The following is a 57,671-nucleotide window of genomic DNA, read 5'->3' on the forward strand; positions in this document are numbered from 1 at the left end:
ATCCATTGACGCTGTCAGTCATGATAAAGCGTACGGACGGCGATATTTATAACACCGATACGCTGCAGAAAGTTTGGGACATGACCCAGGACATAGACCTCGCCCCCGCGGTTGATCACGATCAGGTGTTGTCGATTACAACATCCAAGGCCCGGTACGCCGAAGCTACCCCCTATGGCATCAACATGCGTCCATTGATGGATAGCACCGTGCCGCAGACAGAGTCCGAGCTTAATGAGTTTCGTACTCGAGTCCAGCGTTCGCCTAACGCGCGCGGATTTCTTGTTTCCGAAGACGGTTCGGCAACACTGGTCCAGGCAACATTTATCGAGCACAGGCTGGACTTCGGAGAGACCTTTGCCTACGTCCAGGATCTCGTCGAGTCTGCGCGCGACGAAAGTCACGAGGTGCATCTCGCAGGCGAGCCCGCACTGATTGGGTGGGTGTATGAATACCAGGAACAGATGCTGTGGATTTTCGGTGTCACGCTGATCGCATTATTTACCGCTCTGTTGCTTTATATGCGCAATATTGCAGGTGTGGTGACGCCAGCCATTACGGGTGTCGTTTCTGCCATTTGGGGGTTTGGCTTCGCGGGCTGGATGGATCTTGCGGTCGATCCACTTCTGCTGCTCGTCCCCCTATTGCTCGTGGCCCGCGCATTCAGCCATACCGTGCAGTACATCGAGCGCTTCTACGAAATACTGGATGTCGTTGGCGACAAGCATAAGGCGGGCGAGCTGTCCCTGCGCGTCATGCTGGGGCCGGGTGTGCTCGGAATTGTTACCGATGCACTGGCTATCCTATTGATCGTCCTTGCACCGATTCCCGCCATGCAGCGCTTTGCGATCTTTGCCGGATACTGGGCACTTATCTTGCTGCCCACCTCTGTGCTACTTGCCCCTCTGATCCTGACTCGTCTACCGACGCCGCGCAATCTGCACGTCATCGTCGCGCGGGACAATAGCGCGGGAGGTATTCATCAGTGGATGGCGCGGGTGCTGTACCAAGTGGCAATGTTGACGACGGGGACCCGAGCGCGCTACACCGGCCTTGTTCTGGTGCTCTGTGGCGTTGTATCGATCTACTTCGGCGCTGCCATCAAGGTCGGCAACCCGGTAGAAGGCAGCGCACTACTGTGGGAGGACTCAGAGTTCAATGTTGCTGTGCGTAGCATCAATGACAACTTTCCGGGCGTTAATACGCTGGAGCTGGTGCTTGAGTCCAAAGAGACGGAAACGCTGGAGAAGACTGCGCGCAAGGCGGACGCTATTCACACGATGCATGCCCTGCAGGACATCATGGAGCGCTCTGACAGTCCGCCCCGCGCGACCCTGTCGTTTGCGGACTACCTGGCGGAAGGTGCCCGGCTGTACAACGGTGGTGATCCCCGGTGGATGCCCATGGATCCCAATGACCGTGCCACGCAAGCAGCAGCGTCCGCTGCGATGATGGGCAGTGGTCCCAAGGCTTTTAGTCACGTTATCGACATGAGGCAGCAGAACGCTACCGTTTCACTGTGGTATCGCGACAATCGGCAGGAAACAGTGGACAAAGCCCTTTCCGACGCGCGTGCAGCCGTCGAGCAGCTCGGCATGGAGCATCCCGATTTTACGGTTCGACTCGGTAGCGGCACCATCGCTCTGCAACAGGCAGTTAACGACACCGTCAAGGAGCATTACTGGGTGATCGTGGTGGTCCTCAGTATTCTCATGTTTGTGCTCTCGGCGATTGCCTTTAAGTCATGGCTCGCAGGTATCATCCTGATATCGCAGGTGAATATGGCCAACTTCGTTATCATCGCCATGCTCTATGCGATGGATATGGGGCTCGACATCAACTCACTACTGGTCGCTGCTATGGGTATTGGCGTCGGTATTGACTATGGCATCTACCTGCTGGCCCGTGTCTGTGACGAATACGAAAATCAGGGAGGTGATTTTGAAGCTATCATCAAAGAAGCGGTCACGACCACCGGGCGCGCTATCGCATTCACTGCGACAATCATGCTGATCGGCATCATGCCATGGTATTTCCTGTCAGACCTCAAGTTTCTTGCGGACATGGGCCTCCTGCTGGGTGCAGTAATGGTTATCAACATGATCATGGCACTATTCGTGTTACCCGTGATGGTGTGGTTCCTCAAACCGCGGTTTGTGCAGCGCGATGACCTGCTTATCAGCGAACACCTTAATCTGTCCGAATTGTGGCCAGTGCAGGCCGGGGGGAGAGTGTGATGCCCGTTTATCATCAGACTGTGTCAGCTCGGGTGGCCACTATGTATAACGTCACAGTAAAAGCTCTTGTCGGTCAGTCCTTGGCTGCGCTCGCTATGACGGTACTTGCTCTCACGGGCATTGCCGGTTCAGCGCAGGCGGGTATCGGCGATCCGCCAGTTTCCGTGGAACTCGTCCGGAGCGGCGTCGCGCACCGGCCCCTGTTTGGAGTTTCCTTCGCTCATGACGGTGCCCGCGGTGCCGCAGTGGGGGACCGTGGAACCGTCCTGCTTACCGGCGACGGCGGGAAGAGTTGGATTGCACAGGAAGTCGATACAGACTTGGCGTTACTGGATGTCACGCTGGCAGGGAATCGTATCATTGCCGTTGGGCAGATGGGTCTGGTGATGGTTCGGGATGAAAGCGGTGCCTGGACAGAGCGTCGGGTAGGTGTCGAGGAACGTTTACTCTCGATTGACGCCCACGAAGATGGGCTGGCAGTCGCGGTCGGTGGGTTCGGCGAGGTGTGGATATCCACCGATGGTGGCGCAAGCTGGGCCGCACCCGATGTTGCGTTCTCGAGTTTTGTGGAGGAGGGCTACGACCCCCATCTCTATGCGGTCGAGATCACGGCGGCCGGACGTATCATTGTCGCTGGTGAGTTTGGGCTTGTAGTAGTCAGCGATGACCGCGGTTCAAGCTGGCGGTTGGTACGTCAGGGGGATGAGTCGATTTCTGCCGTACATGTGCGAACAGACGGGAATGGTTATGCCGTCGGGCAGAACGGTATCGTGTTGAAGACGAAAGATTCGGGCGATCATTGGGAGCGGGTCGATCCCGGGCTTGGCGGTAACCTACTCGGTGTGAGCTCGTCGCCGGACGGACTGGTTATTGTCCCCGGCATGCGCAACATGCTGGTGAGCACTGACGACGGAGCCACCTTTTCCGCTGTGCCGGACTCGGACGTGAACTCCAACTGGTATCAGCAGGCCGCTACCGGTAGTGGTGGAGTGTTCGTCGTAGGCCATACAGGCAGAGTACTGCGACTTTTCCTGCACTAATACGATAGCGCTGAGCCACCCAGGAATGCGGGCAGGGTGATCAACGTGAGCGACCGATCATGAGTGCATAGGCCCGCAGCGAGGAGGCAAGATCATGCATTTCATCAGACGTTTCGACGGCCTGCATAGCAGGCGCCACTTCCTGGCTACGCTGTCACGCGGCGCAATCGCCGCGGGCGTCCTCGCGCCGCTGTGGCCGGCCATCGCGCGCGCCGGTGATACTCACGGCGTGTATCCCGACGAGCTGCTCAGCCTCGACATGTACACTCGGGGCAAAGTAGCGGCCGGAGGTACTATCTCCGCAGATAATGTGGAGCATGTGCGCGACCTCCTTGACGATATCAAGTACGAGCAAATCGCCACCATGGGCAGGCGCCTCCAGGTGGCTCCCACCACGACGGATATAATGCAGCTGTCGCCCAGGGATTATATCGAGGCAACCGTGCGCAATCAGGGCAGGGCCCGATTCAATGACCGTGGCAACGTGGTCAACGATGATGGCAAACCCTGGATCGGCGGCAATCCCTTTCCTGAGGCGCGCAGTGGGCTGGAGCTGTTTGCTGCGCTTACGTTGAGTTGGGGCCGCCACGATGCTTCCCTGTATGCAATCAAGGAGTATGATTTGTCGCGTGAGGGCGACGTGCAGTATGAGTATGAGACGGTTTGGGCTGAACTGGCTGCCGTTGCACGTGTGACCCTGGACGAGCGTCCGTATTGGTCGGGACATGAGGACAAGTTACGTTACCAGTGCGTAGTGTTTACCTCACCCGAGGACGTTACTGGGACCTCGTACCTCAATATCTGGCCCTATGACCAACATGAATTTCCCGAGTTGCTTGGTTACTTACCGGATTTCAAGCGGATCCGAGTTTTTCCTACCAATCAACGGTTCGAGCCATTGGTGCCGGGAAGTACATTGTATCTGTCGGATGCCTGGGCTGCGGGCGATCCGCTGCATACCTGGGGGAACTACCGCATTATTGATCGCGGGCCGTTTCTGGCCGCTGTATCCAATGGCTGGAATCCCCAGCACCCGAACTGGGAGCATGCTACGCATGGTGGACCCAAGGGGACGACGTTTTGGGATACAACGGTTGAACTGATTCCCGAGGCAATCGTTGTCGAGGCTGAACCCTTGAGCTTCAAGCGCGCCCCGGTGAGCAAGAAACGCGTCTGGTTTGACGCCAGGACTGGGCTTCCGTTGGCGATGAATACCTATGACCACAAGGGGGAAGTTTATCGAAGTTTCGATGGGGCTTTCAGCGTCTATCAGTCTGGAGACCAGAGTTTCATGGACGGTACCAGTCCCTACTGGTCATGGTCCCATGTGCACGCTTTCGACATTCAGACGGGGCGCATGTCAAGACTCGAGCAGGTCAAGGAGATATCGGGCGGTCATCGGACGGCTGTGAACGATGAAAGTATTTACCAGAGATACTTGACGCGGAATGCACTCCGGCGCTTGGGGTACTGACACTGTAAGCTATTTCATTGGCGTTTTTTAGGAAGCCCTGGTCGAGGTGTTCCCTTGATCTCCGGATCTTCATTTTTCCGAATCGGAGGACATATAAATAGTTGACACTCACTAATTGTGATATTAGATTGTAGTACAAAAGAGTAATTCAATAATGGTGAAATATAATGTTAAGCAGCAGACTCTTTAGTTTAGGTGTCGCACTTTGCGCAGTCCCAAAAGGTCTGGGCGTTGCGAACTAGAAAGCCGGGTCACTTATCAGTCCTTATGGAGGCGCGTATGTCAGGAGTCACCCAGGATTTGGGGGAGTCACCATTGCGCGGTTGTGTGAGTTCGGTTTTCCTGAGTCCCACCTCTACCTCATTTTTCGGTCGTGTCTTATCGGGTACTTTTCATCGTCACGCCATTGCATTGGCTAGGAGAGCGCTATGTATATAAAAAAATATGATTTTAATTACTCCCGTCGCAAGTTTCTTGAGAAGAGTCTTTTGGGCGCCGCGTCCGCAGGAGTGTTGACATCGCTGTGGCCGATGATTGCTCGCTCCGATTCGGCAGTAACTGACATCAGCAAGGCGTACCCGGATGAATTGCTATCGATTGAGATGCATACAAAAGGGATGATTAAGCCTGGCGATGTTATTACTGCTGACAATGTGGAGCACGTAGCACACCTGCTCGATCCTATTGCACTTGAACAAGTGAAGACGATGGGTCGCCGAATTCGAATTGCGGAGAGCACTCGAGACCTCACAAAGCTGTACCCGCATGACTATCTTGAGGCGACATTACGTAACGCCGGCAAGGCAAGATTTGATTCGGCAGGTAATGTGCGCGCGCCGGATGGCGCCCCCTGGTTGGGTGGGTGTCCGTTTCCCGATCCGCAGAACGCTGAGGAGGCGGCCGCGGACATGGTGTTGGCGTGGGGGCGGAACGACTGGCAGATGAGCGCCACTCGTGATCATGATATTGATCGCAACGGTGACATAGCCTATCAATACGACTTCGTGTGGACAGAGCTGCAGGTGACATCGCGTACCGATGGTCAGATTTTCCAGGGTCGAGATGATCTGTTGCGCTACAACGCTACCTGGTTCACTCGCCCCGATGACGTTAATGGCACTTCGTACCTGAACACCTGGTATTACGACCAGAGCAAGTTCCCAGACCTGCTGGGCTATCTGCCGGCCTTCCGGCGTGTTCGCCAGTTCCCGACCAACCAGCGATTCGAGCCTCTTGTGCCGGGGATGGTGCTGTTCCTCTCTGATGCCTGGGCTGCAGGTGATCCTATGCTCACCTGGGGTAATTATCGGATTGTAGAACGCAAGCCAATGCTGGGTGCGCAGAACCCTGGGAACTTTATGGGGGGGCGCGACAATTGGGAGAAGCCAGTTCACGGTGGCCCCAAAGGGCAGACTTTCCACGAGACTGTTATGGAATTATGCCCCGAATGTATTGTTCTTGAGTCAGAGCCTGTGGGCTATCCGCGTGCCCCAGTGGGTAAGCGTACGGTCTGGATTGATGTTCGTAACCAGCTCATGATTGCATCGGTGACGACTGACCGCAAGGGTGAAGTCTGGAAGTCATTTGAACCGCAGTATGCGCAGTACAGCAATGAGCACGAAACCTTTACCAAGGCAGGGAAGCCCGCGTGGTCTTGGACAGGCGTGATGATCTATGACCGCCTCGACGGTCGGATGACGCGTTATTACGTCGGTAAGGAGATACAGGGCGGTTTCAAAACTGCTTTCGAAACCAATGACGTTAACGACGTTTATAACCGCTATATGACTTCGCAAGCCCTGCAGCGATTAGGCGGCTGATTTAGGGAGTGCGGCGAACCCCTAGGAACGCCGTCGGATGATCCAAAAGGCGTCGCAATAGCGCGGCGCTGCGTTTTTCCAGGAGATAATAAAATGGTGGCTTTTTCGAAGACGCGATTAATGAAATTAGGGCTTCCCGTCGGCTTGTTGGTATCAGGCACGGCTCAGGCTGGGGGTGCATTTTTCGACCCCGACGTGTTTGGAGCGAGCTATGGCGGTTTCGTTAGATTCGAGTCGGCCGTTCGCACCACGTCCGATGAAAACCCATACAACCAGGCTGGTAATCCATTTAACAATATAGATGTACAACGTAATCCAATTGGCGGAACGCCCGACACAGTGCGCCGACTCGTGCCCAGTGAAAGTAACGATTTCAATATGAATATCATGAGGGGCAAATTCGACGTGGATTTACGTCTCGGCAGCAAACTGTCATTTCGGGGCGAGCTACGCGCAATCTTCGACTTCGACACCTACAATAACCACGATATTGGATCGATTCCAGGAGCAGCCCCGGCAGGTGATTTGCACCAGAATGTGAACTACTTTGACTACAGGGTCAACGGTTCTGGCGGGCTGCAATCGCGCAAGGCGCCCATGGCTATGGAGTGGACGGGCGAGAAATATATGATTGATTTGCCTCGTTTCTACTTCGATTACCAAGACGGCGCCTTGTTGGTGCGTGCTGGCAACCAGCAAATCGCATGGGGTCAGTCGCTGTTCTTCCGGGTTATGGACGTTCCCAACGGTCTCGATCTGCGGCGTCACAGCGTGCTGGATTTCGTTCCTGAAGAATTTTCAGACAAACGCGTCCCATCTCCGGCGATTCGAGCTCAGTACATGGTGGGTGGATGGGAGCTGGACGGGTTTGTTCAGCATTTTCGACCGACTATATACGGAAATCCAGACACGCCTTACAACACAATTGCATCGCAGTTTACCATTCACGACATGTACGGTGATTATGACGACAAGGCAAATTTCGGCGTTCGCGTACGCGGTGATGTAGGCGCCTTCACGGTGCAGGCAATGGCAACCAATCGCTACAATCCAGATGGTACATTTCGCTGGACTGAGTCTGGTGTAAGCAAGTCACTAACGGGCTTACCCGGAGATGCCACCGCTGACCTGATGGCGACTACAGCCTTTGAGCGAGATTCTACTGGTGTGCTGTCTGCCAGGGAGTGGTTTCATTACGCTGGACTTGCTCGGCTAGATGGCATCGATGGGCTCAATGCCGCGATCGCAGAGTTCCCTGGCGCACAGGCTCTTGGCGCCTATTTGGTTGACAACGAATTTGACGCCGGACAGGAACTGGATCTGTTCTTTTCCTCTGCTGGAGGTCTGCGTGGGCATCTGGCGAGAGAATATCACCGCGAGAGCGTATTCGGCCTTGGATTTGGCTATACCTTTAACGGCGAACCCGGTTCTTTTCTCGACCAGTTGATAGCCAACGTTGAGATCCAGTACGCGAACGACCGCACATTTACCAATCCGTCGCTAAGTCGCGAGCACATTGTCGAGGATGAAGTCATTACGTCGCTCGTGCTTGAGAAGTACCACCGTTTCTCCAGAGAGTTTCCTGCGACCTATTTTGTGTTCCAGTGGATGCACCGTACCGAGAGTGACATCTTTGGTCGCCACCTGAGCGGCATGGGTGGGACTGAGGATCGTGCGGCACAGAACGCGCGAACACCTGGTAGTGCCAATTACGTAGCCGTAGCTCTTCAGCAGCCATCGCCAACGCTGAAGTGGCGTTTTGACTTCTCCATGCTGTACGACATGGAAGGGGCTATGTTGTTGCAGCCAGCGGTGCGCTGGCGTCCGGGTGGGCCCTGGGGTGTGGAGGCATTTTTCAACCACATCATTGAGGACGGATTCACCAGTCGCAGCGAAAATTACAATGCTCTTAGCACTGCGGGCTGGGCAGATGAGTTTACTCTGCGTGTAAGTTATTCGTTCTAGTCTGTTGATGCGTTGTGTGCGCCCGTTTCCTCCTCGGAATCGGGCTTTTTTTACTCGAATACTGGCCGAAACACAGTCTGCGATATTTTGGGATCTTTTTGCAGTCAGGAGCGGTCGTAATTGAGGGGCAGTAATGGCGGTATATAAACTGATCCTGGGTAACTACAGTTTCCAGGTGACTGACGAGGGTTCGGGTCCCCCAATACTGATGCTGCATGGGTTTCCCGATTCGGCGCGCCTCTGGCGATATCAGATACCCGCGCTGGTAGGGGCGGGCTATCGGGTGATTGCGCCTGACCAGCGCGGCTTCGGTGGTTCGGACAAGCCGCAGGAAATCGAGGCCTATGGGATAGCTGAGGTCCTGGGAGATGTGGTTGCTCTTCTCGATTATCTTGAATTGGAGCGGGTAGGCCTGGTCAGTCACGACTGGGGTGCGGCGGTTGGGTGGAGCCTGGCAGCTATTTACCCCGAACGGGTGGAGAAGCATGCTGCTCTTTCGGTAGGGCACATGACGGCCCTGTGGAATGCGGGTATCGCGCAACGACGACTGGCCTGGTATATGCTGGTGTTCATGCGGCAAGGGCTGGCCGAGGATATCATTACACGTCAGAACTGGCAGTTCTTTAGCGACCTGTGGGGCCATCATCCTGAGTTGGAGCATTGGATTCGTGATCTGTCGCGGCCGGGCGCCCTCACCGCGGCACTTAATTGGTACCGCGCCAATATGGATCTTGACTCCTGGACTGAAGAAGGCTGGCAAATGCCGCGTATCAGCGTACCGACAATGGGTATCTGGAGTAGCGGTGATATGTATCTGACGGAAAGTCAGATGCTGGGTTCGGGGGAATTCATGGATGCACCGTGGCGCTACGAGAGACTGGAGGGCGCTACACACTGGCTCATGCTGGACAGACCCGATAGCGTCAACGCCTTGCTGCTGGATTTCCTCGGCGCTGACAGCTAGGCGCGTACATCGGCGGCAGTAGGTCGTACTGCCGCACTGGATTAGTTGTCCGGCGGAAACAGTCCAGCGCGTGCCTTCTCGTCGGCTTCAGCAAGAGTGAGAAAATTGCCGCTATTACCGTAGCGTGCAGGATCCGTTTCACCGACCCGACGTATTTCCAGCCGGCCAACCTGATTGCGATGGACCTCGTCGGGGCCATCCGCCAGGCGAAGCAGGCGCGCCGTTGCATAAGCGGAGGTGAGGTGGTGGTCACTGCTTGTGCCACCGCCGCCGAAGGCCTGGATGGCCCAGTCGATAACCTGGCAGGCCATGTTGGGTGCCGCCACCTTTATCATGGCGATCTCCCGACGTGCCTCCTTGTTGCCTACCTTGTCCATTTTCCAGGCCGCATGCAAGGTCAGCAGGCGCGACTGCTCGATCATTATCCTCGCCTCCGCGATACGCTCCAGCGATACTGACTGTTGTGAAACAGGGCTGCCAAAGGCCTCGCGGGCCTCTAACCGACGACACATGCGCTCAAGAATGCGCTCCGCCAGGCCGATCAGGCGCATGCAGTGGTGGATGCGGCCCGGGCCTAGGCGACCCTGGGCAATCTCGAAACCGCGGCCTTCACCAAGTAGCATGTTACTTGCGGGAACCCGAACGTTCTCGAACACGACTTCGGCCGCACGATCTGGAACGCCATAAAACCCGAACACTGGCAGCGAACGTACAACGCGGACGCCCGGCGTGTCCCTCGGCACGAGAATCATAGACTGCTGCTTGTATCGATTCTCGTTATCTGGGGATGACTTGCCCATGAATATGATAATTTTGCAGCGCGGATCGGTTGCATTCGTTGTGTACCACTTACGGCCGTTGATCAGGTACTCGTCACCGTCCCTTACTATCGAGCTTTCAATATTGGTGGCGTCACTCGATGCTACTTCCGGCTCAGTCATGGCGAACGCGCTGCGGATTTCGCCGCGCAGAAGCGGCTCTGCCCACTGTTTGATCTGCGCTTCTGTACCAAAGCGGATTATGGTTTCCATATTGCCGGTGTCTGGCGCAGAGCAGTTGAACACTTCCGGGGCAAGGTGAGAGCGTCCCATCAGTGCGCAGAGTGGTGCGTATTCCAGGTTGCTGAGCCCTGCTCCATGCTCACTCTCGGGAAGAAACAGATTCCACAGGCCCTGGCTGATTGCGATCTTCTTGAGTTCCTCCACGACAGGATAGACTTTCCAGGGACCGAGTGTCTCGGCCTCGCGATAGAACCGTTCTTCGTTGGGATAAATGTGGTCCGCAAGAAATTCCTCGATGCGGGCGGAGTATTCCCTCACTTTGTCACTGTATTCAAATTCCACGGTATGGATTCCTGCGTTAGGGAGGGTTTTGTGGGTACTGCCACCTTCTCAATTACAATATGGTTTGCGTCGCGAAGGACTGCCGATCCTATCGTAGATATGGATCCTTACTTATATTTAGGTTCTCAATGTATGCTAGACAGCCCCGCACTTCGGGTCAATAACCTACAAGGTTGTATTACAATAATGAGTGAACAATTCACCATTCGATCACTGGCCAAGATGCAGACAATATTCGAGCGCGAGCCGAACTCGCAGCATCCCGCCCTAACGCTCTGGGTGCCGTTACCTAATTTTCATTACCCCCCGTCCCGGGAAGATTCTCTCCATAATGATAACGCAGGGGCATTTTGTTCTGGCGGTAACACCCCATTGCCTTTACCTGAGGCGCTCACTTGTGGCGTCCGACGACAAGCTTCTGTTTCTTGGTCGAACCTGAGCAGGTAAGTTGAATTTCCTTCCTATATTCCTGGGCAGGTTGGGGTAAGACATCCCGGATCTACCTAATGAAGGCAATCCGCAGTTCGGGCCACCGGGGAGGAACAACGTCTGATGGCGGTAGGCGGGTAGTGCTCAACCAATCGGTCGCCACTGCCGGACTTTTGCCGGGATCAGTCCTGCTTCGTTGTGCATTTCGGTGCGATTTGCAACGGGCGTCACCGATAAAAGGTACATTAAATCAACACGTTAGAAATTGGCTGGGCATCTTTTAACCAATTGGTCGCTGGTTCGAATCCAGCACGGCCCACCATATTCCTGAATAAAATCAGTAAGTTAGAAGCCTCCAGAACGGAGGCTTTTTTGTTGCTGTCTAGTAGTATCGAAAACACCCGATATTTCGAGTCAGATCGTTTCGTTTGCCGTCCGATCATGCCTCACGGTCGTGAGCTCACTTACTCTCAACATATCGAGTTGAGCCGGCGCTATCCAGGCTCAGCTGGAGCGCCGACTTTGACAAGGTCCTGGCACACGTCGAGGCAAAGGTTCTGTAACGGGAGGCCGCCACGCTCCCGCCGCCCCGTGCGAAAGCCGCTGTTGAATCCCCGGTGGCGGTCACTACTCCTGGATAAAGAAACGCAGACGCGTGGGCTCTGACAGGTTACCGCGCCCACCATTTGCGCAGGTGTCCACCGCCGTGCTCGCGGACCGCACGTCCTGATCGTCTGTGTAGCAGACCTTGTACATGCCGTTCGCGGCGTCGAAGCTCTCGAAGACGGCGTAGCCCGTCAGGTCGTTCCTGTCCGTGTCCGCGAGTTGCGTGTAGTTGATGACCGTGTCGTTGAGTTCGAAGGTGTACTTTCCGGCAGCTATGATCGGCCCGGCGCGCTTGCTGTAGGTGCCGTTCTCAGAAAATTGATAGGTCACCGAGAGGCCAGACTCGCGCACCAGGAACGCCGTCGACTGGATGAGCGCCGGGTCAAATGCATCCGTGGGAATCTGCACGAACTGGGGTACGAGGAAGAATACTTCCTCCTGTCGCTCGATGAAGCCCATCAGGATGTCATTGCCCTCGAAGCCCGACGTGAAGAGCCGGCAGGACCCGTCGGAGCCGCCACACAGGCCGCGCTGGCGCTTCAGCCAGCTGTCGAAGCGGTAGCCGGTCGCCGGTTCGCCGCGGAAGGTTTCATCAAAAAACAGGTCCACGACATCGATTTCGCAGACGGCGCCAGTCTCGCAGGTGTAGCTACCGGACGTGGTGGTGACACGGCCACCTTCCGGCACCTCGATGCGGATCTTGCAGCCACCCAGCAGAAGGGTGGACAAGGTGATGACTATCAGAATCGACTGCTTCATTATGGGGTACTCCCTCGGATTCGCTGTCAGGACGGAATTCGCAATTCGCACCCGCAGGGTAGGACTTGAGACAAGTGGAGTGACGAAAACTGGACGAAAGTTCACGAAATCAGCGCGAAATTCGCGGAAAACTGTATTACGGGCGGTATGTGAATGACTTCTGCAGTGGCCTCAGGGGCGCTCAGGCAATTTGAGCATTTTGCGATCGACGCAAGTCGGGGCGTGGTCCTGCGGGACGGCGAGACGATCACGCTGCGGCCGCAGTCGTTTCGCGTTCTGCAGTACCTGGTGGCCAACCCCGGCCGCCTGATTAGCAAGGAAGAGCTCTTCGACAGGATCTGGGGTGAGGCGGTGGTCACCGACGACAGCCTGGCGCAGTGTCTTGTGGACATCCGCCGGGCCCTTGGCGATGAGGGCCGGCACGCGGTCAGGACGCTGCCCCGTCGAGGGTACCTGTTCAATGCCCGGGCCGTGGATACGCCGGCCGCCACACAGCCGCCCGCGTCCGCAGCCTTGTCCGGCACGATCCGTGGAGCCTGGCTCGCGGCGGCGATAGTGGGATTGGGTGCATTGCTGCTGGCGTGGTGGCTGTTCCTGAGGCCCGAGTCCGATTCAGTAGATAGACCCGCGGCATCTTCCCCGGTCGTTGCGGTGCTGCCCTTCGCCGACTTCACGGCGGCGGGTGACAGGGACTATCTGGCCCTCGGCCTGCCGGAAGAAATCATCAACAGCCTGACCCGGGTGCATGGCCTGCGGGTTATCTCCCGCACCTCGTCATTCCTGCCGCAGCTGGGTCAGCAGCTGACCGCAACGGAGATCGGTGCGCAGCTGGGCGCCACGCACCTCCTCGAGGGCAGTATTCGCGAACACGACGGGCTCCTGCGGATCACGATACAGCTGATCGAAACGAACAGTGGCCACCATGTCTGGTCCGAGACACTCGACCGCAGGTACGGCGATATCCTGCGCGTACAGAGCCAGGTCGCCAGCGCTGTTGCGGGCCTGTTCCAGCTGACGGTGATGGAGCCGGCCGGGTCTGACACGGTGATAGCCCCGGACGATTACACACTGTACCTGCGCGCCCTGCACGTGCTGCGAAGCGGTGAGTTCGCCGAACTGGGCAGCGCGATCACGTCACTGGAGGGCGTCGCGCGCAGGAGTCCACGTTTTATCCCGGTGCGGGATCTTCTGACCCGGAGCTACCTGCTGCAGGTCTATCGGGGCGAATTGTCCGGGACCGACGTGGCGCAACGGGTTCGCACGCTGGCCGAGGAGATGCTCGCCGTACCCTCCGGCAGTGCTGGCGCCCACGGGGCCCTGGCCGCACTGGCCCTCAAGGTAGAGAACGACCTGCCGGCAGCGGCGGAGCACGTGACCGAGGCCCTGGCGCAGGAGCCGTGGAATCCCCGGTTCCTGGGACTTGCCGGCGAACTTGCCTACGCACTGGAACGCTTTCCCGCGGCGGTGGCCCTGTATCAGGGAGCGCTCGATCTCGATCCCTTCTGCACCGCCTGCTACATGCACCAGGCACAGGCCTACATCGCCGCCGGTCAGCCGCGCCAGGCCGAGGCCGCCGTCCGGCAGGTTATGGAACGGTCTCGCGGCGGCCACCTGACCCTCGGTCTGACCAGGATCATGCAGGGCGATTTCGCGGCGGCACAGGAGATTATCGATCAGACGGTGCCGGCAAAGGCGAGAAAGTTCCAGGAATTCTACCAGGCATTGCTGTGTCACGCGCAAGGCGACATCGCGTGCTTCCGTTCACGGCTCGAGCGTTTCGAGGCCGAGAACGGTGAATCCGAGGCCATGCGTATCGCGCAGCTGCACGCCGTCGGTGGCGACGTGGATGCGGCCTTCCGATGGCTGGCGCGCCTGCGCGAGCGCAAACAGACGCTGCTGCTGAAGAACCTGCCGGACCCCCTGTTTGACAACCTGCGCGAAGACCCGCGCTGGCAGCACATGCTGGCGGAGCTCGGTCGCGCGCCGCAGCAGCTGCGGCAGATAGCGTTTGATGCCGCTCCACAAGGGTAGAAATTCTGCGTAAAGATGCGATGCACAAGCAGCGAGACGTGCAGAGAGCGGTTGACTCGGTTTGAATTGCCCCGTTAACCTCACCGGGGTTTTCTACTCTTAGTGAGGACACTATGGCGGGAGCGCCCAGCATGGTGGGAGCGTCCCGCGCGTCCGACACAGCACTCGAAACCGAAACCGTCCGCGAGGGGCTGGTCAAGCTGTTGTACGAGTCGCTGAGGCTGTCCTTGTCGATGAGCGTTCTCAATGGCTTCATTCTGGCAGCAATCATGCTCCCTGTTCTTGGCTTGGCGAGAGTCGGACCGTGGTATCTTGTTCTGCTGCTGATATCTGCCCTGCGATGGCAAGACATGTTGGCTTATCAGCGCGCCCCTTCTCAGCACGGCGCACGAGTCTGGGAGCGCAGAGCATTTCTGGGGGCTGTGGTCGCGGGTACCGTTTGGGGTGCCGCGGGCTGGTTGTTGTTTGCGCCGCACGACCCCGTTGACCAGGTTATTCTCGCGTTTGTGTTAGCGGGTATGGCAGCGGGTGCGCTGTCGGTTTTGTCCTCCCTTCGTTATGCAGTCAACGCATTCCTGGTTATCTCGCTGTCCCCACTGATCCTTCGCTTCTTGCTCGAGGGGGGGCGTGTGGGCTGGCTCATGGGAGGCATGGCGCTGCTGTTCATGATTGCGCTGTATGTCACCGCCCGGCGTTTGAATACAACAATTACCGACTCTTTGCGTACACGTTATGACTGCCAGCAGGCCGAGAACTCGGCGTCGTATCAAGCGCGCTTTGATGATCTGACACAGCTGCCAAACCGGCGTTACCTGCGCGAACAGACCCAGCGAAATCTGGCGCGCTCGCAACGTCACGGCATTGGGGGGGCTCTGCTATTTCTGGATCTGGATAATTTCAAGACCGTTAATGACTCCCTGGGGCATCCAGTTGGCGACCACGTGCTGCGGCAGGTTGCGGATCGGCTGCGCACCCGGTTGCGTACAGAGGATATCGCGGCGCGTCTTGGTGGTGATGAATTCGTGGTGCTGCTGTCGGATTTGAGTGTTGATGGACAAACCGCTGAAGCTGCGGCGATGCGCTTCGCCGAAGACCTCCAGCATGTGCTTACCGACCATCCCTACGAAACACAAGAGCATGTTCTGCACATGTCTGCGAGCATGGGGATCACTGTGTTCCCGGGTAACGGAACAGATATCGACGACCTGATGCGACAGGCTGACACCGCGATGTATGACGCCAAGGCAAGTGGTCGCAACGCTATCAGTTTTTACCACGGTGCGCTGCACGAGGCTGCTAGCCTGCGCCTGCAGCTAGACCGGGAGCTACGTGTTGCATTGCGGGGCGGTCAATTGTGCTTGCACTATCAGCCCATGGTGGATCAGAACGGACAAATCAGTGGTTTGGAGGCATTGCTGCGCTGGAATCACCCTGAACGCGGCATGATCCCCCCGGCGGAATTTATCCCTATCGCGGAGGAAACCGGGATTATTCTCGAGCTGGGTGAGTGGGTGCTACGCACAGCCTGTCATGATCTCGTACAGTTGCTGCGGCGGTTCGGTGACGCAACCCCGTCCATTTCTGTCAACCTCAGCGCGCGCCAATTCCGTTTGCCCAGCCTGGTTGATACGGTTTTAGCGATTGCAGCTGACGCAGGTGCACCACTGTCTAAATTGTGTCTGGAGGTTACCGAAGGTAGCCTGATGGATAATATGGAGCGTGCCATCAGCACCATGGAGTCTCTGCGGGCGCGTGGTGTGAAGTTCTCCGTTGACGATTTTGGCACAGGTTATTCATCGTTGGCGTATCTGAAAAAACTGCCAGTCGATAACATTAAAATTGACCAGTCGTTCGTGCGTGATGTGCTGCTGGATCACAACGATGCGGGCATTGTAGGGGCGATACTCGCAATGGCTCAGCACCTGGGATTGGCGACTGTTGCGGAGGGCGTAGAGTCAGTCGAGGTGCGCGACTTTCTGATGGCGCGCCATTGTACGTATTTCCAGGGCTATTATTTCTCGCGCCCTCTGACCTTCGAGCATTTGCTGAACTTCATAGACCAGGCTTCACGGCAGCGCGCGTGATTTTGATCTTGTGCTGAGTGACACGGCCGCATGGGTTTCAAAGACCTCAATCTGGAGCCCCTCCGAGAGCCGTAAGCGGGGTGAATAATCCGACACTGGTCGCACCTGTAGCTGCTGGCGTAATGATCGGCTCTCTGCGACCATGTGCGCATTGCCGTTCTTGGTGCACCACAGTGGCGGATTTGGACTATTCTTGTTATGAGTCTTCCTGTCGCTGGCGGCGTTGCTGTGGCTGTCCTGCGCGCTGCGGCGGTAGGTCGTCTGATCCTGCGGCGAGCTCGCGCCAGCCGTGATCGACAGCGAGGGAGGTAGCGTCATGCGTTTTTACAGGTACAGCGGTGGTCTGCTCCTGCTGTTGGCGTTGAGCGCCTGCAAGATATCAATCACCGTGCCCGAGGGCGGCTCGGTGGTCACGGAGTCAGGCAGTCTGAACTGCCGGGCCGGCAGTACCTGCCTCGTGGACGTGGTCGACCTGTTCTTTGACGAGACCTTCGTGGCCCGGCCCGCCGAGGGCTATCGCTTTGCGCAGTGGCGCAAACAGCACCGCGGACTCTGCGGTGGCAACAGTTCGCCCTGCAGGTTGTTCACATCCGGTTTCGCGGGCAATGACGCCCTGCTCGCATTTCTCGATAACGACGAGGTGTTCTTCCTCGACCCGGTATTCGAGTCAACCACGCCGGGCGATTACGGCAACGAGCCACTCAGTGCCTGTTTCAACCCCGCACTCTTCAGGCAGGGCACGCGCTTTGTGTCTGAATACCGCAGGCCGGGGTTCGGCGGCGGCTACTTTGTGGCCGAATTCGACCAGGTGATTGACGGCAGCGGCCTGTTTCGCGGAAACGCTGCCACGCGCATGCGGCTGGAGCAGCGCGATGATGGCGAACTACTGGCCACCAACCTGACCTGGTTTTCCATCAATACAAGCGCACAGCAGTTGCGGTACTACGGCAGTGAGGCAGAAACCACAATGCCGCCCACCACGTCGGCCACGGTAGTCCTCGCACCATTCAAGCTCAACCGCTGGGACCTGGCGGCCGGACAGAGTTTCGAGCAAAGCTACTCCTCCACGGTGGAGGACAGCCGCGGTGCCTCCTCCAGCCAGAGCCTGGAGCTGAAGACCACGTATTTGGGCACCGAGACAATCACTGTGCCAGCTGGTACCTATACCGCTTGCCGGGTGCTCGAGGAATCGGTGGAAACGTCGGGCCTGGGAGTGCCCGTGCGCTCAGCGGAAACGCAGTGGTATGCACTGGGCAACGGTATACTGTTACGTGCCGAATCGGAGGATTCTTTTCAGGAGTTTCTGGGCGGAACGATCAACGGTGTCGCACAGTAGCAGGGGCCGGGTAAGTCCGGCAGTTGGGGAAGCAGTATGCCTGCAATGCAGGCCCCCGCCTGGTTGATGTCCGGCTGTTCCAGTGGCTTTGGTCGGGAAATCGCCCGCACTGCGCTGGAGGGGGGAGCAAGGGTAGCGGTGACTGCACACGCAAAGGATTCGCGGCGCTAGCGTAAAAAGGACTTTGCGGCCCCCATCAGCCCACCCAGGCCACCGACCGACTCCAGCAGGTTGCCGCCGCTGCTTGCCTTGTCCATCAGCTGTGGCAGCACGTCGGCAAGACCACCGGCCGCTGTCTCGGTGTTGGTGCCTAGCGTGTTTGCAAAATCGGCTACGTCGCCGCGCCCCAGCACGTCGAGAATACTGTCAGCGCTGATGGAGGCATTGCTACCATCGCCAAGCCAGGAATTGAGCACGGTGCCCAGCTCGCCGCTGCTCGCCATGCGGCCGGCCAGCCCGGCGAAATCGATCGTGCCCGAACCGTCACCGAGCAAGCTCGACAAGGCATTTTTTACCGTTTCCGTGTCAACGTTCAAGCCCAGCTTTTGGGAGAGCAGCTGCGCACCGAGGTTCAATAGATCCATGGGATTGTTCCCTGTATATCGTTATTGTATCGCCGCAGTATACCCAGCCTGCCAGTCATACCAAGCACTATATTGTGCCACGCGGTACGGGTAGTTGGCGCTAACGCAAAGCTGTATTAAGCTGAAAGCGTTCCACTCACAGGAGATGAGCATCCCATGGCCGGTAAATTCGACCTGAAGAAGAGCCCCAGCGGAAAATTCATGTTCAACCTGAAGTCCGGCAACGGGCAGATTGTGTTGACCAGCCAGTTGTATGACAGCAAGGCGGCCGCAGAAAAAGGCATCGCATCGGTGCGCAAGAACTCACCGGAGGAGGGCCGCTTTGAACGCAAGGTGGCGACCAATGGCGAGAGCTACTTTGTACTCAAGTCCGGCAACAGCCAGGTGATTGGCAAGAGCCAGATGTACAAGAGCAAGGCGGCGCTGGAGAATGGCATCGCCTCGGTGAAGAAAAACGGTGCCGACGCCGGGCTTGCTGACAACACCGTCTGACCTTATTCCAGCCCGGCCTGCCGGGCGGCAACATCGGCCCACTGTACAGCTGACATGTAAATGTCAGCGAGCGCCATGGCGTCGAGGTTGCGGAAGTCGACTGAGCCCGCGTCACCGGCTTCAAGGCTTAGTGCGCAGCTCAGCGCCCCGCCGCGGTCACCCTCACGGTTGATGAGAGCGTCCTGCATGTCTTCCGGCAGTGGCAGGTATTTGAGCGCCTCCTCCAGAGGCACATCAAGCAGGGCATCGAGCACTGAGAAGAGCCCCACGGTGAAGTAGCTGTCCGCGTTGGCGAGCCCACAGTGCTGTGCCAGCAGTTCACAGAGCCTGCCGCGTACCAGGCCCATGGTAACAATCTCATCGGCCTTGCCGTCTACGCCACTCATGATGTAGAGCACAACCCAGTTGCGGATCACGCCGCGCCCGAGATAGACAATGGCCTCCTTGATGGAGTCGATCTTTCGGTTCAACGCGTTGGCGGCGGAATTCACATAGGCCAATGCGCGGACGCTGAGGCCCACATCCTGGCTGATCAGTGATTGCAGCTCTTCGAGGTCGGTGTCTGGGTCGCTGATTCGAGCGAGCAGTCGTAACAGCGCAATCTTGTTCGTGGGCAGGCGTTTGCCGCTAACAATGCGCGGACGGGCGAAAAAATATCCCTGGAAGTAGTCAACGCCCAATGCTTTCAGGGTCTGGAATTCTTCCTCGGTCTCCACCTTCTCTGCCAGCACTTTGCAGTCGTGGGTCTTGATGCGCCCGATTTGCGCTGCCCAGGTTTCTTCCGGCATGGCGCGTATGTCGATCTTTACAGTGTCCACCAGTGGCATGAGGCGGTCGTAGCTTGCGGATTCGACAACGTCATCCAGCGCGATCTTAAAGCCGGTCTCGCGCAGCGACGCCACCCCGGCGAGCACGTCGTCATCGGGCACCACGTCCTCGAGGATTTCCAGCATCACACGCACGGGGTCGATGGGCAGGAGGTCGGGATCCAGCAGGAATTGCCGCGGTAGATTGATGAATGTGATGTGACCGCGCGACAGGCGATCGATGCCGATCTCCATTGCGTTGGTCAGTACCTGCGCGGTGGCTGCATCGTTGTCCATGTCTGTGGGAGCACTGTTCTCATTAGACGAGCGGAATAGCAGCTCGTAGGCATAGAGCTTGAGGTCTCGATCCAGAATCGGTTGCCGCGCGAGGAAGAAATGATTCTTCAAGAAACCCCTCCCTGTGTTTCTGTTGATGTATGTGCGGCGTGAGTATAGCTCAAGAGAGTTGATCGCGCCGCGTGGTCACGACTCAGCGCGGAGGCGCGGTGAGGATGTTGACACGGCGCAGGCTGGCGCCAGCAAGTGGATAGCCGATGGGACTGTCGGCGGGATAGGTGCCTGCAGGAGAGCCGGTATCCACGCCAACATCAAAGGTTTCATCAATGGAAAAAAAGCTCGGTGGCGTGGCTGCAATACCCGCCTCATCCACGGCCTTGCCATCGACCAGCAAGGTGAACTTGCCCCCTTTTGCATAACCGCCACCGTCGTAGGCAAAGTTCAGCGCAAGCTGCACGTCACCACTCACGGCGTCATCGCCCTGCAGCGTAATCTCGCCTTGCTCAAAGCTGCGATAGCGGAAAACAGGTCGCGATTGGTTGTCGAGGTACAGGCTCCAGCCGGCCACGGTGCCGCCCATGGTGGCAATGACGCCGCGCGGCTCTGGCCCGGTCAGGGTCGCTTCGAGTGACCAGGAGCGGTTGAAAAGTGGCGGCCCTTGCGTTTCGGGAATACCCACCGCCTCGGGCCCGTAGCTGAATTCGCTGCGTTGTCCCCGCAGGCTGGGAAGCGGGTGGCTGTTCATCGTATCCATGGCGCTGCGCAAGGGCAGAATGCCGAGTCGTCCGGCTTCTTTCTGGAACAGGGCCTGCAACTCGGTCAGCTTCTCTGGCCTGCTGTCGGCGAGGTTGTGGGCCTGACTGAAGTCTTCTTCGAGGTTGTAGAGCTCCCAGGGATCGTCCTCCATGGGGCTTGGTGCCCGCGGTACGCCTACACTCCAGGGCAGGCGCTGGTGAAAAGCGGAGGCCATCCAGCCCTCGTGATAGATGGCCCGGTTGCCGTTGACTTCAAACAGCTGGGTGGGATGGTGCTCTGGCGCCTTGTCCTGTGACAGGCTGGCAAGAAAACTGCTGCCGTCCATCGGGCGCTGGGCTACGCCTCTCACGGTCTCCGGGGCGCCAATTGCCAGCGCATCCAGAATGGTTGGTACCACGTCATTGACGTGGGTGAACTGCGAGCGCAGGCCACCGGCCCGCTCGCCCATGATCCGGGGCCAGCTGACCACCGCGCCCACACGGGTGCCGCCCAGGTGCGAGGCCACCTGTTTAACCCACTGGAACGGTGATGTCAGTGCCCAGCCCCAGCCCGCAGGATATTGCGGGTAGGTAGTTTCGTCGCCGATGCGGTCCAGCGCTGCGAGTTGTTGTTCGAGGGTCTCGGGCATGCCCTGCAGCGCGCCCATGTAATTGATGCTGCCATCAATGCCGCCCTCGGCGCTGCTGCCGTTGTCACCGGCAATGTAGATGAACAGAGTGTTGTCGAGCTGCCCGCGCTGGCGCAAGGCGCTGGTCAGGCGGCCCACCTGGGCATCCGTATGTTCGAGAAAACCCGCGTAGGTTTCCATCAGCCGCTCGGCAACCTGCTTTTGCTCAGGGGTCAGGCTGTCCCAGGCAGGCAGGGCCTCAGGTGCGGGAGTCAGTGCGGTATCAGCGGGCACCACGCCCAGCGCTTTTTGCCGTTCCAGGATAGCCTCGCGCATCTGGTTCCAGCCCGCGGAGAAGTGGCCCTCGTAGCGGCGGATCCAGGGCGCCGGCACCTGCAGCGGCGCATGTGTTGCACCGGGTGCCAGGTACACGAAGAAGGGCTTGCCGGGAGACAAAGACTGTACCAGGTCGACCCAGCCGATGGCCTGGTCCACAATGTCTTCGGTCACGTGGTAGCTGTCCCCCGCCGGGCGTCTCACTGCCGTCGTGCCGCGGTAGAGCGTGGGTTCGTACTGGTCTGTCTCTCCGCCCAAGAAGCCATAGAACGTGTCAAAACCGACGCTGGTGGGCCAGCGGTCAAAGGGGCCAATCGGAGACGATTCCCAGGCCGGGGTCAGGTGCCATTTGCCGAACGCGCCGGTGCTGTAGCCCTGCTCGCGGAGGATTTCCGCAATGGTGGCCGTTTCGGGGCGCAGCACACCCTGATAGCCGGGCAGCGTGCTGGCGGAGTTCAGCACCGCACCCACGTTGGCGGCGTGGGCATCGCGTCCGGTAAGCAGTGCAGCGCGTGTGGGTGAGCAGATGGCGGTGGTATGGAAGCGGTTGAAGCGTAACCCGCTTTGGGCCAGGGCATCCAGTGTGGGTGTTTCCACCGGGCCACCGAAGGTGCTGGTGGCGCCAAACCCCACGTCGTCCAGCAGTACGATGACAATATTGGGTGCATTGGGCGGAGGGGTCGGCAGTGTGACGGCCGCAGCAGTGCCGCTGGCGAACAGTGCCGTTGCCAGTACCCAGGAGGCCCACTGGCAGGCCTGTTGAGTGACTGGGTTGCCTGTCAGGCGTGATGAAATCCACATGGGGTCAAATCCTCTCGAGTCGGCATGTTATTAGAGTGCGCAGGCTACCACCACTTTTGCAACTGCCGGTATCGTGCCAAATCCCGGCGCGTTGCGCGCTCGCTCCAAGCACGTCGGTTTGCCTTTATTAGCTACCATTGATTTCCGCGTATTTTTGGTGAAACAATCAAGATCCTCGCCGTTCTGATAGGTGGCAATATGGGGCTCGGTAAACAGAAGCAGGGCGTGAGCTCCTCGGGGCGAGAGGCCTCAGGACTCTGGCGACTATTTCTGGGCAGTTTTATCCCTGCCGCGGCAGTCATTAGCCTGCTGTGCTTTGGCTGGATTCTATCGGAGCGTGAACGCACCAGTCAGCTGCTGGCTGCCAGGGACCAGGCTGCCCTGCAAACCCTGAACCTTGCGCTGCAGAACCAGCTCATCAACTACGCTAGCCTGGGCCAGTTTTTCACACAGATACCGGCTTTGGACGACTACGTTAGCAATCCTCAGCCGACACAGCTGGAACGGGTCGCTGAGCGATTTTACACCTTGGGCGGTGTTAGCGAGCGGATCTTGCAGTTACGCCTCATGGCCCCTTCGGGCCTTGAAATCCTTCGCTTCGATCGCGATGCCTCCGGACTGATGCGTGTTGCGCAGGCAGATTTGCAGGACAAGTCGGGGCGCCCATATTTCCGGCAGGCGGCCCGGCTGGGTGATGGTGAGTGGCTGGTGTCCCCGATTGAGCTCAATATGGAGCGTGGCGTTATCGATTATCCTCTGAAGCCAGTTATTCGTGTTGCGGCGCCACTGTTCCACGCAGGCGGGGATCTGCGCGCTGTTCTGGTGATTAATTTCGATGCGGCCAGCCTCTTGCGCGGCATTGAGAATGTGGATGACGCCATCGGCGACGTGCAGCTATTGAACAGCGAAGGCTATTGGCTCAAGGCGGCAGACGCTGAGCAGGAATGGGGCTTCATGTTTGGTCGTGAAATTAGCCTGGCGGCCCGCGCGCCCGCGATCTGGAACCAGTTGATGCAAGCGCCTCAAGGCGGTTTGCAGCGGGAGGGTCAGTCATGGAGTTGGTTGCAAGTAGTGCCTTTTGCCAGTTTCCCCATGGGCCGGCCGGAGCGGGCGGCGGGATTTCGTGCGGAGGTCCCCAGCACCGCGATACGCTGGTATCTATTGATCACGCGGCCCCAGCCGGGCGTTATGGTGGCGCTATGGCGGGACCACCGCTATATCGTTTGGCTTTATCTGATACTGCTTACTTTCAGCGTTGCGCAGAGCTACCGGCTGGCGCGAACGCAGCGCAACGAGGCGCGTCTGAATTCGCAGCTGGTGGATCAGGTGCAAATAGCGGAGGAGGCCGCGGAAGTGAAAGGGCGCTTCCTGGCGAACATGAGCCATGAGATTCGTACTCCAATGAACGCGGTATTGGGCATCGCCTATTTACTGGAAAAGCAGATGCTGCCAGCCGATGCCCGCAGCCTGGTCAATAAACTATCACTTTCTGGCAAATTACTGCTTGGCATCATCAATGACATACTCGACTTCTCAAAAATCGAGTATGGCACGTTCGAGCTGGAGCGAGAGCCCTTCCAGTTGAGTAAGGTGCTGGAGAGCCTGTCCAGCGCTATGGCCAGTCTCGCGCTGGACAAGGACATTGATCTGGCCATTGCGGCGCCTGCGGAGAATATCGATTGGTTGTTGGGGGATGGCCTGCGTCTTGAGCAGGTCCTTATGAACCTGGTGAGCAATGCCATTAAATTTACCGACTCAGGGTATGTGGGTCTGTCGGTGCGGGTGCTTTCAACCCGGGGCAAGAATACACGGCTGGAGTTCGTGGTACGTGATACGGGTATCGGCATATCCGCCGCGCAGCGCGAACGGTTGTTTCAGCCTTTCACGCAGCTCGACACCTCAGCTTCACGGCGCTTTGGCGGGACGGGCTTGGGGCTGACCATCAGCCAGCACTTGGTAAACCTCATGGGGGGTGAGATTCGACTGCAAAGCGGGGGGGGTGAGGGCACCGTTGCCTCTTTTGCCGTTGATTTCGAGCGCAAGGACGATATAGCCGCCTTTTTCAGCAACCTGCGGGTACTGGACATACTGATCGTAGACGACAACACGGTATCCCTCGAGGCACTGTGTGCAACCGCCCGCAACCTTGGCTGGCGTCCGGTTCCAGCAACATCAGGCGAACATGCGCTATTGGCATTGGAGCAACGCTCTGCACAAGGCGGCCACTTCGGAGTGGTCATTGTGGACTCGAGCATGCCCGGTATGGATGGCCTGGCAACTGCGGAGGCGATCAAGGCGCGTGTCCGTGAAGACGCCAACACGATTATTCTAATGGCAACGTCCTATGCCTTGGAGCATATGGAGGATACCTCAAGCAGTCCAGTGCTCAGCGGGGTGTTGCGCAAGCCGGTTTCACCTTCCGCACTTCATGAGGCTGTGATGTCGGCGACGTTTCCCCGTAGTGTTTTGCCATCGCTCTATGAACGCCCTTCGCTGACCCGTCTGGCCGGTCTGCGCGTGCTGGTTGTTGATGACAGTGACATCAATCGCGAAGTGGCGCGGCGCATTTTTGCGGGCGAGGGCGCCACCGTACACTTGGCCCACAACGGTCAACAGGCGCTGGACTGGCTACAGGTCAACCATGCCGAGGTGGATGTTGTGCTGATGGACGTGCAAATGCCGGTGATGGACGGTTATGAGGCAACGCGCGCCATTCGCGCCCATGCAGACCCACACCTCGCTGCCTTGCCGGTGATCGCACTCACCGCTGGTGCTTTCCAGTCCCAGCAGGACGAAGCCAAGGCCTGTGGTATGACAGACTACATTGCCAAACCACTGGATGTCGATGCGGCGCTGGCGAAACTCGCACACTATCTGTCTCCCGGTGAACAGCCACCTGCGCCACCGCATTCGACCGCAACTAACGCGGTAAGTAGCGACCACAGGGCTGCTCTGAACTTGCAGGCCGGTTTGAAGATCTGGCGCGAGCCGGTGGTCTATCAACAATACCTGCGCAAATTTGCGCGTGATTTTGCCCACGTGGCCGCCACTTTGGTCGCCCTGGATGCTGCGGCTGCAAAGTCACTGATTCACCGCTTGCGGGGAGCCGCTGCTAATCTGGGCCTGACCCACGTTGCCTGTTGTGCCGGTGAACTTGAAGAATGCATGATGGCTGGCGAAGATTGTGGGCCACGAATCGCGGCCCTGCAGGCGGCCTTGTCTGAAGCGATAGTCTTGATTTCAGCTTACGCAAGCAGCGTTCCCGAGACCGCCCCAACCCCGCAACAGGCTGCTAAGGTACTATCGGCGGCTACACGAGCACTGCTCGACGAGGTACTTGAAGCTCTGGCACTGGATGATCCGAGTACTGTCGAGCCACTGCTCGACCGACTGGCAAGTCGCCTACCCGAGCAGACGTTGGCCCCGGTAAAGACCGCCGTGGAGAACTTCGATTTCCGGCAAGCGGAGCAGGCAGTGCTAATGATCGTGGAAACGTATTCCGAGGAGACTCGCTAATGCACGTGAATAATGGACCTTTGCTGATTGTGGATGACGAACCGCAGAATTTGGCGGCCATGCGACAGGTGTTGGAGGGAGAGTATCCGCTAGTGTATGCACGCAACGGCGCCGGCGCTCTGGAGGCCGTGGCGAAGCATGCCCCCTCAATGATACTGTTGGACATCCAGATGCCTGATATGGATGGCATCACTGTTTGCCGTCGTCTCAAGGAATCACCTGTTTCGGCATCCATCCCGATCATTTTCGTCACTGCACTTTCCGCCGACTTCGATGAGGCCGCAGGCTTTGCGGCAGGTGCCGTGGACTACCTGACCAAGCCCATTTCACCGGCAATCGTACGCGCTCGGGTTCGTACTCACCTGTCTCTGGTGACTGCGGCCAAGCTGGAGGAGAGCTATAACGAGTCCATTTTCATGCTGGCCGCTGCCGGCGAGTTCAAGGATACGGAGACGGGTGTACATATCTGGCGAATGGCCGCGTATGCCAAGGCGCTGGCCGATACCATCGGCTGGTCGGAAGAGCTGAGCAAGCGTTTACGTTTGGCTGCGCCAATGCATGATATGGGCAAGATCGGTATTCCCGACGCAATTCTGCGCAAGCCGGGCAAGCTGGACGCGGATGAATGGGGCGTGATGCAGCGTCACTGCGAGATCGGCCATGAGATCCTGTGCAAAGGTTGTTCACCGGTGATGGCCATGGCGGCCGAAATTGCTCTGTGTCATCACGAACGGTGGGACGGCACAGGCTATCCTCGCAAGTTACAGGGTAGCGCGATACCCGAAAGCGCGCGGATCGTTGCGTTGGCGGATGTGTTTGACGCGCTCACCATGGACCGGCCCTACAAGACTGCCTGGCCGATCGAGCGTGCGGTCGAAGCCATGTTGGCCGAGCGTGGCAAGCACTTCGAGCCACGGCTGCTGGATGCGTTTGAGCACATCCTGCCGCAGATTTGCGAAATAAAGGCCAACTGGGATGATACACACCTGCCGCACTGACCGCTTCAGCGTGCTTACCCGGTTTCCGGCTGGTAGAGCTCACGCAGTAAGTCCGGCGGGCTTTCACACACCTCGGTCAACAGGATTCCGCTCAACTCGATGCCGGCGGGCGGCTCGCCGGGTTGCACAGTGTTGTCGTCTTTCAACCACACGCTGAGCAGCGCCTCGTAGGGGAAGGCATTGCCCCCCCCCGGGGCCTGAGCAGATGCGCTGTCCATGGTGACGCGCAGTACCTGTTCATGATCGGCCAGTTGTCGACCCCAGGCGGCAACGCTGTCGGCAAAGGTTCCTCCGGCCCCGGTAATCGGCTTCAACAGCAGCATCTGCCGCAAGCGCCCGGGCGCTTCAACATCGCGTGGAGGCCCCGCAAGCAACACTTCTTCCGCGCCGGCCGGGCGTATCAAACGCTGCTCCATGAAGCGGCGCTCGTCAGCGTCGAGTATTTCTCTCACGCGGCCACTGTGCACCCCGGCTACATCCAGGTCCGGGGCGAAGAAGAACTCGGTGATAACGTCAAAGTCGACCGCAGGCGAGGCAGAGAGCACATGGTTGCGGACGTACTTGGCGAAGGGGAAATAGCGACTACCCAACCGTGAGTGGTTGTTCTCGTAATAGTCGCGAAAGGCCTCCGGGCTGGTGCCCGAAAGGCGACTGAGCAGGCAAATGGATTTCATGCGTAAGCTCCAGGCGCGCGTTAGCGCGCCCCCTCCCTGAATCGCTCCATTTCCTGGTCAATGGTAAAGGAAGCCGGGCGCTGGCGCGGTGGGAACTCCTGGAATGTGGCCAGGAACTGGCGCACGAGAATCGCACCGGGAAGTCCGCGCGCAGCAATTTTCTTGTCCCACCAGCGGTTGTACATGTTGGAGTCGGTATCCGCCCGCTCAAAGGGGTCCTGGCGAAGGTTGAATACCTTCGGTATGCGCAACTGCACGAACGGGTCGCGCCACACATCGAAGCGGTTCGCACGCTGCTCGGCAAAGACCAGTTTCCAGTCGCCATCCCGTACCGCCAGCAGGTCGCCATCGTCGCTCGCATAGAAGAACAGCTTGCGTGGGCCCTCTTGCACTTCACCCGTTAGGTAGGGCAGGAAATTGTAGCCATCGAGGTGCACTTTGTAGGTTTTGCCGCCCGCCCTGTGACCATCCAGCAAGTCGGCTTTGATATCGGGATCTCCCGCCGCCGCCATGAGGGTGGGCACCCAGTCGAGATGCGACATGATCTCGTTGGAGATGCTGTTGGCGGCCACTTCGCCAGGCCAGCGCACAATGGCGGGGACGCGGAAGCCGCCTTCCCAGTTGGTGTTCTTTTCGCCGCGGAAGGGCGTGATACCGGCATCCGGCCACTGGTTGTAGTGCACACCGTTGTCTGTGGTGTAAATCACGATGGTATTGTCGGCAACGCCGAGCTCATCGAGCTTGGCGAGCAGGGTTCCCACGTGGTTGTCGTGCTCGACCATGCCGTCGTTGTAAAAGCCCTGGCCGGAAAGGCCACTGCTTTCACTCTTCAGGTGCGTGTAGTAATGCATGCGTGTGGAGTTGAACCAGACAAAGAAGGGCTTGTCACTGGCGTGTGCGCGATCCATGAAGTTCAGTGAGGCGGCGAGGAACTCTTCATCCACCGTTTCCATGCGCTTGCGGTTCAGCGGCCCGAGGTCTTCTATCTTGCCATCGGCATTCGAGCGAATAACACCGCGCGGGGTGATCAGCCGCGTGATTTGTGGATCGGTCGGCCAGGCTGGGTCTTCCGGGGCCTCCTCGGCGTTCAGGTGGTAGAGGTTGCCGAAGAATTCATCGAATCCGTGGTTGGTGGGCAGGAATTCATCCCGGTCACCGAGGTGGTTCTTGCCGAACTGACCGGAGGTATAACCCAGTGGTTTGAGCAGTTCGGCAAGCGTTGGGTCCTCCGGCTGAATACCGACATCGGCTCCGGGTACACCCACTTTGGTGAGCCCCGTGCGCAATGGATGCTGCCCGGTGATGAAGGCAGAGCGTCCCGCCGTACAGCTCTGTTCACCGTAGTAGTCCGTGAAGATCATGCCTTCGTTGGCGATGCGGTCAATGTTGGGCGTCTGGTAACCCATCATGCCAAGGCTGTATTTGCTGATGTTGGTGATACCGATGTCGTCGCCCATGATGACCAGAATATTGGGCCGTTCGGCGGCGGATGCGCTGGCAGCCAGGCCCATCAGCAGGGTGGCGCAGAGAGCCGGTAGTAGCCCGGCGGGGCGCGTGAGTCGTGGGCGCATTATTATTCTCCAGTGTGTGAATGCTATGGCGGCCGTGCGATGGCAGCGCCTCGCAAGGCTGGTTGAAGGGTATGGGCTCGCTGTAGAGCTGTCAACGAATGCCACGCGCCAGCTACTCGGGCACCGCCAGCCACTGGTGCAGCGCTTCGTTGAAAGCGCGCGACAGGGCGGCGGTGGAGACGCCAATCATCAGGGCGCCGTTGATCGCCTCCAGCGGCCCAAGCAAGCGCCGCTCGGGTGACATGACGATATCGCCGTAACCCAACGTCGCGAAGTTGACCGCGGAGTGATAGACCGCGTCGCCCAGCGTGGCAAATTCTCCCAGTGCGTAGAACAGCAGTGCCCAGGCGGTGAACTGCAGTGTATTGCCGGCGATAAGGATCAGCATCAGCCCGCTGGTGACGCGCATGGCCGACAGAAAAGCAGATTGCGCACGGTGGCGGCGCTGGTGAATGTAGTAGCGCAAAGCGGCAACCACGAGCAAACCCTGCAGTAACAGGCAGAGGCTCATCATGGTGAGGCCGAGCAACAGGTTTTGCAGCATTAGCTCACTCCCTTGCGTAGCGGTGAATGTGGCCGGCGCTGAGCGATTGCGCGGCGCACCCTTTCCAGAGACGACATGGCCAGTACGGCATAGGCGGTAACGGCGAGAAACAGTGCCATGCGCACGGCAAACGCCCGGAATACGTCGTTGCCCTGTGCGCTGTCCTGAACTGCGGCCCCCAGCAGAATGATCAGCGTGGTCAGCGTATTGATCCAGAATGTCGGTGGCAGGCGTGAAGGCAGTGCGCCGTAGGTCCCGGCAGCCAGCGCGAGGCTCACAAGCACTATCCAACCGGTAAAGAACCAGAGGTTTGGCGCCAGCTGCAGACAGCACCAGACCAGCACCGCGCAGATGCCTCCCAGAGCCGTGGAACCGATCAACTCGCGCCCGGCTGTGCGCAGGGCCGTGTTGGTCGCCTCGCGGCCCAGCAGGATGCTCTTCACGGTCACGGGCAGGTACAGTGCCGGGTTGGTCAGTGTGAGCAGAAATGCCGGCATTACAATAAGCGTGGCGCGCAGTGAGAGCCATCGGGCTTGTGGCGCAGAGCTGGGTTTCGCGGCTGTCGCGGGGCTTGTGTGGTCCTCTGGAAACAGCGGATAGGCAATCCAGTGCGCCACTACGGCGATGGCAATGCCGGCGGCCAGTGCCGTAATGACCGCACTGGCCAATGCCTGGCTGACCGCGCTGGTCGCCGGTATTACAGTCAACCCGAGTGCCAGCAATGTGGCGGGCGTTTCCTGCCCGCGCTCCAGTGCCATCTGGCTGCTGGCGAACAGCCCCGCTGTGATCAGCAGCAGCGCAGAGATGGGCGCGTATTGCAGTAGTGGGCCGAGTAGCACGCCCAGGCCAAGTGTGACGACCACCAGGGCGATCAGCATCAGCAGTTGCCGCGGACCGGGTGGTGGTGCTGGTTTGGCGCCCAGCAGCACTGCGAACAAAGGGGCAATGTAGGGCAGCGGCACACCTAAACCGTAGCCGAGCGCGAGCGCAATGCCCACGCCGGCGGCAAGGCGGAAGCTGCGACGTGCGGCGATAGGCAGCAACCGGTTCGTTGGCATCAGTAGGCGTAGGACAGCAGGCTGAGCAGGCGGATGTACAGCTTGCCCAGTGCGCCGAGAACGCCATGGCCCTCGGTATAGGCGATGACCGAGGCCTGGCCACCAATGCGCAGCTGACGCATCACACTCGGCTCCAACGGCGTGTCAAAAGCGACCTGCACCGGGAAGCGCTGTGCCTGGCGCAGCCAGTCGCGGCTGTTCTGCACACTGGGCAAGGCGCCCGGGGGTGTGCTGCCGCCGGCGCTCACTCCGACGCCAATGTTGCGAATGGAGCCGCGCAGAATGCGCCCTGGCAGGGCGTCGAGGAGGATCTCAACACGCGTCCCCGGGCGCAGGTTGCCGAGGTTGTTTTCGGTAAAGGCCGCGTTGATCCACACATCGTCGACGGCGATCAGGGTCATGACCGGAGTGCCGGTGCCGGCGAACTGGCCGACTTCAGCGCGCAGGTCGGTGATCACCCCCGCCGACTCGGCAACCACCGTGGTGTTGTCGACATCCAGCTGTGCCCGTGCGACGCCGGTTCTGGCTGACTGCAGGAGCGCGTTGTCCGCTTCCGAGTCACCCCCTTTCTGTTCTATGGCGCGTTGAATGTCCGCGGCCGCTGCGGCGACTTGGGCGCTGGCCTGCTCCAGACCTGCGGCCGATACCTCCAGACGGCGCTCGGAGATGGTGCCCGGGTCTTCCTCGCGCAGGCGCTTGAGCCGCGTGTAGTCCTGACTTGCCTGCAGCTCACCGGCCAGCGCGGCGCGCAATTTGGCGCGCGCGGCCTCCACCGAGGCGTTGCCGGCTTCCACCTGTTTTACCGCGTTTGCGAGCTCGGATTGCGCGCGTTGCAGGGCCAGGCCGTACTGGTCCTGATCGATGCTGAACAGCACTTGCCCGGCACTCACGCGCGCGTTGTTCTCCACGGCAACCTCGGTGATGATGCCGGCGACCTTGGGCGCTACGCCAACCACATACCCCTCAACGCGAGCCTGTGAGGTATACGGGGTGAAGCGGTCGGCAAGCAAGTACCAGCCCAGACTCGCGAGCAGCAGGACAAGCACCCCAATGCCACCGCGGGCAACGCTGCGCCCGGGTTGCTCGGCCACTGCGGTGTCGGGGGCTTCGTCACGTGCCTCATCGCTGTGCTGTGTTTCGTTCATGGCGTGTTATCCGGGTCCTGGGGCAGCGGGGCGTCAAGCAATTCGCCCCAGTCGGTGCGCTCGCGCATCGTCTCGCGTAGCGCGGCGGGCAAAAGGGTCGCGTTGTCGGCCGCGGTCCAACCACCGCCCAGCGCGCGATAGAGATCGATAACCGCCGCCACATGCTGCCCGCGGTTGATGACTGCACGGTCCGACTGAGCGAAGGTCACCGCCTGCGCATCCAGTACGCGCTGGAAGCTGGAGTATCCTTCCTGATAACGGCGGGTTGCAATGGTCAGGGAGCGTTCGGCTGCGACCAGCGACTGGTCGAGAATATCCTGTGTATCGCGGGTGCGGGCAATGCGGCTGGCGGCATCGTCCATTTCGCGAGCGGCATTGAGTGCTGTGCCTCGGAAACGCTCCAGCGCCTGTTGCAGGCGCGCATCCTGTGCGCGCACGCTGTTCTCGATGCGTCCGTAGTTGAACAGGTTCCAGCTCACACTTGGCCCCATTGCCAGCTGAGTTGTTTCGCCCAGGATCTTGAGGCTGTTGTCGCTCCAGCTGAGCACGCCGAACAGCGATATGGCGGGGTACAGATCAGCCTGCGCAATGCCCACTTGAGCGGATTGGGCCGCGGCTTGCCATGCGGCGGCGCGAACATCCGGCCGGCGCAGCAGAAGTTGCGCTGGGATGGCGGTCAGGGCGCCTGGCTCCAGCACGGGCAATTGGCTGTTCACCGCAGAGAGCTCAGGCACATTACCGGGCGCGCGACCCAGCAGCGCGCCCAGTGCGTTGCGGGTCTGGGTGAGGTCGAGCTGCAGGCCGGGAATGGTTGCCAGGGTGGCAAGATACTGCGACTTTGCCTGTTGCAGGTCGAGTTCGGAGTCCTGCCCCCGTTGAAATCGCCGCTCGGTAATTTGGTAGCTGCGTTCCTGCAGGGCCACGTTACGTTCGGCGATTTCGATGCGCTGCAAGGTTGTCTTGTAGTTGAAGTACAGTGTGGCGAGCTGCGCAGTGAGCAGTACCTGCGCATCACGTTGCGCGGCGAGCGAGGCGAAGTAGGCGGCGTCTGCCGACTCAATGCCACGCCGGAAGCGCCCCCAGAAATCCAGCTCCCAGCCCAGATTGAAGGCGAGTTCGCCGCTGCTCAGGTCCCGTGTGTCCCCGCCCGCCCGATGCTGGTTGACCCACGCCGCATTGCCACTGAGCGTTTGCACTTGCGGGTAGCTCAAGCCGGTCGCGATACCCGCGAGCGCGCGGCTCTCCAGAATGCGCAGGCCAGCGATGCGCAGTGAGGGGTTCTCCGTGCGGGCGACACGCATGAGCTCACTGAGTGTGGGGTCGCTGAACTGTGCCCACCAGGCATCCAGTGTGACCGGCCCGGTGGCGGTGCTGGCGGGCGATTCACCATATAACTGTGGTTGCCAGTCCTGCAGCCAGTCCTGTTCGGGTTCCTGAAAATCCGGCCCCAATGGGGCGCAGGCGGCAATGCTGAGCAGCCCGAGCACGGCGGTCACATGGCGCAACGAATTCAACACCGATGGACCTTACCCGTTTGGTTCGGCGGGCGGGTCGGCGGGACGCGTTTCATTTACCCAGGCCATAAATACCTGGTAGGCCATGGCGAGAATAACGGCACCGGCGAAGAGGCCGATGAGGCCACTGCTCAGCATGCCGCCCAGTGCACCCAGCAACACGATGGGCATGGGCACGGCAACGCCGCGGGCAAGGAACATGGGCTTCAACACGTTATCAGCCAGCCCGGCGATCACAAGGTAGATTGTGAGGAGGGTGTTCACCATTGTTGAGCCATCACCGGCGGCCCAAACCCAAGTGATGGCCGGTATCGTGAACAAGGCGGCTGGCACCTGCACAATGCCGAGAAGCAGCGCGGCGACCGCGAGAATACCGGGTATCGGGATGCCCGCCAGCAGAAAGCCTACACCCAGTAATAAGGCCTGGATGAAAGATACGCCAACAACGCCCATGGCGACTGAACGCACGGTGGCCACAGACAGCGTATGCAAATCATCCCCAACCTGTTCACCGCAGATTCGGCGAAAGATACGCTGGGTAGTGGATGCGCCCGGCTGGGCATAGGCCATCATCACACCCGCAATGATAAAAGAGGCCAACAGGGACAATAAGGTACCTACCCCCCCCAGCAAGGCTGAGGCGGCGCGACGTGTGGTATCACGCAGCTGCTGCTGGTGTTCACCGATAAACTCGGCAAGGTTCGCTGACGCGGATTGCCAGGTGGCGTGGATTTGTGCGCCTACCAGAGGCCATTCGGCAACGTGGTCGCCGGGTGGTGGCAGGTGAAATGTCCCGTTCATCACTGCGCCGTAGGCACGCAGCATGTCGTCGATAAACGACATGCCGAGCATGACCGTGGGCGTGCCCAGCAAGGCGAGAATGGCCAGCACCAGTAGCGTTGCAGACCAGCCGCCGCTGATGCCCAGCCTGGTGGCGATCCAGCGGGTAATGGGGTAAAGCGCAATCGCAAGTACCACGGCCCAGATCATCAGCGCGGCGAAGGGAGCGAACACGCGCATGGCAAGCCAGGCCAGCAGCGCCGCCAGCCCCAGTCGAATAACAAGGTCGACCACAGGGGTTTGTGAAGGGGGAGTGGGTAGTGTGGTCATCAGGGGCTCGTCCTGGCAGCGGTTGCTGTTACTGTTCTTCTGGGCATTGCCGCGGGTCATGCAACTTGAGTCTTGCAACATAGCGAAAAATGACGCTCGATACCATGACAAACACATGACCCGCACCGGAAACTCGCCACCATGACCGACTTGCTTGCCACCTCTCTTGACCTGCCCTGCGGCCTGCAGCTGCCGAACCGTATCGCCAAGGCCGCCATGACGGAGGGCCTGGCAACCCCAGATGGGGTGCCGACACCGGCATTGAGCCAGCTCTATCAGCACTGGGCCGCCGGTGGTGCCGGCTTGCTGCTGACCGGCAATGTGATTGTCGATCGCAACCACCTGGAGCGACCCGGCAACGTGGTAGTTGATGGCGAGCCCGATGCTGTCATGCGTGAGGCGCTGGCTGGCTGGGCGCAGGCGAGCACAGCGGGCGGCAATCTCGCCTGGGTGCAGCTGAGCCACGCGGGTCGACAGACCATGAAGTCGGTCAATAAACACCCGCAAGCGCCATCCGCGGTCCAGCTGGGATTGCCCGGTGGCCAGTTTGGCACACCAGTGGCACTTGCCACCGAAGAGATGGCCGGTCTGGTGCAGCGGTTTGCCATCGCCGCGCGCGCTGTCTGTGAGGCGGGTTTCAGCGGCGTTCAGGTGCATGCAGCGCACGGCTATTTGCTCTCGCAGTTTCTCAGTCCCCGCAGCAACCAACGCCGCGACGCGTATGGCGGTAGCCTGGAGAATCGCGCCCGCCTCCTGCTGCAGGTGGTGGCCGCTGTGCGCGAGGCGGTTGGCCCCCGCGCCGCCGTAGCCGTCAAGCTGAACAGTGCGGATTTCCAGCGCGGTGGTTTTAATTTCGACGACAGCTTGCGGGTCGCGGGGTGGCTGGAGGCGGCGGGTGTCGACCTGATCGAGATTTCCGGTGGCACCTATGAACAGCCCCGCCTGCTTGGGGTGGAGGGTCTGGAGGCGCCCGATCCGCAGGGAGTGGCGGCCTCCACCCTGGAGCGAGAGGCCTATTTTGTTGACTTTGCGCTGGCCATGCGGCGTGAGGTGAATGTGCCACTGATGGTGACAGGCGGCTTTCGCACACGCGCTGCGATGCAGGCGGCGCTGGCATCTGGCGGCGTCGACGTGATCGGCCTGGGTCGGCCGATGTGCCTGCAGCCGGATGCGCCCGCGCGCTTGCTGGCGGGCGCCGCTGCGGTTCCTCGCTATGAAGAGGGCCTGGGGCTGCTACCGGGTTGGATGCATGCCTTGAAACGCGTCAAAACCATAAAGACGCTGGATACCTTTGCGGCACAGTATTGGTTCTATGCGCAACTGGACGCATTGGGCAAACGTGGTGCGGTGGAGCCGGAGCTGTCGGTGTTGCGCGGGGCGCTGCGGGTGGCGATTGAGCAGCAGCGTTTATTGCGTGGGCGAACCCGGGTGGATTGAAGTCACGCGTTGCTGGTTCTTCAGCAGTGCGGAAAGTTGGAGCGGGTGATGGGAATCGAACCCACGCTATCAGCTTGGGAAGCTGAAGTTCTGCCATTGAACTACACCCGCTTGGGCGACGTGATGGTAGCCTGAAGCGGGAGTGGCGTCAAAGCCGCACGCTACTGTAATTGCTCGTCCTGTTGCACTTCCACAATGCCTGCGGGGTCCTGGTGGATCACCACATCGGCACCCGGCATGGCCGCGATGACCGCGGCTTCCACTTCGTCGGAGATCCGGTGCGCCTTGACCAGGGGCATGCTGCCGTCCAGTTCCAGGTGCATCTCCACGAAGTCGATGCGCCCGGCGCTCCGGGTGCGCAAGTCGTGCACCCCACGGACTTCGGGATGGCCCTCAGCAATGGCAATGATCTGCGCACGGTGGCTGTCGGGTAGCTCCCTGTCGACCAGTTCGTTGAAGGCGGAGCGCATGATGCTGCGCGCCGACCAGAGGATGTAAAGTGCAGCGGCAATGGCGAACAGCGGGTCGGTGCCGGGCCAGCCAAACTGTGCGAGCAACAGGGCCACCACCACGCCGGAGTTGGTCAGCAGGTCTGTGCGGTAGTGCAAGGCATCCGCGCGGATGGCCGCCGAGTTTGTGCGGCGTATCACGTAGCCCTGGAAAACGAGCAGCACGGCGGTGGCTGCGATGGTGATCAGCATCACGGCGAGGCCCACGCCAAATGCGCCGATGGGTTCAGGCTGCAGCAGCCGCCTGCAGGCCTCCACCAGCAGCAGCAGGCCGGAAACGATAATGAATGCGCTCTGTGCCAGCGCCGCAATCGACTCGGCCTTGCCGTGCCCGAAGCGGTGCTGACGATCGGCGGGCTCCAGGGCATAGCGCACGGCGAACAGGTTGAGCAGAGAAGCCCCGGAATCCATCAGTGAGTCCACCAGCGACGCCAGTATGCTCACCGAAGAGGTCTGCCAGTAGGCGACGCTCTTGGCCAGTATCAGCACCGTGGCGACGGTAACCGAGGCATACGTCGCCATCTTCATCAGACGCGCGGCCTGTTCGGGTGATGTCGGGGCGTTCATGAGTGTGGGTGTCCGCTGCGGGGGTGGTCGGGCAGCAGGATAGAGCAGCAGCGCGGCATTGGCAAAGAATCAACCCTGTCCGGGCTGTGCCAGGCCAGGGTCTGCGATCCAGCCCTCGAGGGTGTCAGTGCTGGCAGGCAGGCCAAACTGTGGTGGGCCCTGACGCCATGCCCAGGCCGCCTGAATGGCGCACAGCAGGGCATCCAGCGTATCGGCGCCGGGGTCGTCTGCCAGTGTATCCGGGGCGCTCACGCGCAGCCCATAGCGGTCCTGCACGGCTGCGCCGCGCACGGCGTGCAGCAGGTCACGGCGGGCCTGTGTCTGCGCCGCTGTCTGTTTGCTGCGGGTATCCTGCTTATAGCTGCGCCGGCCAATACAGTGCCTTGCCAGCAGGCCGGGGTAGGCTTCTACCGCAATGCGGCCCGGATCGCCGCGCTGCAGACCCGCCACTGTCACCCCGGATGCCAGCAGCCGCGGCGCGCCCTCGAAGAACATCAAGCCCACCGGTACACCGTAGAGTTTTTGCGGACTGATGGCGCCCGCCAGCGCATCGCTCTGGCGCCGGTGCTCGCGGTCCCCTGCCGCCCGGCCGCGGCGATAGTCATCCAGCGCACTGCGAAAGCCGGCCCGCCCGAGCCCTTGCGCCAGGCCCACGTAGTCTGCCCATTGCTCGGGCCAACCGATGTTGCGGATGAAGCGGCGTGCTTGCCCGAAGGGGAAGTCCAGCCCCGCAATCCAGGGGCCGGGCCGCTCGAGGAGCGCTTCAAACGCCTCGAAGCTCTCCAGCCGGTGTAGCGCGCCTGCTTCGAGATGGTCACCCAGCAGTGTGCACTGCAGCGCGGTAATGGGCTTGGCCCGGCGCGGGCGGCTGGTGAAATCGATGCCCAGAATCTGCATTGGCTGTGGCGTCTCCGTACGGTAGCTGTGCCTGTCATATTAAACCGATCAAACTGTGCGCGCAGCGAGACATCGCGGTGGCCGCTTGCCGGGAGTACTATGTGAGGCACATTGCACATCAAGAGGTCAGCCCAGCATGGCATCAAGCACCGTACCCACCCCTTTCGATCCGGTTACTATCGGCCCGCTTACCCTGCGCAACCGGTTCATCAAGTCGGGTGCGAATGAAGCGATGTGCCTGGACGGTAAACCGACCAAGGCACTGGTGAAGCATCACCGCGACCTGGCGGCGGGTGGCGTGGGCATGACCACGGTGGCCTACATGGCGGTGGCCAAGGTGGGGCGCACCTTGCCCAACCAGATCTGGATGCGCCCGGAGGTCATCCCCGATCTGCGTGTGCTGACGCAGGCGGTGCATGACGAGGGCGCGGCCATTTCTGCGCAAATCACGCATGGGGGTTCCTTCGTGACCGGCATGAAGGTTGCCGGCCGCACGATCAGCTCCTCCTCCGGCTTCAATCCCGCTGGCCTGATGAAAGGCAATATCCTGCAGCGCGCCATGAATGAGGATGATATGGCGCGCGTAGAGGCTGAATTTGTCCGCGCGGCGGAGCTGGCGAAAGAAGGCGGCTTTGATGCCGTCGAGTTGCACATGGGCCACGGCTACCTGCTCAACCAGTTCATTTCCCCCCTTAGCAATCGGCGTACCGACGAGTATGGCGGCAGCGCGGAAAACCGTGTGCGCTTCCCCGCGCGCGTGTTGGCGGCGGTGAAACGCGCCGTGGGCAGCGACATGGCGGTACTGGCCAAGATCAATGTGGCCGATGGCACCCGGCGTGGCGCCACGGCGGAAGACGGTGTGGTCACGGCCCAGGCGCTGCAGGCGGCGGGCGCAGACATGCTGGTGCTGTCCGGAGGTCGCAATGTGGAGTCCACCTGGTTCATGTTCGGCAGCAACATGAACCGTGAGATCATCGCCCGTGTACTCAAGCAGCAGGGTGAGTGGATCACGTCGCTGATGATGAAAGCGGCGGCTTCCAGCGAGCCCAAGATCGATTTCAAGCCCATGTACTTCCTGGAATATTCGCGCAAGATTCGCGCCGAGGTCGACATGCCGCTGGCGTATCTCGGTGGCGCCCGCTCGCTGGCCCATGCTGAGCAGTCGTTGGCGGAAGGCTTCGACTGCGTGGTGATGGCGCGGCCGCTGATTCACGACCCGGGACTGGTGAACAAGCTGCGCAGTGGCGAGCTGACCGAATCCGGCTGTGACAACTGCAATGGCTGCGTCGCCTACATCTACCACCCCGCAGGCACCTGGTGTGTGCATAACCCGCCCAACGCCCCGGTGCTGAATACCATTCCCGCCGCAGCGGTCCAGTGAAAATCCCAGTGAGGAGTGCCCCATGAGCAGTATTCTTGATCGTTTTCGTCTGGATGGTCAGGTGGCCCTGATCACCGGGGCAGGGCGCGGTATTGGCGCGGCCACCGCGCTCGCTTACGCGGATGCGGGCGCCGATGTGGCCATTTCCGCGCGCACCCTGAGCGAACTGGAAAGCGTTGCGGAAAAGGTGCGCGCGCGCGGTCGTCGCGCGCTTGTGGTGACCTGCGATGTGACGAGTGCCGAGCAGCGCGCGGCCCTGGTGGAGGCCACTCTGGCGGAATTCGGGCGCCTGGATATCCTAGTCAACAACGCGGGTGGTTGGGGCCCCAAGCCAGCGCTGGAGACGACTGACGAAGACTTTGATGCCTGCTTCCATTTCAATGTGACCTCGGCATTCTCCCTGTCGCGGCTCAGTGTGCCCCACATGGTGGCCACCGCCGGCAAGGGGGCCATTGTCAATATCTCCTCTGTTGCGGGCAGCCTGCCCCAGGCGGGTTTTGCCGCCTACGGCACCGGCAAGGCCGCGTTGTCCTGGCTGACGCGGGCGCTGGCGCAGGACTTCGCGCCCAAGGTGCGCGTTAACGGCATCGGCGTGGGCGCCACCGTAACCACCGCGCTGGAAAACTTCATGACACCTGAAATGGAACAGACCATGTCCGCGCGCACGCCGCTGGCACGTCTGGGCGAGGCCGAGGATATTGCCGCTTGCGCGCTGTACCTGGCGTCGCCCGCGGCGGCCTATGTCACCGGTGAGATCTGCGGCGTGAATGGCGGGCTGACCTATTCCCAGGTGGAGATGCCCCGGGCGCAGTTCTAGCCTCGCGCAGGGCGTATCGCAGTTGGCGTGGGCGCCCGCGGCGCTGCATTGACCCGGGAGGCGGGTGCGCGCACCATGGCGGCTCCGGGTCGGCGATGAGGGCAGCATGAACTCGCTCAGTATTCCCACGCTGTTTCTGGTGATTGGCATGGTGTCGGCGATGTGCACGCTGATCACCTTCATGCTGTGGCGCATCAACCGCGATATGGCAGGCGTGTTTCCGTGGTTCCTGGCGGCGCTGGCCAATACAGCGGGCTTTTTTGCCGCGTTCCCTCTCGCGGGCCGCGGTGGCGTTGAGCAGTACCTGACCGTGTTCAACAACAGTCTGGCGCTGATAGGTGCCGCGTTGCTGTTGGAAGGTGCGCTGCAGTTTCGCGGCCATCTGTCTCTCCGTCGTTGGCGTTTTGGCCTGCTACTGATACCCCTGTTCATAGCTGTCGCCTGGGTGTTTCGCCTGGATCCGGTGGCGCGGCACCTGGCCCATGATGTGCTGTCGGCCCCGCTGATGCTGGCTGTTGCGCTGGTGATGGTGTGGCGCACCCGCGGGCCTGCGTTTCGTGTCTACGGTCTGGCTGCACTGTTTCCCGCACTCGTGGGGCTGGTGTTGCTATACCGCGGCTGGTGGGCCCTGCGCGTCACCCTTGACCCCAGCCTGAGCATTGACGCACCGCGGGCCATCGCCTTTCTGGTGGTTATGCTGTGCCTGATGGGGTGGACCTTTGGCATTACGGTCGCCTGCTACTTTCGCGCCCACCTCAGTACCCTGCAGCTGGCCATTGAGGACGTCCTCACGGGTCTGCCCAATCGCCGCAATATTGATGAAACGCTGCGGCGCACCTTGCGCCGCGCGAAACGCCATGCCGAACACTTTGCCGTGCTGCTGGTGGACCTCAACGACTTCAAACAGGTCAATGACCGCTTTGGCCACCAGGCCGGCGATGAGCTGCTGGTGGAAGTCGCGCGTCGTTTGCGCGGCTTCCTGCGTGAGGCCGATTTTGCGGGGCGGCTGGGGGGCGATGAATTTTTCGTGATTGTGCACGGCGTGGGCGACGGCGTAAGCGCCCGGCGCGCGCGGGAGCGCCTGCGTGCGGCGCTGGATGGGCCGCTGGAGGTGTGCGGTGAGACCGTGGCTGTGCGTGTGGCGGTCGGCGTTGCGCTGTGGCCGGCCCAGGGAGAGAGCGCCGATGCCCTGATGCGTGCTGCCGACGCGGATATGTACGTCGACAAAACCGGGCATTCTTGAACGCTAGCAAAACATACTGTATGTTCAAACCCGCGGCTGGCGCATTGGTTGCCCCGCTTTCTTGATTGGCTGTACCGACCTGAAGAGGTGCCCTTGTGAGCGACCTGGAACACTTTCGTGCTGATACCCGCGCCTGGCTGGAGGAAAACTGTCCCGCCGCCATGCGTGAACCCGTCCGCGGCTTTGACGACCTGTACATGGGGGGACGCAACCCCGAAGTCGACCATCCCGACCAGCAGCTGTGGTGCGAGCGCATGGCCGAGCGCGGCTGGACTGTGCCGCAGTGGCCGCGCGAATACGGTGGCGGTGGCCTGAACAAGGAAGAGGCGAAAATCCTGCAGCAGGAGATGGCGCGACTGGGTGCGCGTCGGCCATTGGAGAGTTTCGGTATCTCGATGCTCGGTCCCGCCCTGCTCAAGTTCGGCAGTGAGGCGCAGAAGCAGGAGCACCTGCCGCCGATCTGCCGCGGCGAGATTCGCTGGTGCCAGGGCTACTCCGAGCCCAATGCGGGGTCCGACCTGGCCAGCCTGCAAACCCGGGCGGAAGACCGTGGCGACCACTACATCATCAACGGCCAGAAGGTCTGGACATCCTATGCCGACAAGGCGGACTGGATTTTCTGCCTGGTGCGCACCGACAACAGCGGCAGCAAGCATGAAGGCATCAGCTTCGTGCTGTTCGACATGGCCAGCGAGGGGGTGACGACGCGCCCGATCAAGCTGATCAGCGGCTCCTCTCCTTTCTGCGAGACATTTTTCGACAATGTACGCGCCGACAAGCGCAACCTGGTCGGCGAAGAGGGTAAAGGCTGGGCAATTGCCAAGTACCTCCTCACCCATGAGCGGGAAATGATTTCCGCGTTCGGCGCGGCGCCGTCGAAATCCCTCGGCGCGGTGGCCGTGGAAAACCTGGGATCTGACGCCAGCGGGCGCCTGCGCAACGGCATCCTGCGCCACACGATCGCGCAGTACCAGCTGGATGCACTGGCTTTCGGCGCGACCATGAGCCGCGTGGGAGACGAAGCCAAAGCGGGGCAGGGCCTGGGCGCGGCGTCATCCATCTTCAAATATTACGGCACCGAGCTGAACAAGCGCCGCAATGAGCTGAACCTGGCGATCGGCGGCGAGCCGGCGCTGGGCTGGGCTGGCGATGTCTACGACGGCGGCGCCACCAGCCGGGATTGGCTGCGCTCCAAGGGCAATTCCATCGAGGGCGGCACCTCTGAGGTGCAACTGAATATTATTGCCAAGCGCGTACTGGGCTTGCCGGATTGAACGCGAGAGGACATTGACATGGCACTGGTACTGACAGAAGAACAGATGATGCTCAAGGAGTCCGCCGCGGGACTGCTGGCACAGAAAGCCGGCCTGGCGCAGCTGCGGGCGCTGCGCGATGCGGGGGATACGCAGGGATTTGCGCCCGAGGTCTGGCAGGATATCGCCACCATGGGTTGGCCCGGTATTGCCATTCCTGAAGCCTATGGCGGCCTTGGCTACGGTTACACCGGGCTCGGGCTGGTGCTGGAGCAGGTGGGCCGCCACCTGAGCCCGGTGCCCTTGCAGTCGACGGTGCTGCTGGGAGCCACCCTGATCAACGAGCTCGGCAGCGAAGCGCAGAAGCAGTCGCTGTTGCCTGCCGTGGCGGCGGGCGAGCTGCATGTCAGCCTGGCGTTGCAGGAAGGGCCGCAGCATGCCCCCGAAGACACGGCGCTGAAGGCCGAGAGTGCCGGTGCAGGATACCGCCTGCAGGGCGGCAAGTGTCTGGTGCTTGATGCGCTCGCGGCACAGCAGTTCGTGGTGATTGCACGAACTGCTGGCGTGCCGGGTGACAGTGCGGGCCTGACGGCGTTTCTGGTGGCGGCAGATGCGGCGGGCCTGACGGTGGAGCAGCGCAGCCTGGTGGATGCGCGCGGCGTTGGCGCTTTGCAGCTGGACGGGGTAGAGGTTGATGCCAGCGCAGTGCTCGGCGAGGTCGACGCCGCCTGGAACGGACTCAGCCGCAGTCTTGATATTGCCAATATTGGGCTCGCCGCCGAACTGCTGGGGGTGGCCACGGAAGCGTTCGAACGCACGGTGGAGTACCTCAAGGAGCGCAAGCAGTTTGGCAAGGTCATCGGTAGTTTCCAGGGCTTGCAGCACCGGGCCGCGGAGCTCTTCGCGGAGCTGGAGCTGGCGCGCTCCATCGTGTTGAAAGCCTTGCAGGCGGTTGATGCAGAGGATCCGCAATTGCCGCTGCTGGCGAGCGCGGCGAAGGCCAAACTCTGCGAGGTGGCGCAACGGGCCACCAATGAAGGTATCCAGATGCACGGCGGTATCGGCATGACCGACGAGTACGACATCGGCTTCTTTATCAAGCGTGCGCGTGTCGCACAACACACCTTCGGCGACTATAACTATCACCTAGACCGCTTTGCCCAGCTCAGTGGATTCTGAAGCGCCCTTCGGCCACCTGGAAGGTAAGTGATATGCAAGCATCCGCGGATCCATTCGCTGACTGTGTGGCCGCGCTGACCGCCGACGGGCAACCCTTCGCGCTGGAGACCGTGACGCTGGCCGGCGTGGATTTTCGCTCTTACAGCGGCATGCCTGCCAACCTGGGCCAATACTGCGCGTTGATGCGTCAGCACGGCGATCGCTGTTTCGCCGTGTACCGCGAGCAGCGCTATTCCTTTGCCGAAGCCTGGGCGCGCAGCGCGGCATTGGCCGCTGCGTTGCAGCAGCGTTTTGATGTGGCACCGGGGGACCGGGTGGCCATTGCCAGCCGCAACAACCCGGAATGGATGATGGCCTTCATCGCCATTGTCTCGATTGGCGCGGTGGCGGTGCCGATGAATGCCTGGTGGACAACCGAGGAGCTGGATTACGGGTTAGCAGACAGTGGCAGCCGCGTGGTGATCGCCGACCCTGAGCGCGTCAGCCGCCTGGCACCTATTGCAACGCGCCACGCGCTGGCGGTGATTGCGGTGGGGGACTGCAGCGATACGGCACTGGAGACGGTGGGTTTCGACGACCTGCAGCGGGACTTTGCGGGTAGTGATATGCCCGACGTGGCGGTGGCGCCCGACGACGATGCCACTATCATGTATACCTCCGGGTCGACCGGGCACCCCAAGGGTGCGGTGTCCACGCACCGTGCGGTCTTGGCCGCGCTGTGGAGCTGGCTCCTCCAGGGCACGGTGAACAAACAGCTGTCGGGCGAGACGGCGAAGCCGGCCCACGGCCCCGCCGGCCTGCTGACGATCCCCCTGTTTCACTGCACAGCCAGCCACTCGGCGTTCCTGCTTTCGCTGCTGATTGGGCGCAAGCTGGTCATCATGCACAAATGGGATGTGCAGGAGGCCCTGCGGCTGATTGAGGCTGAACGCATCACCTGGTTCAACGGTGTGCCGACCATGTCGTCTGAATTGCAGGCAGCGGCCTTGACGAGCTCCCGCGATGTGTCATCACTGGTCGAGATCTTTTCTGGCGGCGCGGCGCGGCCACCCGACCAGGTGGGCAAGATCGCCGGTACCTTTCAGCGCTCGGCGCCGGGTATCGGCTACGGTCTCACTGAGACCAACGCCCTGGGTGCGGTGAATGCCGGTGCGGCCTATGTGGCGCGGCCCGAGAGCACCGGCCGGGTGGTACCTGCGGTGACCGAATTCAAGATTATCGATAGTGCGGGGCACGCCCTGCCCGCCGGCGAGCGTGGCGAGCTGTGTATCAAGTCCACTGCCAACGCGCGTGGCTACTGGAACAAGCCGGAAGCTACACAGGAAGCGTTTATCGACGGCTGGTTCCACACGGGCGATGTCGCGCGTCTGGACGCCGAGGGGTTTCTCTACATCGTTGATCGCATCAAGGACATCATTATCCGCGGTGGTGAAAACATCAGTTGTATCGAGGTGGAAGCGGCCATTCACCGCCATTCCGCCGTGCGCGAAGCAGCCGTGTTCGGCCTGCCGGACGAGCGTCTCGGCGAGAGCGTAGCCGCGGTGGTGGTACTGCGTGAAGGCGAGGCGCTTGGCGTGGAAGCGTTGCAGCGTTTCCTGGGTGAACATCTGGCGGCGTTCAAGGTGCCGCTGCGGGTGTGGCTGCAGACCGAGGCACTGCCGCGCATTGCCTCCGGCAAGATTTTCAAGCGTCAGCTCAAGGCCCACTACAGTGCTGAACTGACACAGGCGGCCCGCCAGTAAGGGCGGGCTATTATTCATCACACGGCAAAAAGCGAGTACACCATGGATCTTGGAGTCAGTGACAAACTTAAGCCCCTGTTGGCGCAGGTCAGGGCCTTTGTAGCAGAAGAAATAGCGCCGCTGGAAGAGGAGTACATTGCGGAGATCGGCGTCGGCGACCGCTGGCAGTTCACTCCGCGCCAAACCGAGATCATGGAAGCGCTGAAAGGCAAGGCAAAGGCTGCCGGGTTGTGGAATTTCTTCCTGACCGACGGCGAGCATGGTTCCGGCCTCACCACGGTAGAGTACGCCTACCTGGCGGAGGAAATGGGCAAATCGCATATCGCTGCCGAGGTATTCAACTGCGCTGCACCCGATACCGGCAACATGGAGGTGCTGCACAAATACGGCAGCGAAGACCAGAAACGCGAGTGGCTGGAACCGTTGTTGAACGGGGAGATCCGCTCGGCTTACGCCATGACGGAGCCCGGCGTGGCCTCATCGGACGCGACCAATATCTGCACGTCGGCCGTGCTGGAGGGCGATGAGTGGGTGATCAATGGCGAGAAGCACTATATCTCCGGTGCTGGCGACCCGCGTTGCAAGATCATGATCGTCATGGTCAAGACGGATCCCGATGCCCCCAAGCACCTGCAGCAATCGCAGATACTGGTGCCCATGAACACGCCCGGCGTGGAAAACCTGCGCGCCATGAACGTGTTTTCCATGGACGATGCCCCGCATGGCCACATGCACCAGCGCTACACCAATGTGCGCGTGCCGAAGGAGAACATGATTCTGGGCCCCGGCCGCGGCTTCGAGATCTCCCAGGGCCGGCTGGGCCCGGGCCGCATCCACCACTGCATGCGCGCCATCGGTGCGGCGGAAAAAGCACTCAAGCTGCTGTGTGAACGCGCGGTGTCCCGCACTGCCTTCGGCAAGCCGCTGGCGCGTCTCGGCGGCAATGTGGACATCATCGCCAATGCACGCATGGATATTGAAATGGCGCGTCTGCTGACGCTGAAAACGGCCTGGATGATGGACAACGTGCACCCGAAGGAAGCCCGCGTATGGATTTCCATGATCAAGACCGCGGTGCCCAACATTTCCATCCGCATTGTCGATCAGGCCATCCAGATGTACGGTGCGCTGGGTGTTTCGCAGGACACGCCGCTGGCGGCCATGTACATGGGCCAGCGCACCCTGCGCCTGGCTGATGGCCCGGACGAGGTTCACCGCATGGTGGTGGGCCGCAATGAGCTGAAAGGCTATATGCAACAGCAGGAGGTCAATGCGACCTTCCGCGACGGTTGAGAGTCATCCCCGGCCGCTCACACAATTCGTACCCGTAAACTCAAGGACACACGCATGACCATGAAAGTCGTTCCCAATAGCGAAATGGTGAACCAGAAAGGCCTGAAGCTGGAACCGGGCCCCTGGATAACTCTGGATCAGGATCGTATCAACGCCTTTGCGGATGTTACGGAGGATCACCAGTTCATTCACATTGATGAGGAAAAGGCCGCACAAACCCCCTTCGGTGGCACCATCGCCCACGGCTTCCTCACGCTCTCCATGCTGGTGAAGATGTGTGAGGGTGTGGGCATCATGCCGGAGAAGGTGGTGATGGGAATCAACTACGGCTTCGACAAGGTGCGTTTCCTGACGCCGGTGCGCGCCGGCAAGCGTGTGCGCGCGCACGTCGAGATCGTGGATGTGCAGCCCAAGGAGGGCAACCGCTTCCTCATCAAGCAGGCCATTACGGTCGAGATTGAGGGTGAAGACAACCCCGCTCTGGTAGCCGAATGGCTTTCCATGGTGGTAGCAGGCTGATCTGGCGCGCCCGCTCAGCGGGTGCACAACATCGAATCAAGGGAGAACAGGCATGAGTATTCGTTATGACGGCAAGGTCGCCATTGTCACCGGCGCGGGGCAGGGGTTGGGACGTTGTCACGCCATAGAGCTGGCAGCCCGTGGCGCAAAAGTGGTGGTTAATGACCTGGGCGGCGCGAAGGACGGCACTGGCGCCTCCAGTGATGCGGCGCGTGCCGTAGTGGCTGAGATCGAAGCGGCTGGCGGTGAGGCTATTGCCAATGGTGCCAACGTGTCGCATTACGCCGAAGTGGAAGGCATGGTGCAGCAGACCATGGAAAAATGGGGCCGTGTAGACATTCTGGTCAACAACGCCGGCATTCTGCGCGACAAGAGTTTCACCAAGGGTGGCCTGGACGACTTCCAGCTGGTGCTGGACGTGCACCTGATGGGCACCGTCAACTGCACCAAGGCGGTATGGGACATCATGCGCGACCAGTCCTACGGGCGCATTGTCGTCACCACGTCGTCCAGCGGCCTCTATGGCAACTTCGGCCAGAGCAACTATGGCGCAGCGAAAATGGGTGTGGTCGGGCTCATGAATACGTTGGTGCAGGAAGGCGCCAAGTACAACATTCGCGTCAACGCGCTGTCGCCCACAGCGGGCACCCGCATGACGGAAGGGTTGCTGCCTGAGCAGGCCTTCGAGCTGCTCACGCCTGAGACTGTCACCCCTGCCGTGCTTTATCTGGTGAGCGAAGACTCGCCTAACCGCACCATTCTGGCCGCGGGCGCCGGCGGTTTTGCCGTGGCCCGCATTGTGGAGACAGAGGGTGCCTGGCTGCCGGTCGACGAGCAGACGCCGGAAGGCATTGCGGCACACTGGGAGCAGATCAGCAGCCGCGAGGGTGAGCGTGAGTTGACCGCAGGCTTTGAGCAGAGCGTCAAGATGGTGGGCAAGGCTGCAGAAGGCCTCGGTATCAAAATCGATTGATTCAACAGGCGTGCGCGAGCTCGCGCGCCGGGAGAGACAGACATGAAAGAAGCAGTGATTGTAGCCACCGCGCGCACGCCGATAGCGAAAGCCTATCGCGGCGGGTTCAATAATCTCGGTGGTGCGAGCCTCGGGGCCGCCTCCGTGGCCGAAGCCGTGCGCCGGGCGGGTATCGACCCGGCCCGGGTGGATGACGTTATCATGGGCAGCGCCCTGCAGCAGGGCGCTACCGGCTCCAACGTGGCGCGGCAGATTGCCCTGCGTGCCGGTCTGCCGGTGACGGTGTCCGGCATGACACTTGACCGCCAGTGCTCCTCGGGCCTCATGGCGGTTGCCACCGCGGCGAAACAGATCATGTACGACGGCATGACCTGCGTTGTGGGTGGCGGGCTCGAGTCCATCTCGCTGGTGCAGAATGAGCACATGAACCTGCACCGCATGGTGGATGAAGAGCTGATGGCCATGCACCCCAATATCCACATGCCCATGCTGCAAACGGCAGAGGTGGTGGCCAAGCGCTACGGTATATCGCGCGAGGCCATGGATGAGTACGGCCTGCAATCGCAGCAGCGCACGGCTGAGGCGTATGAAGCCGGGCGCTATGCGGATGAGCTGGTGCCGGTCACCTGCAAACGCATCGTGTGGAACAAGGAAACCGGCGAGCAGTCCGAGGCGGAGGCCACGGTCAGCGCCGATGAAGGCCTGCGTGCCACAACCGCCGAGGGCCTTGCCGGCCTGAAAACGGTGATTGAAGGCGGCACCATCACAGCGGGCAACGCCTCCCAGCTTTCCGACGGCTCCTCCGCGCAGCTGTTGATGGATGCCAGGGTGGCAGAGCAGGAAGGCCTGCAGCCGCTGGGTTTGTATCGCGGTATTGCGGTGGCGGGCTGCGAGCCAGACGAAATGGGTATTGGCCCGGTGTTTGCCGTGCCGAAACTGCTCAAGCAGCACGGCCTGTCTGTCGATGACATCGGCCTGTGGGAGCTCAACGAGGCCTTTGCCGTGCAGGTGTTGTACTGCCGCGACCGGCTCGGTATCGACAACGACAAGCTGAATGTCAGCGGCGGGGCGATTTCCATTGGCCACCCCTACGGCATGAGTGGCTCGCGCATGATTGGCCACGCCCTGCTGGAAGGCAAGCGGCGCGGTGTGAAATACGTTGTCATTACCATGTGCGTAGGCGGTGGCATGGGTGCCGCCGGCCTGTTCGAGGTATTGTGATATGAAAGCGGTGGTATGCAAGGAACACGGGCTGCCAGACAAGCTGTCATTGGAGACGGCCTGGCCGGACCCGGAAATGGGTGACGACGATGTGCTGATTGACGTCAAGGCGGCCGGATTGAACTTCCCGGATGTACTCATCATCCAGAACAAGTACCAGACCAAGCCGGATTTGCCGTTCATTCCCGGCGGCGAATGCTCCGGCGTGGTGGTGGCGGTGGGCAAGAATGTGACGCGCCTGCAGCCGGGGGAAAAAGTGATTTCCATGGGTGCCCACGGTGCGTTCTGTTCGCGCATTGCGGCCAACCAGCACGCCGTGTTCCCCATGCCGGACGGGCTCACGTTCGAGCAGGCTGCGGGTGTCGCCATCACCTACTTCACCTCCTACCATGCGCTCAAGCAGCGCGCCAACCTGCAGCCCGGCGAAACCCTGCTGGTGCTGGGCGCGGCGGGCGGCGTAGGCACCACGGCGGTGGAACTGGGCAAGCTGATGGGGGCACGGGTGATCGCTGCTGCCAGCACGGACGAGAAGCTGGCCCTGTGCAAGCAGCTCGGCGCGGATGAACTTATCAACTACAGCGACGTGTCTCTCAAGGATGCCCTGAAGGAGCTCACCGGCGGCAAGGGTGTGGATGTCGTGTACGACCCGGTGGGTGGTGACTACTCCGAACCCGCCTTGCGCAGCATGGCCTGGAACGGACGCTACCTGGTGATCGGTTTTGCCAGTGGCCCCATCCCCAGTATTCCCCTCAACCTTGCGTTGCTCAAGGGCTGCTCGATCGTGGGTGTGTTCTGGGGTCGCTTCATGGCAGAAGAGCCCGCGGTGAACCTGCAGAATATCCACGATTTGTGGGCATTGTTTGCCGAGGGCAAATTGAAGCCGGTCGTCACCGACCTCTTTGCGCTGGAGGATTATGAAGCGGCCTATGCTTGCATGATGGAGCGGCGGGCACGCGGCAAAGTGATTCTCACGCTGTAGGAGCACGCCATGCAGCCTTTCGTTTTCAATACGGTGCCGCAGCTCATTTGCCGACCGGGCAGCGCTCTGGCCCTGGCGGAGAGCTGCCAGCGCCTGGGAATTCGTCAGCCGCTGCTGGTGACCGACCCCGGCTTGATCGGGATCGGGCTGGTGCAGCCGGTGCAGGCCGCGCTGGAAGCGGCCGGTATGCCCGTCGTGCTCTACGATCAGGTGCGGGAAGACCCGCCGGAGGCCACGGTTGAGGCGGCAGCGGCGCTGGGACGCGCTGCTGGCGTGGATGGGGTGATTGCGCTGGGCGGCGGCAGCTCCATGGATGTGGCAAAGGTGGTGGCGGCGCTGCTGGCGGGCTCTCAGCCGCTGCAGGCCCTCTACGGCGTCGACCAGATCAGCGGCGGACGCCTGCCCCTGATACTGGTGCCGACCACCGCCGGTACCGGCTCCGAGGTGACACCGGTGGCGGTCATTACCACCGGGGAGACCACCAAGGCCGGTGTCTCCTCCGCTGTACTGCTGCCCGATGTTGCCCTGCTCGATGCCGACCTGACCCTGGGCCTGCCACCCCGGGTAACGGCTATGACCGGCGTTGATGCCATGGTGCATGCCATCGAGGCCTACACCTCGAAACTGAAAAAGAACCCGGTTTCCGACAATCTGGCGCGCGAGGCATTGCGGCTGTTGGCTACCCACATCCGCACGGCTGTCAGCGACGGTGACAACCGCGAAGCGCGCGCGGCCATGTTGCTGGGTGCCTGCCTCGCCGGGCAGGCGTTTGCCAACGCGCCGGTGGCGGCGGTACACGCGCTGGCTTACCCGCTGGGTGGCCACTATCACATTCCCCACGGTCTCAGTAATTCGCTGGTACTGCCCGCGGTGCTGTCCTACAACATGCCGGCCGCTGAAGCACGGTATGCGGAGCTGGCAGAGATTGTTGTGCCTGGCATCACCGGCAGCGTGTCCGCGCGCGCGTCGGCACTGGTGGAGGCGCTCAAGCAGCTGATAGCCGATGTGGGCCTGCCGGCCACGCTGGCGGATGCCGGCGTACCGGCAGCGGACCTGCCCATGCTCGCGGCGGATGCCATGCAGCAACAGCGCCTGCTGGTCAACAATCCGCGTGAGGTGAGCGAAGCCGATGCGCTGGCGATTTATCGCGCAGCGCACGGGGCCGGCGCATGAGCAAGCGACCGCTGCGCGCCGACTATGCGGTGTTTTACCCCATCAGCACACGCTGGTCGGACAATGACACCTACGGGCACATCAACAACGTGGTCTACTATTCCTACTTCGATTCGGTCGCCAATCGCTATCTGATTGAGGAAGGCGGGCTGGATATCGCGGATGGCGCCATCGTTGGTTACGTGGTGAGCTCGGGCTGCGACTACCACGCCCCGGCCAGTTACCCGGAAGCGATCGAAGGCGGCCTGCGCGTCGATCGCCTCGGTAACAGCTCAGTACAGTATGGCATCGCCATCTTCCGTGAGGGCGAGGATGAGGCTCTGGCGCACGGCCACTTTGTGCATGTGTTCGTCGAGCGTGCAGCCAACCGCTCGGTACCGATACCGGAGGGCTTGCGGGTAGCGCTGGAAAAGCTGACGGCCGGCTGACGCCCCGCTACTTCAGCAGGTAGCGCAACAGCAGGCTCAACACCTCCCGGCGAAAAACCGGGTCCTCCAGTGCCTCAGGGCGCTCGGCGAGCGCCGACTGCAGGCTGGCATCCAGGCTGCGGCGAGCAATGAACGCCATGGTGTCGATCGGGCCAGCGCGCAGCTGCTGCCGGTGGCGCCGCAGAAAACCCGGAAACCATTCCTCCCAGGAGGGGTTGGCGAGGGATTGGGTAAGCTGGTTGACGCGGGCACGTATATCCAGGCTCTGTTGGTACTGCAGGTAGAAATCGGGATACATGCGGTATAGCTGCAGGAGCAGTGTGGCCTCGAGGTCAATGATGGCCGCCAGGGTGGCTTCCACGCCCTGGTCAGTGAGGGCGTGAATACGTGCGAACTCACTCTCGGTCTGGGCCAGCAAGCCCGCCATACGCTCTTCGTACACTTCCGCCAGCACCGCTTCCTTGTTGGGAAAGTATTGGTAAAGAGAGGCAATGTTCACGCCCGCCACGTCGGCAATGCGCGCGGTGGTCAGCTGGTCCGGGCCCTCCTGCTCCAGGATTTTCAGGCAGGCTTCGCGGATGGCCCCCACCAGCGCGCGGGAGCGATGTTGGCGAGGCCGCTTGCGCGGAGCGGGCAAGTCATTGCCAGTCACAGCGTCGCTTCAGTGACAAAAAAATGTAAGGCCTGTTGTCTCTGCATCGTAGGTTGACCTTAAAAGCCTTTTATAACAGCAGGTTACAGCTGTCCGTATTTCCTCTAAACCGCAGTTGCCAGCAGCTTCAAAGGGGCTAGAGTACTGGATTCCTGAAACTGGGCAAGGCACACCATGTATTTCGACGTTGATTATTACCTGCGCCTGCTGCGCCATGTGTGGCGGCTCAAAGAGTGGCCGGGGCGCCGGCGCCTGCTGCTGCGCCTGCTCTTGGTGACGCCGCTGGCTACGCTGTTTCATACTCTCTGCTTCCTGCTTGATTACGTGTTTTTCCCGCGGTTATGGACGCAGCGTGTCGTCGCGCCCGTGTTCATTGTTGGCCATGCGCGCAGCGGCACAACACTCATGCATCGGCTCCTCTCCGCCGACGGTGAGCGCTTCAGTGACTTTCTCTACTGGGAAACGCTGTTTCCGTCGCTGCTGCAAAAGCGGGTCATCCGCTGGCTGGGCTCTGTGGACACCCGGCTGCTGAATGGCGCTTTGTACCGCCGCATCAAGGCCTGGGATGACAACACCTTTGGACCGTTCCGGCACATCCACAACATGAGCCTGTGGACCTCAGAAGAGGATCAGTTCGCCATGCGCGCGGCCTTCGTCACGCAGCAGTGGTCCACAGACCTGCCGGTGATGGACGTACTGGACCTGTTTCATCTCGATCAGATGCCCGCCAAGCGTAAGCGCTGGATGCATCACTACAAGGAGCTGGTGAAGCGCCAGTTGTTACTCAACGGCGGGGAGCGCATTCATTTGAGCAAGAACCCGGTGATGAGTGGTTGGGTGGGATCGATCATCGAGACCTTCCCGGATGCGCGCATCGTGGTCATGCTGCGTGACCCCGCTGAATGTGTGCCCAGCCTGCTCAAGCTGGTAGAGATTTCGTGGAAGAGCAAGGGCTGGCGCAAAGAAGACTACGCACACTCGCTGGCGCTATTGCTGGAGACCTCCTTCGAGAGTTTCGAGAACCCGGCGCAGCAACTCGCAGCGCGGCCGGATACACCGCGCGCCATCGTGGACTATCGCGACCTGACGAAGCAACCGCAGGAAACGGTACATGCTGTGTATGCGGCGCTGGGTATGACGGTAAGCACACAGTTTGATGACTTCCTGCGCGCCAATGCCGAGCGGGAGAAGAGCCATCATTCCAAATTTGAGTACAGCCTTGGCGATTACGCCTTGTCACAGGAATTACTCGAGCAGCGCCTCGCCGACTTTTACCTGCGCTATGGATGGCCCGGCCACAATGGCGCCGGCCCCGACCCGGAGGCAGGCGCTGAAACGGAACGAGCGCCGGCCTGAGTTCCAGGCGCTCCAGACCACTCACATTCCAGAGGATAACAATATGTCAGAGCAAGAGAGCAGCCAGGCGACGCGTGACGCATTGCGTCAGGCCTTCGATGACATGATCGCCTGCTTCCAGGAGGCGCGGGATGCCATTGACGATCCGGCGCTGTATCCGCCGCCGCCCACGGATCGCCACCTTGCCGAGGGTTATCGCTACGTGCTGGGCTTTATGCTGGCCGGTATCGAGCGTGCGCTGGGTGACCCGCTGTATCCGCGCTTTCGGCGCGCTATCCAGCCGATGAATCGCGCCACCATCGATAATTCGGACGCGGTCTATCTGGGTGTGGAGATCGACGGTAATTACAGCTACCGCATCCGGGGCCGGGCGGCGGATAGCCGTCACTGGCGCGGTGAGCCGGCAGCAGAAGGCAAGACCGCCCCGCAGTATGTGATCTTCGAGCTCGCCAGCGGCCACGCGGGGGACAGCGGTAAGCTGTCGGAAATGAAACCCGGTACCCGCATCAACACAGGAACGCTGGACAGTACCACCTTGCAGGTTGCCGACGATGGCAGCTTCGAGATCCTGATTGCACCGGAAAAGCCCGCCGGCTATACCGGTAACTTCATCGCCGGCAAGCGCATCAGTCGCGACGTGGAGCACGTGGGCAAGTTTCTCACCTGCCGCGAGCTTTTCCATGACTGGGAAAACCAGGACCTGTTGGATCTGGAGATCCTGCGCATCGGCTGTGAAAACGAACCGCGCCCGCCTATTGACCCCGAGGGCGCGATGCAGATGTTGCGTGACGTAGGCAGCGTGGCGCGCAATCAGGTGCATTTCTGGAATGCCTTCAACACCATCACGCTGGAGACGTACGGTCAGGTGCCAGGCGGCATCAGTGAGCGCATGGGGCTGGACAAGCCCTTCATGCCGGTGAACGATATGAATCCGCCCAATGCGCTGGGTCTGGCCACGGGCGGCGGCCAGAGCAGCAACATCTATGCGGGCGGCACCTATCTGCTCGAGGACGACGAGGCGCTGGTCATTACAACCCGCACGCCGGTGGAACCGCATTTTCTAGGCTTTCACCTGGCCAATTTGTGGGGTGAGTCGCTCGATTTTGAAAGCTATCCCAGTAATATCAACGCACATTTTGTCGAGGCGGACCCCGATGGTGTACGGCGCTGGGTGGTGTGTCACCGCGACCCGGGTATCGCCAACTGGGTGAGTACCACCGGCGTGCGCCACGGCTATACCAGCATGCGCTGGACCTACCCCGAGCCGCCGCCAGAAGAGCAGTGGCCGGAACTGACGGTGACCCGTGTAGCCTTTGACGCCATTGCAGAACACATGCCGCATGCCCGGCAGGTTGCGCCGGAGGAGCGCGCCGCCGAGCGCCTGTTGCGTCATCGGCATGTGCAGCGGCGTTACCGGCAGTACTAGTTTCACGGGCGTTCATCTAACCGCAAAAGGGAGCAGAGCATGGGACAACTGCAAGGCAAGACGGCACTGATTACCGGCGGTAGCCGCGGTATCGGTCGCGCCATTGCAAAGCGCTTCGCGGCGGAGGGCGCAGCGGTGGTGCTGGTGGCGTCACGCGCGGGTGCACACGGCGACCTGCCGGGAACCCTCGACGACGCCGTGGCAGAGATCCATGCCGCGGGAGGACGGGCCGCCGCTGAAGTGTGCAGCCTGCTCGATGTCGCGGCGCGTGCCGATCTGGTCGAACGCGCCGCGGCGCATTTCGGGCCTATCGACATTCTGGTCAACAACGCCGCCATGCAGCGTGCAAACATGCCGAGCCGGGTAAGCACCGATCATCGCAACCAGATGTTCGACCTGAACGTGAACGTGCCCATGGAGTTGGCCGCGCAGGCTTTGCCGGGTATGCGTCAACGCGGCGCGGGGTGGATTCTGAACATCAGCAGTGCGACCGCCCTGCAGCCGGTAGCACCGTATCGCCACACCCGTGAGGCAGCACTGGTGATTGCCGCCTACGGCGCCTCCAAGGCGGCCCTCAACCGCTACAGCGAGGGCCTGGCGCATGAGCTTGCGCCGGAGCAGATCTACGTCAATACGCTGGCACCGGAGAGCATTGTGCTGACCCCGGGTGCTGAATACGTGCGCGAAATCGCCCAGCGGTTCCCGGACTGGGCGGAACCGGTGGAGATGATGGCCGAAGCGGCTCTGTCACTCTGCAGCGGGACGCACGTGGCGCGGGTGGCCTACAGTCGCCAGTGGCTGCACGCGCAGGGGCGCTCGGTGCACACTTTGGATGGCAAGACGGTGCTGGGGGATGCGTTTCTGCCCGCGGATATCTAGGCTGGTCTGGGCCGCCCTGGCCGACTTTCAACCAAATCGCCCACCGTATAGTTTGGGGCTGGATACCTGCTGCGGGTGGATCGTGATGACAACCCGCGCGGCGCCCGGCGCGTCCAGATCCTCTGGCGGTTCGGCCCCGTTTGATCCGGCCATGAACTGGCGCCGGAAGAAGCTGCGATCGTCGTCGTCCTGCAGGCTGGCGTGACCGCGGATCTCAACGTAGTCCATGACGTTTGTCCTGGAAACAACGCAAAAGGCGACACGGTTGTCGGCCGCGAGATTCCGGTACTTGAGTCTGCTTTTCAGGGTGGATATGCGGATCTGTTGACCGTCCCAGACAAAACCGACGGGATTGGAAGACAGTAACCCGTCCTTGGCCCGAATGGTTGTCAGCACGCCGAAGAAGCTCTCTTCCAGTAGTGCGTGGTTGTGTTCCGGGATAGTAATTGTGTCTGGCATACCAGGGCTCCTGTTATGAACGATCGTGCTACGAGTTGTTGTCCGGTGCCAACTGAGGCTCTCACAGGGTAAAGAAATCAACTGCGGGAAGGTAACTGCAGGCGTATGAGTATGCAGTCTGCCAAAGACATAGTTGCGAGTGGTCTGGTCGAAAGCGCCCGTTCAGGCTGACTCCCGCCGCACCAGCAACACGAGCACCAGGAAGAACACACTGGCGCTGAACAGAGGCGCCAGCGACGGGTGGATCTGATACAGGGCGCCGGCGCAGAGTGGGCCGGCGACGAATCCGATGGCGGGGCAGGCGGCGACCAGGCCGGCAACCGAACCCTGTTCGTCGGCGGATACCGCAAGCGACGCGCCGGCGGAAATCGACGGCATACTCAGACCCAGG

At 60.7% G+C, this 57,671-nt stretch carries 46 protein-coding genes and 1 tRNA gene (2 of these 47 only partly in view); 29 read left to right on the forward strand and 18 right to left on the reverse strand.

Going from position 1 to position 57,671, the window contains the following annotated elements; all coding sequences use genetic code 11:
- The 6 genes from EGJ68_RS04240 to EGJ68_RS04265 form a co-directional block, all read left to right on the forward strand.
- Window positions 1-2,237 carry the 3' portion of an efflux RND transporter permease subunit gene (locus EGJ68_RS04240; RefSeq protein WP_123033270.1) on the forward strand. Its footprint begins 193 nt before the window's first position, so the window shows 2,237 of its 2,430 coding nt (coding positions 194-2,430); its start codon lies off the left edge, out of view; its stop codon occupies window positions 2,235-2,237.
- Window positions 2,238-2,332: 95 nt separating this feature from the next.
- Window positions 2,333-3,277 (forward strand): WD40/YVTN/BNR-like repeat-containing protein, encoded by a 945-nt coding sequence (locus EGJ68_RS04245; RefSeq protein WP_158283487.1) that lies wholly within the window; start codon window positions 2,333-2,335, stop codon window positions 3,275-3,277.
- A 94-nt stretch (window positions 3,278-3,371) separates the two neighbouring features.
- The gene (locus EGJ68_RS04250) at window positions 3,372-4,751 is read left to right on the forward strand and encodes a DUF1329 domain-containing protein (protein WP_123033272.1); all 1,380 of its coding nucleotides are present in this window, start codon (window positions 3,372-3,374) and stop codon (window positions 4,749-4,751) included.
- 428 nt (window positions 4,752-5,179) lie between these two features.
- Window positions 5,180-6,571, forward strand: a complete 1,392-nt coding sequence (locus EGJ68_RS04255) for a DUF1329 domain-containing protein (protein WP_123033273.1) — start codon at window positions 5,180-5,182, stop codon at window positions 6,569-6,571.
- 93 nt (window positions 6,572-6,664) lie between these two features.
- Entirely contained in the window at window positions 6,665-8,536 is a 1,872-nt protein-coding gene (locus tag EGJ68_RS04260) for a DUF1302 family protein (RefSeq protein WP_158283488.1), read from the forward strand.
- 133 nt (window positions 8,537-8,669) lie between these two features.
- Window positions 8,670-9,500: an alpha/beta fold hydrolase gene (locus EGJ68_RS04265; RefSeq protein WP_123033275.1), complete on the forward strand. Its 831-nt coding sequence runs from the start codon at window positions 8,670-8,672 to the stop codon at window positions 9,498-9,500.
- A gap of 41 nt (window positions 9,501-9,541) precedes the next feature.
- On the opposite strand, the gene EGJ68_RS04270 is transcribed toward EGJ68_RS04265, so the two are convergent.
- Complete coding sequence (locus EGJ68_RS04270; RefSeq protein WP_123033276.1) at window positions 9,542-10,843, reverse strand: acyl-CoA dehydrogenase family protein; 1,302 nt, start codon at window positions 10,841-10,843, stop codon at window positions 9,542-9,544.
- Window positions 10,844-11,899: 1,056 nt separating this feature from the next.
- Window positions 11,900-12,637, reverse strand: coding sequence for a hypothetical protein (locus tag EGJ68_RS04280; RefSeq protein ID WP_123033277.1), 738 nt, complete (start codon window positions 12,635-12,637; stop codon window positions 11,900-11,902).
- A gap of 153 nt (window positions 12,638-12,790) precedes the next feature.
- Here EGJ68_RS04280 and EGJ68_RS04285 point away from each other — a divergent pair, with 153 nt between their 5' ends.
- From EGJ68_RS04285 to EGJ68_RS04295, 3 genes are all read left to right on the forward strand, one after another.
- On the forward strand, window positions 12,791-14,668 hold the full coding sequence (locus EGJ68_RS04285) for a winged helix-turn-helix domain-containing protein (RefSeq protein WP_123033278.1): 1,878 nt from the start codon (window positions 12,791-12,793) through the stop codon (window positions 14,666-14,668).
- Window positions 14,669-14,799: 131 nt separating this feature from the next.
- Window positions 14,800-16,752 (forward strand): putative bifunctional diguanylate cyclase/phosphodiesterase, encoded by a 1,953-nt coding sequence (locus EGJ68_RS04290; RefSeq protein WP_158283489.1) that lies wholly within the window; start codon window positions 14,800-14,802, stop codon window positions 16,750-16,752.
- A gap of 316 nt (window positions 16,753-17,068) precedes the next feature.
- Window positions 17,069-18,088, forward strand: coding sequence for a hypothetical protein (locus EGJ68_RS04295; RefSeq protein WP_123033280.1), 1,020 nt, complete (start codon window positions 17,069-17,071; stop codon window positions 18,086-18,088).
- A 167-nt stretch (window positions 18,089-18,255) separates the two neighbouring features.
- Here EGJ68_RS04295 and EGJ68_RS04305 read toward each other — a convergent pair whose 3' ends face one another.
- Entirely contained in the window at window positions 18,256-18,672 is a 417-nt protein-coding gene (locus EGJ68_RS04305) for a YidB family protein (RefSeq protein WP_123033281.1), read from the reverse strand.
- A 156-nt stretch (window positions 18,673-18,828) separates the two neighbouring features.
- Between EGJ68_RS04305 and EGJ68_RS04310 the strand changes: the two genes are divergently transcribed.
- Window positions 18,829-19,164 carry a YegP family protein gene (locus EGJ68_RS04310; RefSeq protein WP_123033282.1) on the forward strand — a complete coding sequence of 112 codons (336 nt, stop codon included), beginning with the start codon at window positions 18,829-18,831 and terminating at the stop codon, window positions 19,162-19,164.
- A gap of 2 nt (window positions 19,165-19,166) precedes the next feature.
- Here EGJ68_RS04310 and EGJ68_RS04315 read toward each other — a convergent pair whose 3' ends face one another.
- Both EGJ68_RS04315 and EGJ68_RS04320 read right to left on the reverse strand, forming a co-directional pair.
- The gene (locus tag EGJ68_RS04315) at window positions 19,167-20,378 is read right to left on the reverse strand and encodes an EAL and HDOD domain-containing protein (protein ID WP_123033283.1); all 1,212 of its coding nucleotides are present in this window, start codon (window positions 20,376-20,378) and stop codon (window positions 19,167-19,169) included.
- A gap of 82 nt (window positions 20,379-20,460) precedes the next feature.
- On the reverse strand, window positions 20,461-22,767 hold the full coding sequence (locus EGJ68_RS04320; protein WP_123033284.1) for an arylsulfatase: 2,307 nt from the start codon (window positions 22,765-22,767) through the stop codon (window positions 20,461-20,463).
- A gap of 198 nt (window positions 22,768-22,965) precedes the next feature.
- On the opposite strand from EGJ68_RS04320, the gene EGJ68_RS04325 reads away from it, so the two are divergent.
- On the forward strand, window positions 22,966-26,283 hold the full coding sequence (locus tag EGJ68_RS04325) for a hybrid sensor histidine kinase/response regulator (RefSeq protein WP_123033285.1): 3,318 nt from the start codon (window positions 22,966-22,968) through the stop codon (window positions 26,281-26,283).
- Window positions 26,283-27,281, forward strand: coding sequence for a response regulator (locus EGJ68_RS04330; RefSeq protein ID WP_123033286.1), 999 nt, complete (start codon window positions 26,283-26,285; stop codon window positions 27,279-27,281). Before EGJ68_RS04325 ends, EGJ68_RS04330 begins: the two co-directional genes overlap by 1 nt.
- Window positions 27,282-27,295: 14 nt before the next feature.
- Here EGJ68_RS04330 and EGJ68_RS04335 read toward each other — a convergent pair whose 3' ends face one another.
- The 7 genes from EGJ68_RS04335 to EGJ68_RS04365 form a co-directional block, all read right to left on the reverse strand.
- Window positions 27,296-27,955, reverse strand: a complete 660-nt coding sequence (locus EGJ68_RS04335) for an EthD domain-containing protein (RefSeq protein WP_123033287.1) — start codon at window positions 27,953-27,955, stop codon at window positions 27,296-27,298.
- A 20-nt stretch (window positions 27,956-27,975) separates the two neighbouring features.
- Window positions 27,976-29,526: an arylsulfatase gene (locus tag EGJ68_RS04340; RefSeq protein WP_123033288.1), complete on the reverse strand. Its 1,551-nt coding sequence runs from the start codon at window positions 29,524-29,526 to the stop codon at window positions 27,976-27,978.
- Window positions 29,527-29,638: 112 nt separating this feature from the next.
- A complete protein-coding gene (locus EGJ68_RS04345) occupies window positions 29,639-30,070 on the reverse strand; it encodes a potassium channel family protein (protein ID WP_123033289.1) in 432 nt (143 codons plus the stop codon).
- On the reverse strand, window positions 30,070-31,128 hold the full coding sequence (locus EGJ68_RS04350) for a DUF2955 domain-containing protein (protein WP_123033290.1): 1,059 nt from the start codon (window positions 31,126-31,128) through the stop codon (window positions 30,070-30,072). Before EGJ68_RS04350 ends, EGJ68_RS04345 begins: the two co-directional genes overlap by 1 nt.
- The gene (locus tag EGJ68_RS04355) at window positions 31,128-32,273 is read right to left on the reverse strand and encodes an HlyD family secretion protein (RefSeq protein WP_123033291.1); all 1,146 of its coding nucleotides are present in this window, start codon (window positions 32,271-32,273) and stop codon (window positions 31,128-31,130) included. The genes EGJ68_RS04350 and EGJ68_RS04355 overlap by 1 nt, the downstream gene beginning before the upstream one ends.
- Window positions 32,270-33,790, reverse strand: a complete 1,521-nt coding sequence (locus EGJ68_RS04360; protein ID WP_233248665.1) for an efflux transporter outer membrane subunit — start codon at window positions 33,788-33,790, stop codon at window positions 32,270-32,272. Before EGJ68_RS04360 ends, EGJ68_RS04355 begins: the two co-directional genes overlap by 4 nt.
- Window positions 33,791-33,799: 9 nt before the next feature.
- Window positions 33,800-34,957: an AI-2E family transporter gene (locus tag EGJ68_RS04365; RefSeq protein WP_233248666.1), complete on the reverse strand. Its 1,158-nt coding sequence runs from the start codon at window positions 34,955-34,957 to the stop codon at window positions 33,800-33,802.
- Between the two features lie 81 nt (window positions 34,958-35,038).
- Here EGJ68_RS04365 and EGJ68_RS04370 point away from each other — a divergent pair, with 81 nt between their 5' ends.
- Complete coding sequence (locus EGJ68_RS04370) at window positions 35,039-36,334, forward strand: NADH:flavin oxidoreductase/NADH oxidase family protein (protein ID WP_123033292.1); 1,296 nt, start codon at window positions 35,039-35,041, stop codon at window positions 36,332-36,334.
- Window positions 36,335-36,371: 37 nt separating this feature from the next.
- Here EGJ68_RS04370 and EGJ68_RS04375 read toward each other — a convergent pair.
- The 3 genes from EGJ68_RS04375 to EGJ68_RS04385 form a co-directional block, all read right to left on the reverse strand.
- Window positions 36,372-36,445 (reverse strand) — tRNA-Gly (locus EGJ68_RS04375).
- 50 nt (window positions 36,446-36,495) lie between these two features.
- Window positions 36,496-37,410 (reverse strand): cation diffusion facilitator family transporter, encoded by a 915-nt coding sequence (locus tag EGJ68_RS04380; RefSeq protein WP_158283490.1) that lies wholly within the window; start codon window positions 37,408-37,410, stop codon window positions 36,496-36,498.
- A 69-nt stretch (window positions 37,411-37,479) separates the two neighbouring features.
- Window positions 37,480-38,307, reverse strand: coding sequence for a DUF429 domain-containing protein (locus tag EGJ68_RS04385; RefSeq protein ID WP_123033293.1), 828 nt, complete (start codon window positions 38,305-38,307; stop codon window positions 37,480-37,482).
- A gap of 136 nt (window positions 38,308-38,443) precedes the next feature.
- On the opposite strand from EGJ68_RS04385, the gene EGJ68_RS04390 reads away from it, so the two are divergent.
- From EGJ68_RS04390 to EGJ68_RS04450, 13 genes are all read left to right on the forward strand, one after another.
- Window positions 38,444-39,688 (forward strand): NADH:flavin oxidoreductase, encoded by a 1,245-nt coding sequence (locus EGJ68_RS04390; protein WP_123033294.1) that lies wholly within the window; start codon window positions 38,444-38,446, stop codon window positions 39,686-39,688.
- Window positions 39,689-39,710: 22 nt separating this feature from the next.
- Window positions 39,711-40,505 carry an SDR family oxidoreductase gene (locus EGJ68_RS04395; RefSeq protein WP_123033295.1) on the forward strand — a complete coding sequence of 265 codons (795 nt, stop codon included), beginning with the start codon at window positions 39,711-39,713 and terminating at the stop codon, window positions 40,503-40,505.
- A 106-nt stretch (window positions 40,506-40,611) separates the two neighbouring features.
- Window positions 40,612-41,748: a GGDEF domain-containing protein gene (locus tag EGJ68_RS04400; RefSeq protein ID WP_158283491.1), complete on the forward strand. Its 1,137-nt coding sequence runs from the start codon at window positions 40,612-40,614 to the stop codon at window positions 41,746-41,748.
- Window positions 41,749-41,843: 95 nt separating this feature from the next.
- Window positions 41,844-43,022: an acyl-CoA dehydrogenase family protein gene (locus tag EGJ68_RS04405; protein ID WP_123033297.1), complete on the forward strand. Its 1,179-nt coding sequence runs from the start codon at window positions 41,844-41,846 to the stop codon at window positions 43,020-43,022.
- 18 nt (window positions 43,023-43,040) lie between these two features.
- On the forward strand, window positions 43,041-44,180 hold the full coding sequence (locus EGJ68_RS04410; RefSeq protein WP_123033298.1) for an acyl-CoA dehydrogenase family protein: 1,140 nt from the start codon (window positions 43,041-43,043) through the stop codon (window positions 44,178-44,180).
- A 32-nt stretch (window positions 44,181-44,212) separates the two neighbouring features.
- Window positions 44,213-45,922 (forward strand): class I adenylate-forming enzyme family protein, encoded by a 1,710-nt coding sequence (locus EGJ68_RS04415; RefSeq protein ID WP_123033299.1) that lies wholly within the window; start codon window positions 44,213-44,215, stop codon window positions 45,920-45,922.
- A 42-nt stretch (window positions 45,923-45,964) separates the two neighbouring features.
- Window positions 45,965-47,215, forward strand: coding sequence for an acyl-CoA dehydrogenase family protein (locus EGJ68_RS04420; protein WP_123033300.1), 1,251 nt, complete (start codon window positions 45,965-45,967; stop codon window positions 47,213-47,215).
- A 54-nt stretch (window positions 47,216-47,269) separates the two neighbouring features.
- Window positions 47,270-47,734 carry a MaoC family dehydratase gene (locus tag EGJ68_RS04425; RefSeq protein WP_123033301.1) on the forward strand — a complete coding sequence of 155 codons (465 nt, stop codon included), beginning with the start codon at window positions 47,270-47,272 and terminating at the stop codon, window positions 47,732-47,734.
- A 52-nt stretch (window positions 47,735-47,786) separates the two neighbouring features.
- The gene (locus EGJ68_RS04430) at window positions 47,787-48,707 is read left to right on the forward strand and encodes an SDR family NAD(P)-dependent oxidoreductase (protein WP_123033302.1); all 921 of its coding nucleotides are present in this window, start codon (window positions 47,787-47,789) and stop codon (window positions 48,705-48,707) included.
- 42 nt (window positions 48,708-48,749) lie between these two features.
- Complete coding sequence (locus EGJ68_RS04435) at window positions 48,750-49,928, forward strand: acetyl-CoA C-acyltransferase (RefSeq protein ID WP_123033303.1); 1,179 nt, start codon at window positions 48,750-48,752, stop codon at window positions 49,926-49,928.
- Between the two features lies 1 nt (window position 49,929).
- Complete coding sequence (locus tag EGJ68_RS04440; protein ID WP_123033304.1) at window positions 49,930-50,907, forward strand: NADPH:quinone oxidoreductase family protein; 978 nt, start codon at window positions 49,930-49,932, stop codon at window positions 50,905-50,907.
- Window positions 50,908-50,916: 9 nt separating this feature from the next.
- On the forward strand, window positions 50,917-52,080 hold the full coding sequence (locus tag EGJ68_RS04445) for an iron-containing alcohol dehydrogenase (protein WP_123033305.1): 1,164 nt from the start codon (window positions 50,917-50,919) through the stop codon (window positions 52,078-52,080).
- Window positions 52,077-52,508 (forward strand): acyl-CoA thioesterase, encoded by a 432-nt coding sequence (locus EGJ68_RS04450; protein ID WP_123033306.1) that lies wholly within the window; start codon window positions 52,077-52,079, stop codon window positions 52,506-52,508. Before EGJ68_RS04445 ends, EGJ68_RS04450 begins: the two co-directional genes overlap by 4 nt.
- A gap of 7 nt (window positions 52,509-52,515) precedes the next feature.
- Here the strand turns inward: EGJ68_RS04450 and EGJ68_RS04455 are convergent, their stop codons facing one another.
- Window positions 52,516-53,160 (reverse strand): TetR/AcrR family transcriptional regulator, encoded by a 645-nt coding sequence (locus EGJ68_RS04455; RefSeq protein ID WP_123033307.1) that lies wholly within the window; start codon window positions 53,158-53,160, stop codon window positions 52,516-52,518.
- A gap of 174 nt (window positions 53,161-53,334) precedes the next feature.
- Between EGJ68_RS04455 and EGJ68_RS04460 the strand changes: the two genes are divergently transcribed.
- From EGJ68_RS04460 to EGJ68_RS04470, 3 genes are read left to right on the forward strand one after another with little or no spacing between them, the layout of a single operon-like run.
- Complete coding sequence (locus EGJ68_RS04460) at window positions 53,335-54,516, forward strand: sulfotransferase family protein (RefSeq protein ID WP_123033308.1); 1,182 nt, start codon at window positions 53,335-53,337, stop codon at window positions 54,514-54,516.
- Window positions 54,517-54,559: 43 nt separating this feature from the next.
- Window positions 54,560-55,942, forward strand: a complete 1,383-nt coding sequence (locus tag EGJ68_RS04465; protein WP_123033309.1) for a hypothetical protein — start codon at window positions 54,560-54,562, stop codon at window positions 55,940-55,942.
- 39 nt (window positions 55,943-55,981) lie between these two features.
- A complete protein-coding gene (locus EGJ68_RS04470; RefSeq protein WP_123033310.1) occupies window positions 55,982-56,821 on the forward strand; it encodes an SDR family NAD(P)-dependent oxidoreductase in 840 nt (279 codons plus the stop codon).
- A 27-nt stretch (window positions 56,822-56,848) separates the two neighbouring features.
- Here the strand turns inward: EGJ68_RS04470 and EGJ68_RS04475 are convergent, their stop codons facing one another.
- Both EGJ68_RS04475 and EGJ68_RS04480 read right to left on the reverse strand, forming a co-directional pair.
- A complete protein-coding gene (locus EGJ68_RS04475) occupies window positions 56,849-57,280 on the reverse strand; it encodes a PPOX class F420-dependent oxidoreductase (RefSeq protein ID WP_123033311.1) in 432 nt (143 codons plus the stop codon).
- 162 nt (window positions 57,281-57,442) lie between these two features.
- Window positions 57,443-57,671 carry the end of an MFS transporter gene (locus EGJ68_RS04480; protein ID WP_233248667.1) on the reverse strand. The gene runs 965 nt beyond the window's last position, so only the last 229 of its 1,194 coding nucleotides appear in the window; its start codon lies beyond the right edge, outside the window — the gene reads right to left on this strand; its stop codon occupies window positions 57,443-57,445.

Origin of the sequence: Haliea alexandrii (assembly GCF_003719295.1) — a bacterium.
GTDB lineage: Bacteria > Pseudomonadota > Gammaproteobacteria > Pseudomonadales > Halieaceae > Haliea > Haliea alexandrii.

Excerpts from the sequence above, each read along its gene's own strand:
- EGJ68_RS04305 (WP_123033281.1), bottom strand. The coding sequence starts at position 18,672 with ATGGATCTATTGAACCTCGGTGCGCAGCTGCTCTCCCAAAAGCTGGGC.
- EGJ68_RS04370 (WP_123033292.1), top strand. The coding sequence starts at position 35,039 with ATGACCGACTTGCTTGCCACCTCTCTTGACCTGCCCTGCGGCCTGCAG.
- EGJ68_RS04325 (WP_123033285.1), top strand. The coding sequence starts at position 22,966 with ATGGGGCTCGGTAAACAGAAGCAGGGCGTGAGCTCCTCGGGGCGAGAG.
- EGJ68_RS04410 (WP_123033298.1), top strand. The coding sequence starts at position 43,041 with ATGGCACTGGTACTGACAGAAGAACAGATGATGCTCAAGGAGTCCGCC.
- EGJ68_RS04475 (WP_123033311.1), bottom strand. The coding sequence starts at position 57,280 with ATGCCAGACACAATTACTATCCCGGAACACAACCACGCACTACTGGAA.
- EGJ68_RS04470 (WP_123033310.1), top strand. The coding sequence starts at position 55,982 with ATGGGACAACTGCAAGGCAAGACGGCACTGATTACCGGCGGTAGCCGC.
- EGJ68_RS04340 (WP_123033288.1), bottom strand. The coding sequence starts at position 29,526 with ATGCGCCCACGACTCACGCGCCCCGCCGGGCTACTACCGGCTCTCTGC.
- EGJ68_RS04255 (WP_123033273.1), top strand. The coding sequence starts at position 5,180 with ATGTATATAAAAAAATATGATTTTAATTACTCCCGTCGCAAGTTTCTT.
- EGJ68_RS04425 (WP_123033301.1), top strand. The coding sequence starts at position 47,270 with ATGACCATGAAAGTCGTTCCCAATAGCGAAATGGTGAACCAGAAAGGC.
- EGJ68_RS04355 (WP_123033291.1), bottom strand. The coding sequence starts at position 32,273 with ATGAACGAAACACAGCACAGCGATGAGGCACGTGACGAAGCCCCCGAC.
- EGJ68_RS04420 (WP_123033300.1), top strand. The coding sequence starts at position 45,965 with ATGGATCTTGGAGTCAGTGACAAACTTAAGCCCCTGTTGGCGCAGGTC.
- EGJ68_RS04450 (WP_123033306.1), top strand. The coding sequence starts at position 52,077 with ATGAGCAAGCGACCGCTGCGCGCCGACTATGCGGTGTTTTACCCCATC.
- EGJ68_RS04440 (WP_123033304.1), top strand. The coding sequence starts at position 49,930 with ATGAAAGCGGTGGTATGCAAGGAACACGGGCTGCCAGACAAGCTGTCA.
- EGJ68_RS04435 (WP_123033303.1), top strand. The coding sequence starts at position 48,750 with ATGAAAGAAGCAGTGATTGTAGCCACCGCGCGCACGCCGATAGCGAAA.
- EGJ68_RS04345 (WP_123033289.1), bottom strand. The coding sequence starts at position 30,070 with ATGCTGCAAAACCTGTTGCTCGGCCTCACCATGATGAGCCTCTGCCTG.
- EGJ68_RS04385 (WP_123033293.1), bottom strand. The coding sequence starts at position 38,307 with ATGCAGATTCTGGGCATCGATTTCACCAGCCGCCCGCGCCGGGCCAAG.
- EGJ68_RS04390 (WP_123033294.1), top strand. The coding sequence starts at position 38,444 with ATGGCATCAAGCACCGTACCCACCCCTTTCGATCCGGTTACTATCGGC.
- EGJ68_RS04445 (WP_123033305.1), top strand. The coding sequence starts at position 50,917 with ATGCAGCCTTTCGTTTTCAATACGGTGCCGCAGCTCATTTGCCGACCG.
- EGJ68_RS04380 (WP_158283490.1), bottom strand. The coding sequence starts at position 37,410 with ATGAACGCCCCGACATCACCCGAACAGGCCGCGCGTCTGATGAAGATG.
- EGJ68_RS04320 (WP_123033284.1), bottom strand. The coding sequence starts at position 22,767 with ATGTGGATTTCATCACGCCTGACAGGCAACCCAGTCACTCAACAGGCC.
- EGJ68_RS04285 (WP_123033278.1), top strand. The coding sequence starts at position 12,791 with ATGACTTCTGCAGTGGCCTCAGGGGCGCTCAGGCAATTTGAGCATTTT.
- EGJ68_RS04295 (WP_123033280.1), top strand. The coding sequence starts at position 17,069 with ATGCGTTTTTACAGGTACAGCGGTGGTCTGCTCCTGCTGTTGGCGTTG.
- EGJ68_RS04250 (WP_123033272.1), top strand. The coding sequence starts at position 3,372 with ATGCATTTCATCAGACGTTTCGACGGCCTGCATAGCAGGCGCCACTTC.
- EGJ68_RS04310 (WP_123033282.1), top strand. The coding sequence starts at position 18,829 with ATGGCCGGTAAATTCGACCTGAAGAAGAGCCCCAGCGGAAAATTCATG.
- EGJ68_RS04265 (WP_123033275.1), top strand. The coding sequence starts at position 8,670 with ATGGCGGTATATAAACTGATCCTGGGTAACTACAGTTTCCAGGTGACT.
- EGJ68_RS04395 (WP_123033295.1), top strand. The coding sequence starts at position 39,711 with ATGAGCAGTATTCTTGATCGTTTTCGTCTGGATGGTCAGGTGGCCCTG.
- EGJ68_RS04290 (WP_158283489.1), top strand. The coding sequence starts at position 14,800 with ATGGTGGGAGCGTCCCGCGCGTCCGACACAGCACTCGAAACCGAAACC.
- EGJ68_RS04430 (WP_123033302.1), top strand. The coding sequence starts at position 47,787 with ATGAGTATTCGTTATGACGGCAAGGTCGCCATTGTCACCGGCGCGGGG.
- EGJ68_RS04460 (WP_123033308.1), top strand. The coding sequence starts at position 53,335 with ATGTATTTCGACGTTGATTATTACCTGCGCCTGCTGCGCCATGTGTGG.
- EGJ68_RS04415 (WP_123033299.1), top strand. The coding sequence starts at position 44,213 with ATGCAAGCATCCGCGGATCCATTCGCTGACTGTGTGGCCGCGCTGACC.
- EGJ68_RS04280 (WP_123033277.1), bottom strand. The coding sequence starts at position 12,637 with ATGAAGCAGTCGATTCTGATAGTCATCACCTTGTCCACCCTTCTGCTG.
- EGJ68_RS04350 (WP_123033290.1), bottom strand. The coding sequence starts at position 31,128 with ATGCCAACGAACCGGTTGCTGCCTATCGCCGCACGTCGCAGCTTCCGC.
- EGJ68_RS04330 (WP_123033286.1), top strand. The coding sequence starts at position 26,283 with ATGCACGTGAATAATGGACCTTTGCTGATTGTGGATGACGAACCGCAG.
- EGJ68_RS04335 (WP_123033287.1), bottom strand. The coding sequence starts at position 27,955 with ATGAAATCCATTTGCCTGCTCAGTCGCCTTTCGGGCACCAGCCCGGAG.
- EGJ68_RS04400 (WP_158283491.1), top strand. The coding sequence starts at position 40,612 with ATGAACTCGCTCAGTATTCCCACGCTGTTTCTGGTGATTGGCATGGTG.
- EGJ68_RS04245 (WP_158283487.1), top strand. The coding sequence starts at position 2,333 with ATGACGGTACTTGCTCTCACGGGCATTGCCGGTTCAGCGCAGGCGGGT.
- EGJ68_RS04365 (WP_233248666.1), bottom strand. The coding sequence starts at position 34,957 with ATGACCCGCGGCAATGCCCAGAAGAACAGTAACAGCAACCGCTGCCAG.
- EGJ68_RS04260 (WP_158283488.1), top strand. The coding sequence starts at position 6,665 with ATGGTGGCTTTTTCGAAGACGCGATTAATGAAATTAGGGCTTCCCGTC.
- EGJ68_RS04465 (WP_123033309.1), top strand. The coding sequence starts at position 54,560 with ATGTCAGAGCAAGAGAGCAGCCAGGCGACGCGTGACGCATTGCGTCAG.